The organism is Mesorhizobium sp. WSM4848 (assembly GCF_055811375.1).
Genome location: NZ_JBVVPX010000026.1, coordinates 57,672 through 105,479, shown reverse-complemented (window position 1 = coordinate 105,479; position 47,808 = coordinate 57,672). Strand labels below are relative to the sequence as shown.

Sequence of the window (47,808 nt, the reverse complement as noted above, 5' to 3'; positions counted from 1 at the left end):
CCGCCAGACCGGACTATATCGCGCTCGGCCCAGTCTATCCGACCATCCTGAAACAGATGAAATGGGCGCCGCAGGGGGTCGAACGGCTTGGCGAATGGAGGCGCCGGATCGCGCCGACACCTCTGGTCGCGATTGGCGGCCTCAACCCCGAGCGGACCGAGGGCGTCCTTGCGGCAGGCGCCGACAGCGCCGCGGTGGTGACTGACATAACGTTGAATGCCGATCCGGAGGCGCGAACACGCGAATGGATCGAAAAGACGGATCGATGGCGTTGAGCCGCGAGCCGCATGTGCTTGTCGTCGGCGGCTCGGACTCCAGCGGCGGCGTCGGCATCGCCCGCGACATTGAGACGATCTCCGCCCTCGACTTGCGCACCTGCCTTGCCGTTACTACCGTAACGGTGCAGACGCATGAAGCCGTCACGGAAATTCACAAGTTGCAACCCGGGCTGGTGGCCGATCAGATGCGTGCCGCGCTGCAAGCCAACGCGGTAGGGGCGATCAAAATCGGCATGCTAGCAACGGAGCAAATCATCGTCGCTGTCGCGGCTGTGCTGCGCCAAAACCCACAGATACCGGCAGTCATTGACCCGGTGCTGGTCTCTTCTTCGGGTTGGCCGCTTCTGGACACAGGCGCTATCGGCGTCCTGAAGCATGAACTCATCCCGCTTTGCCGTCTCGTCACACCCAACCTCATCGAACTGGCTGTCCTTGCCGGCTCAGACCTGGCCATCGACGAGGACGGCGCATTGCAACAAGGTCAGAAATTGCTCACCGCCGGATTGCAGGCCCTGCTGATCAAGGGCGGCCACGCCGCGGGGTGTCGATCGACGGACATCCTGCTGCGCGCCGATCAAGAGCCCATCCGCTTCGATGCGCCGCGTCTTGGCGGATCGATGCGCGGGACGGGTTGCGCGCTGGCCAGCGCCATCGCCGCGCACCTGGCAAACGGAAGCCTGCTTGAAGACGGCGTGCGCAAAAGCAAGCTGTTGGTTTTCGAGAAGCTTCGGAAATCGATCTCTCGGGATTGAGGCGGTTGAGCTTGGCGGGGGCTTTTCTGGGCAGCAAGCTGGCGGCCGGTTCTTCGCCTTCCTTCGGAGAGTCTTCAGACAGCACGCGAAGTAAATCGCCTTGTCGGGTCTTGTCTCAAGCGATGTCGTCGCGAATGCAGGCCTTCAAATGGCCATCGGACGTTGTTGCCCGTAATGGCGGGACGATGCCGGCGCAAGCGTCGAGGGCAACCGGGCAGCGGGTTCGGAAAACACACCCGGTCGGCGGATTTGCCGGGCTTGGAATGTCGCCCTTCAGCACCTGCCGGCCTTGCCTGGCCAGCGGGTCGAGCGACGGAATGGCCGAGAGCAGCGCGCGCGTATAGGGATGCTGCGGCCGGGCATAGAGCGCGGCAGCAGGCGCGACTTCCATGATGCGGCCGAGGTAGAGGACGATCACCGTGTCGCAGATATATTCGACGACGGTCAGGTCATGCGAAATGAACAGCATGGTCAGGCCGAGCCGCACCTGCAGGTCGCGCAAAAGATTGATGATCTGCGCCTGAATCGAGACATCGAGGGCAGAGACCGGCTCGTCGGCGACGATGAATTCGGGTTCGAGCGTAAGTGCCCGGGCGATGCCGATGCGCTGGCGCTGCCCGCCCGAAAATTCGTGGGCGTAGCGATCATAGGCATCAACTGGCAGCTCGACAGCAGCAAGCGCCTTCTCAGCCTTCGCCCGCCGCTCGCGCCTGCTGCCGATGCCCTGAATATCGAGGCCTTCGGTCAGGATCTGACCGATGGTCATGCGCGGCGACAGGCTGGCGAACGGATCCTGGAAGATATACTGCAACTTGCGGCGCTGGCGAGCCAGCGGCCCGGCGCCCAGCTTGGTGATATCGATGCCGTCAAACCTTATTTCGCCGGACGTCGGTTCGATGAGACGCAGCACCGAGCGGCCGATCGTGGTCTTGCCCGACCCGGATTCGCCGACGAGGCCGACCACCTGGCCGCGCGCAATGTCGAAGGAAATATCGTCCAGCGCCCTGACGACGGGACCGCGCGAGAACGCCGTCGGCGCAAAATGCTTGGTCAGGTTCCTGACCGAAAGGAAGGGAGCGTCCACTATCAGAGATCCTCCCAGCGCAAACAACGGCTTTGCTGGGTCGACGTCGCCGCGAACAATGGCGGTACAGCAGTGCGGCAGGCATCGACAGCCAGGGCGCAACGCGGCGCGAAGGAGCAGCCCTTGGGCAGCAAGGCCAGCGACGGAACATTGCCGGCGATGGTCGGCAGCGGCGTTCCTGCTGCCTTCAGCGTGGTGGCCTGGCCAAGCCGCGGCACCGAACGCATCAGCCCGGCGGTGTAGGGATGACGCGGACGGGTGAACACCTCGCTCACCGGACCCGATTCCACGATGCGCCCGGCATACATCACCGCGACCCGGTCGGCGATCTCGGCAACGACGCCGAGATTGTGCGTGACGAACAGAATGCCCATACCGCGTTGCGCCTGCAGCGCAGCCAGCAGGTCGAGAATCTGGGCCTGGATGGTGACGTCGAGCGCGGTGGTCGGCTCGTCGGCGATCAGCAAGGTCGGATCGCACGACAAGGCCATGGCGATGGTGGCGCGCTGGCGCATCCCTCCCGACAACTCATGCGGGTATTGCCGCGCCCGCCGATCAGGGTCGGGAATTCCGACCTGAGCCAGCAGCCGCACGGCATCAGTGGCCGCATCACGGTGCGATCTGCCGAGATGGATGCGGATCGGCTCGGCGATCTGTTCGCCGATGCTGTAGACCGGATTGAGGCTGGTCATCGGCTCCTGGAACACCATGCCGATGTCGTTGCCGCGCACCTTGCGCAGCGACTCGGGATCGAGGCCGGTCAGTTCGGTGACCGTGCCGTCCCTGCGCCGCAGCGCGATCGAGCCCTCGGCAATGCGTCCGACCTTCTTCGGCAGCAGGCCGATGATCGACAGGCTGGTGACCGACTTGCCCGATCCCGACTCGCCGACCAGCGCAACCGTCTCGCCCGAACCTATCACCAGGTCGACGTCCTGCACGGCGGCGATGTCGCGTCCGGCGATACGGAACACCGCCCGCAGACCGGAAATCGAGAGGATCGGAGCGTCCACGGTCAGCGCAGCAAGCCGACGTCGCGAAGGATGATGTCGACCTTTGCGGCTTCCTCGTCGTTCAGGCTGCGTTGCGGCCGCGCCATGGTGTTGGAGGCGATGATGCCGAGGCTCCTCATCGCGGTCTTGAAGGCACCGACCCCGGCCGAGCCGGCGCTCGTCCTGCCGAGCGAGATCCAGACGATCTCGAACAGCTTCAACAGCCGCTCCTGCTCCAGGCGGGCCTCGGCGTGCTGACCCGCCTGCATCAGGTTCCACAGCCTGACGTAGCCGTGCGGGTCGACATTGGCGAGGCCCGGCACGACCCCATGCGCGCCCATGGCAAGCACGCTGTCGACCAGGATCTCGGACCCGGTCATGCCGAAAAAATTCGGGTCGTTGGCCATGTCCTTGAGCACATAACGCAGATTGCCGTCGTCACCGCTGGAATCCTTGATGCCGGCGATAACGCCCTCGCTGGCAAGGCCGACGGTGGTCTGGCGCTCCAGCTTGACATGGACGCAGACCGGGATGTCGTAGGCGATGATCGGGATGTCGACTGCGTCCTTGATGTAGCGGAAGTGATCGCCGATCTCGGGCTGGCTGGTGCGGGCATAGAACGGCGCGGTGACCACGACTGCGTCAGCGCCGGCCGATCTGGCTGTTAGGGCGTGGTTGATGACGCGATCGGTTGTCGGGTCGATGACCCCGGCGAAGATCGGAACGCGGCCATTGTTGACCTTGACCGCGTGCTCGATGATGGCCCGGCGGCCGGCCTCGTCATGGAAGACCACCTCGCTGGTCGAGCCGAGCACGAACAGGCCGTGAACGCCGCCGTCGAGCAGGTTTTCGATGGTCCGCGTGAACGACGCAAAATCGACACTGAAATCGGCATTGAGCGGGGTGACGACAGGTGGCACGACGCCGGTAAACAGGGGCATTTTTCAAAAACCTTCAGGTCAGTTGAGATCGGAACGAGGGTCGAATGCATCACGCAGGCCATCGCCGATGAAGTTGATGGCCAGGACGGTGAGCACGAGCACGGCGCCGGGAAACATCCATTGCCAGGGATATTTCTCGAGCACGACGGTGGAGCGGGCGAGATTGAGCATGTTGCCCCAGCTGGCTTCGGGCGGTGCGATGCCGAGGCCGAGGAAGGAAAGGCCGGCTTCGAGCAGAATGGCATTGGCGATCTGCAGCGTGGCGTAGACGACAAGAATGTCGATGCAGTTCGGCAGGCCGTGACGGAACAGGAGATGCGGCAGCCCCGCCCCCATGCCACGGGCGGCGACGACGAAGTCGCGCTCGCGCAGTTCGAGCAGCCGGGCGCGCACCATGCGCGACAGCACCGGCCATGAGAGCAGCGAGATCACCAGGATGGTCGGCGCAATGCCGGTGCCGGCGATCGAAGCGAGCACGAGCAGGAAGATCACCGGCGGCAGCGTCATTGCGAGGTCGACGAAGCGCATCACCGTGGCGTCGACAAGGCGCCCGCCGAAGCTGGCGACGGCGCCGACCAGAAAGCCGATGACGATCGAGATGGCGACCGAGCAGACGGCAACCAGCAGCGAGATCCGTCCGCCTTGCAGCAGCCGGGCCATGACGTCGCGGCCGACGCCGTCGCTGCCTAGCCAATGAATGGCGGACGGCCCCTTGTTGATCGCCCTGAGATCGATGGCGTTGGGGCTGAACGGCCACCACAGGGAATAGGTCGAGACCGCCAGCAGAATAGGGACGACGATAAGCAGACCGGCGCGCGCCGCGCGATTTTCAAAGAACCGGCCGAGCGCGCGGCGAAGCGGTCCCTTGGTTTGCGGCCCGGCTGTCGGGTCGATTGTCGGATCTGGTGCGGTGATCGTCATCACGACACCTGGATGCGCGGGTCGACGACGGCATAGACGATATCGGTCAGGAGATTGACCAGAATGACGCAGATGCCGATTACCAGAGTGGCGCCCATGATCACCGGGTAGTCCCTTGTGCCGACGGCGTTGACCAGCAGCAGGCCCATGCCCGGCCAGTTGAACACGCTTTCGAGGAAGATGGCGCCGCCGATCGCTATGCCGACCGTCGACCCGATCAGGGTGATGACCGGCAAAAGCGCATTGCGGGTTGCATGCTTGATGATCACCCAGAGTTCGCGCACGCCCTTGGCACGTGCGGTCCGCACATAGTCCTGGTTGAGCACTTCCAGCAGCGACGCGCGCATGTAGCGCATGATCAGCGCGGCGTGTCCGATGGACAGCAGGCAGGCGGGCAGGACCAGGTGCGCGAGCACGTCCGCTACGGAAAAAGGCGCGCCGGCGGTCTGCATGCCGCCTGATGGCGCCCAGCGTAGCAGCACCGAGAAAAAGTACAGTCCCAGAAGTGCCGTCAGAAACGCCGGGCTGGAGATGCCGACGAAGGAAACCACCGACAGCGCGATGTCGGGCAGCGTGTTACGGCGGACGGCGCTGAAGATGCCGGCGGAAATGCCGAGCACGATGGCGATGGCCAGGCCGGTGCCCATCAACAGCGCGGTCGGGCCGATGCGCTCCATGACCAGCGGCAGCACGCCAACGCCGCTGCGCTGGATCGAATAGCCGAAGTCGCCGCCGAGCGCAGCGCGAAGCCAGGCGAGGTATTGCACGGGAAGCGGCTGGTCGAGCCCAAGCCGGTCGCGCAGGACTTCGAGGTCGGAAGCCGACATCGGGCTGGACGGATTGATGTAGGCATCGATCGGATCGCCGGGCGCCAGCCGCAGCAGGATGAAGATGAGGACGCTCAGGGCGACCAGCATCAACAGTCCTGTAGCGCTGCGGCGGGCAATGAAACTCAGCATTGGCTGTCCGTGGCGATGGTGAGCGGAGCCGGCATCGTGCCGGCCCGTATCATTGGCGGGCCGGAATGGCCCGCCAGCCGTTTTACTGGATGTCCCAGCGTTCCGGGTGAGCCGCATAAGGACCGCCGCCCGGCGCCGGCGTCCAGACAAAGTCACGCAGCTTGTTGGAGGCTACGCCATAGCGGTTGGCCACCCATAATGTCGCCCAGGGCAGATCCTTGTTCATCACCTTGCAGACTTGCTGCCAGGATTGATCGATCTTGGCCGGATCGGTCTGGGCGAGCGCAGCGTCCAACGCGGCGCTGAGATCATCGAACTCGATGCGCATGGTGTTGAAGCCTGCCGGCGGAATCTGGGACTTGTTGAGACCCGGGCTGATGCCGGCCGGATTGGGACCGTTCTGCAGGCCGGCATAGACCATCGCAAACGCGTTCCAGTCGGGCGTGCCTTCCTTGTAGACGATGCCGTTATAAGTCGGCGTATCGACGACGCGCGGCACCACATTGATCCCGACCTCGGCCAGCATCGACTGGATGGCAGCCATCACGTTGGCGGCTTGCGGCGAGCCGTAATAGGTCAGCAAGGTGATCGGCTTGTCGCCGTTGATCTTGTCCCAGCCCACCTCGGCAAGCAGAGCCTTGGCCTTGGCCGGATCATAGGCATAGGGTTCGAGACCTTCGGGAAGCAGGTGCGGCGCGACGTAGCCGCAATTGGCCGGTTTGGCCGCGCCGCCATAGAGGCTCTCGATGATGGCATTGCGATCGATCGCATACATGATCGCCTGGCGGACGCGAACATCCCTGAACAGCTCGACCTTCTGGTTGAGGCCGATGTAGTTGACCACATAAGAAGCGCCCTCGATCACCTTGAAATTGCTGTCGCTCTTGAAGGTTACCGCGTCGTCGGGCTCGACATAGGTGAACTGGATTTCGCCGGCGCGCAGCGCCGCAACGGCCGCCGCCGGGCTCTCGAAATACCGGTTGATGAGCACGTCGACCTTCGGCTTGCCGCCGCGATAGTCGTCATCCGCGGCCAGTTCGACATATTGATCGCTGACATAGCGCTTGAACTTGAAGGGGCCGGTGCCGACCGGCGTGGTGGACCACCAGGTGCTTGTGGCCAGCGTTTCCGGCGGCATCGCGGCCAGGGCATGCTCCGGCAGGATCATCACCTGCGAGAGAATGGACAGGAACGAGCCGTTGGGCTTCGACAATTTGACGACCACGGTGCGATCGTCCGGCGCGTCGACCGACGCGATATCGCCGAGACGCGCGGCAAACAAACTGCCGGACGCCTTGTTCCTGGCGAGCTCAAGCGTGAACTTGACGTCCTTGGATGTGAACGGCTTGCCGTCGTGCCAGCTCTCCTGGGCAAGGTTGAACGTGTAGGTCAGCTGGTCGTCGCTGACCTTGTAGTCCTTGGCCAAATCGCCTTCGAGCTCGGTCAGTTCGGCGTTGTAGATGACCAGCGGTTCAAAATAGGTGCTGAGCCAGGTAAAGCCGCCGGTCGCAGCCAGCGGATTGAAGTTCTTGGGAAACCCGCCGGGGCCGACGTCGAAGCCCCCGGTTATGGTCTTGGCGTCCTGTGCCTGGACGCTGGTGGCCTGGCCGCCGAGCAGCAGCCCGGCGACGGCCAGATGACGAGCTATGGTCTTGATGCGCATGGTTTTCCTCCCTTGGCATTGTCAGGTAGTCCGGCGTTGGGTCAGGCAATCCGGTTTTTGGCGATCACTTGCTGAATCCCCCTGTAGTGGTCGTCGAGGCGCTGACGCGCCCGGTCGACATCCTTGGCGGCGACCGCCTCGACGATCTCGTGATGGTCGCGCCAGGTCGCCAGCGGCGTCGGATTTTCGAGGCTGGTGAAATTCGAGGCCTTGTTGAACGCCACCCAGAAGATGTCGATCAGCGCGCTCAACATGTGATTGTTCTGGCAGCGGAACAGCAACTGGTGGAATTGCTGGTCCTCTTCGGCAAAGCTCTCCTGGCGCTCGGCGCGCCGCCGCATGCTTTCGGTCAGCTGGCGCAGCGCGGCGATGTCTTCGGCGCTGATCATCTCGACGGTTTTTGCGATCAGGCCGGTCTCAAGGACGCGGCGGATCTCGCGCAGCTCCTCGACGTCGCGCAGCGAATCCTGCAGGCCGTATGCCAGATTATCCAGCAAGGGCTTGAACGAGAATTCCTTGACGAACACGCCAATGCCGCGACGCGTCTCCAGAATGCCGATCGACTCCAGCGCCTTGATCGCTTCGCGCACCGAGTTGCGGCCGACGCCGAGCCGCTGCGCCAGGAAGGTCTCCGGAGGCAAGGGGTCGCCCGCCTTGAGCTGATTGCTCTGGATATATTTCCTCAGGCTCTCCTGCACGCTGACGTGAAGCAGCGGCGGTCGGGCCAGCGGTTCGATCGATTTTTGTTCCGGGTTCAACTTGGTTTCCGAGATCGATTTGGGTTCCGGCATTTTGCTCCCGATGCCGCGTCGCAAGCGGTCGATGCTTGTAGCATAGCGACTTGTAGGATATCCTGCAAGTAAGAGGATTACATCGCTGAATGAAGATCGTCCTGGCCGGCTCAAGCCATTGGCACGCCGAAATGCATCTCGACGCTGCACGTTTTTGCGGCGCCGAGATTGCCGGCATCTGGGATGAGGACGCGCAGCATGCCCGCGCCTTCGCGACGCGCCAGCATTTGCCGTTCATCGCCGACTTTGCGAAAATCCTCTCCAGCCCGCCGGACGCGATCCTGCTGATGGGACACCCTTCGACGGTGCCGGCGCGGGCGCGGGCCGTCATCGAAGCCGGCATACCACTGATCCTGGAAAAGCCGGCGGCCAGCAGCACCGCAGCGTTGGCCGCGCTCAGCGAGCTGGCGAGGCAGCACCAGGCCTTTGTCAGCGTTCCCCTGCCCAACCGCTTTGGGCCGGCCGCCACTGCCTTCGAACGGCTGCGCAGCCAAGGCCGCGCCGGTGCGGTTGCGCATTGCCAGTTCCGGCTCGTCAATGGGCCGCCGCAGCGTTATGCGGCCGACGGCGTCGCCTGGGTGGTGGATCCGGCGATCGGTGGCGGCGGCGCGCTGAGGAACCTCGGCATACACGGCGTCAATGCCGCGCTCGGCCTGGCAACCGGCGCGCTCAGGCTAAAAACCGTTTCGATCGAGAACCGCATTCACCGTGCCCCGGTCGAGGACCATGCGCTGCTTGTACTGGAAGACGCTGCCGGAGCGTTGTTAGTCGTCGAGGCGGGATACACTTTTGCTTCGATGCGCCCCGGCGGCGATTTCGAATGGCGTATCGTCAGTGAGAATGCGACCGTCATCGACTATGGCGAGCGCGCCTTCTGTGCGACGCTCGACGATGGCGCTATCATCGAATTGCCGATCGAATTGCCGGCGACGCGCTACCGTCTGTGCATGAGCGACACGCTCGACCGGCTGGTTCGAAAAGCGCCGCCGGCGACTTCAATCGATGACTATGTTGCGGCGATGTCGCTGATCGACGGCGCGTATGAAAAGGCAGGACGATGATTGGAATAGGCATTATCGGAGCGGGCGATTTCGGCGCCGCCCATGCAAGGGCAATCAAGCAGGTGCGGGGCCTGCATCTCGTCGCATCGTGCCGCGGGAATAACGATGCCCTGGCCGCCTTCACCAGCGAACATGGTGGTCGCGGCTACACCGACTGGCGCAAGCTGCTGGACGACAAGGATGTCGACGCTGTCCTCATCGCCAGCCCTCACCATCTCCATGCCGAAATGGCGATCGGCGCGGCAAAGGCCGGTAAGCACGTCATGCTGGAAAAGCCGATGGCTCCGACGGCGGCGGCCTGCGATGCGATCAACGCCGCCGTCGCCGCCGCAGGCGTCAAGCTGATGGTCGCCCATCTCATGCATTTCGCGCTGCCTTGCATGGCGGCCAGGCAAATGCTTGAGCAAGGAACGCTCGGCCGGCCACTGGTCGGATCAAGCTGGATCATCAAGCTGTGGATGGAGCACAATCGCCGCGACTGGCATCTGCGCAAGGCAACCGGCGGCGGCATGCTGTTGACGGCCGGCATCCATGCGCTCGACCGCCTGGTCTGGCTGATGGATGACGACGTCGTGTCGGTGAGTGCCATGCTTGGCGCCATGTCCCATGACCAGGAAGCCGACGACACCGCCCTGCTCGGACTGCGCTTCGCCGGCGGCGGGCTCGGCCAGGTGCAGAGTGTCGGCTATCGCAATGGTGCGGCCGGCTACGCCATGGACCTGGTCTGCGAGCAGGCAACGCTGCGCATCGACATTGACCGCGGTACGATGCTTGGCCGCGACACGGCCTGGACCGACCTGCCCGGCTCATTCGAGCCGAACTGGATGCATGCTGCGCTGGCGCGCGAATGGAGCGCGATGCGCGATGCCATTGCCGACGACAAGTCGGTGCCGGTCGACGGCGCCTATGGCCGCAAGATCATCGGCATCATCGAGGCCGCCTTTGCGTCGAACGAAACGCGCCGCGAGCACGAGATCGCCGGTGCGCGCTGAGCTCGACGACCACGTGAGCCACGTGCCCGCACACGCGCCGCGCGGCGTCTGGGGCGCGGTGATGCTGGCCATCGACGATCGCGGGGCCATCGACTGGGAAGCGACGGAGGAGACGATCGCGCGGCTCTGCGCATCAGGCGTCGACGGCATCTATTCCAACGGCACGGCCTGCGAATTCCACTGCCAGACCGAGCCCGAGTTCGACCGGCTTTACGCCCTGGTGGCCGCGATTGCCGGCCGCGCGCGCCTGCCCTTCCAGATCGGCATCAGCCAGTCCAATCCGCGCGTCGCACGCGAGCGGCTGATGCGGGTGTCGGCGCTTCGCCCGGCGGCGGTGCAATTCACCTTGCCCGACTGGTGGCCGCCCAGCGACGGCGAGGTCATGCGCTTCGTCGGCGGCCTATGCGAGACCGCGCCCGACATACCGCTGGTGCTCTACAATCCACCACATGCCAAGCGCCGCCTGACGCTCGAAGCCATCGCCAGGCAGCGTGCAGCGGTGCCGTCGCTGGTCGGCGCCAAGCTGCCGGGCGGCGACGCCAGTTGGTACGCCGACATGCGCCGCGAACTGCCGGGATTTTCGGTCTTCGTGCCCGGCCATACGCTGGCGACCGGATTTGCCCAGGGAGCGCATGGCAGCTATTCCAACGTTGCCTGTCTTAACCCCAAGGGCGCGGCAACGTGGTGGCAGACGATCCGCACCGACGCGGCAGCCGCTGCCGAGGTCGAGACGCGCATCCAGGCCTTTCTCGCCACCCACGTACTGCCTTTTCGCGCTCGCTATGACGTCAGCGATGCGGCGCTCGACAAAGCGATGGCGGCGGCCGGCGGCTGGGCGCCGCTTGGCCCGCGACTGCTCTGGCCTTACAGCTCGGTGCCCGACGAGGAGATCGCGACGCTGGCCGAGGCCGCACGCATGGCCTTCCCCGAATGGTGGCAGTGATCTCGGCTAATCGCATATGCCTGCCCCCTGATCCAAGGGGAACAACCATGGCCTGTTCCGGATTTGACGCCTGACGGACTCGTGGTCATGCTGGACCGATGACAAGAGGTGTACTGCTGGACCTCGCAGGCGTCATCTATGATGGCGAGACTGCCATACCAGGCGGGATCGACGCCGTCACGCGTTTGCGCCAGGCCGGCTTGGCCATACGCTTCATAAGCAATACCACGCGCTCGTCGAAACAGAGCGTCCTCGAACGTCTGCAGGCGATGGGGCTCACCGTTACCAAGGCAGATGTTTTCACCCCGGCGCACGCTGCACGCGAATGGCTGCTTCGCAATGGCCGTGCGCCATACTTGCTGATTCACCCCGGCCTTGCTCCGGACTTTTGCGAACTGCCGGATCGCGACAAGCGCGCCGTCATCGTCGGCGATGCCGGAGACGCCTTCACCTATACGGCGTTGAATGACGCGTTCCGCGAGCTGAGCGCCGGGGCCGAATTGCTGGCCCTTGCCACCAACCGGACGTTTCGGGATGCCGACGGCGAGCTCAGCCTCGATGCAGGGCCGTTCGTCGCGGCATTGGAATTTGCCTCGCTGAAACGCGCAACCGTTCTCGGCAAGCCGTCGTCGGAATTCTTTCTGTCGGCGCTGGCAAGCATGGACTGTCCGCCAGACCAGGCGATCATGGTCGGCGACGACGCCGAGGCCGACATAGCTGGCGCGCTGCGCGCCGGATTGTCGGGCGCATTGCTGGTGCGGACCGGCAAATACCGGCAGGGCGACGAGAAACGGTTTGATCCGCGCCCGACCGCAACCGTCGCCGATCTCGCGGCGGCGACCGACTGGATTCTTGCGCGCCGGGACTGAACCGGTCCGCACAGCGTGCGCTTCGCTAGGTCGTCTGGCGCTCCATTTCCACCTCGGCCCCTAGACTTTCGATGTCGCGGAAGATCGAAGCGACAGCCAGCGTGCGCCCTTCGCGCTTGAAGCGGAGCAGGCAATCCTTGGCAGTGATGTCGCCATCGATCGCGATCTCGTCCCATTGCGCGGCATGGCCGACATAGTTGATGGGAACATCGTAGTGCTGGCTCCAGAAGAACGGCACGGCGACGAATTTCTCGCGATGGCCGAGCATGTTGAGGGCTGCGGTTCGCCCCTGCCGCTCGGCAACCACCCAATGCTCGACCCGAATGTTCTCGCCACTGTGGGGATCTGGCCACCGCGCAATGTCGCCGGCCGCGAAGATGCCTTGTGCGCTCGTCTCCAAAAAGGCGTTTACCGCGACACCGCGATCAAGGGTGAGCCCCGCCGTTTCGGCAAGCCCTGTCCGCGGTCGCACGCCGATGCCGGCGACGACGAGATCCGCCGCCAAAATATCGCCACCGCTGAGTTTCATCTCGCTGGCGTCGATGCTGCTCGCGGTGTCCTCGAGATGGAACACGACACCATTCTCCTCATGGAGGACGCGGATGAAGTCGGCCATTTGCGGACCCATGATCCGTTCCATCGGCCGTTTTTCCGGCGCCACGACATGAACTTCGATCGCGCGCGAGCGCAGCGCCGCGGCAACCTCCAGGCCAATGAAACTAGCGCCAAGCACGACGGCGCGGCGCGCAGTCGTGGCTCGCTCGATGATCGCCTTGCAGTCTGCGAACGAGCGCAGCGTGTGAACATGTGGCTGGTCGGCGCCTTGTATGGTCAGGCGAACCGGTTCGGCTCCGGTCGCCAGGAGTAGTCTGTCGTAGGCAGTCCGGGCCCCGTCCGCGAGCACAACTTCGCCAGACCGTGCATCGATGCTGGCGACATCCGCATTGAGGCGCAGGTCGATATCGTTCTTCGAATAAAAGCTTTCTCGGCGCAGCGGAATCCAATCCTCCGGTGCTTTGCCGGCAAGGTAGTCCTTGGAAAGATTGGGCCGATCGACCGGCGGCGCTTCGTCGTTGCTGAACATGACAATGCTGCCTTGATAGTCTTCGCGCCGCAGTGTTTCTGCCGCCGCGAAACCGGCGGCGCCGCCACCGACAATGACGATTTTTTCGGGAGCCTGGCCGGAGCTTCCATTGCGCTGCTTGGGTGCCGTCCGTTTGCGTTTCTCCCCCACGAATATCCGACCATCGCGTTGTTCCACCGACCAGCACGCGAGTGGACTGAAAGCAGGGGCGCGCAAGGCCTCGTCTGTCCGCAAATCAAAACACGCGTGATGCCAGGGACACCGGACGGTGTCTTCCACCACAAGACCGTCGACGAGCGGCCCGCCATAATGTGTGCATGTCGCTCCGATGGCGAAGATCTCGGCGCCGCGGCGCACCAGCAGCACCGGCTCATCGCCGCAATGGCCGAGGAGCTTTGCGCCGTCGGCAAGGTCGGATGATGCGATGCCCTGGACCAGATCCGGCCCGGTTGGTTTGGCATGACCTTCAGCCATTTTCCTCTCCCTTGGCGCGATCCAGTGGCAAAATCGCCTATAACGGCCAAGAATCTCAAACGTCCGGCCGCGTCATTCGTTGCCAGCTGGGCAGCACGCGCCGTCGATTTCCTGGCGTTTGGATTTGCTGCCGAAGGAATCACGCCGTCGCGTAAACTTTTTCGCCGGACATGCGTTGTTCGTTGTCCAAGCCAAGGAGACAGCCATGCAGATGAAATCGGAAATCGCCGGCGAGGCCGCCAAGCAACGCCACATCCAGCGCGGCATCGACGCCAAGGACAAAGCGAAGGGCAACGGCAAGCAACAAGGCGCCATGCAGGCCGGAGCACGCAAATATCCCGAGCCGCCCTTTCCCAAGCAGCACCAGCCGAAGCCGGGGCATGAATGGGCGATAGAGCCGGCGCCGCTTTACGACGCGCCCTTCTACATCGGATCAAAAAAGCTGGATGGCAAAGTGGCCGTCATCACCGGCGGCGATTCCGGCATCGGCCGAGCCGTGGCCGTGCTCTATGCACGCGAAGGCGCCGATGTGGCCATCGTCTATCTGTGCGAGGATAAGGACGCTGAAAAAACGAAGCGGGCCGTCGAAGCCGAGGGCCGGCGCTGCATGCTGGTCAAGGCCGACGTCAGCGAACGCGACCACTGCCACAATGCTGTGGCTGAGGTGGTGAAGGAATTTGGCCGGATCGACGTGCTGGTCAACAACGCCGCTTTCCAGGTCCATTCCAGCGACTTCAGCGAACTGACCGAGGAGCATTTCGACACGACGCTGAAGACCAACCTCTACGGCTATTTCCACATGGCGCAGGAGGCCGTTCCGCATATGAAGCCTGGTTCGGCGATCATCAACAGCGGCTCCATAACCGGCATCGAGGGCTCGAAGCAGCTGGTCGATTATTCGATGACCAAGGGCGGCATTCATGCCTTCACGCGCGCATTGTCCGGCAACCTCATCGAAAAGGGAATTCGGGTGAACTGCGTGGCGCCGGGCCCGGTGTGGACGCCGCTCAACCCGTCGGACAAGCAAGCCGGCGACGTTTCGAAATTTGGTGCAGACACGCCGATGAAACGGCCGGCGCAACCGGAGGAGATCGCGCCCGCCTACGTGTTCCTCGCCTCGCCGCATTGTTCAAGTTACATCACCGGCGAGATATTGCCGATCATCGGCGGCTACTGAGAACTTGTCGCCCGCCCTGCCTCGATTATCGTGGACCTCTCGCCTGTGACGGTGGTAGCGGCGATCTCAGATATGAAATGGTCGACAGATGTATTTCATTGCCTTGGCGACGGACTATGACGGCACGCTGGCGCACGACGGGATCGTCGCTGAAAAGACGCTTGCAGCCATCGAACGGTTCAAGAAAACTGGCCGCAAGCTCATCCTCGTCACTGGCCGCGAACTGCCCGACCTCAAGCAGGTTTTTCCCGAGCTCGGCGTGTTCGACAAGGTCGTCGCCGAAAATGGGGCGTTGATCTACACGCCGGCCAGCGAGGAAGAGCGTGCGATCTCACCGGCACCGGCGCCGACATTTGTCGCCAGGTTGAAGAAACGCGGCGTCAAGCCGCTTTCAGTCGGACGGTCGATCGTTGCGACCTGGGAACCACACCAGGCAACAGTTCTTGAGGTCATCAGGGAACTTGGGCTGGAGCTGGAAATCATCTTCAACAAGGGCGCGGTGATGGTGCTGCCCACCGGCATCAACAAGGCAGCCGGGCTGGCAGCCGCACTTGATGACCTCAAGCTGTCGCCACACAATGTGGTGGGTATTGGCGATGCTGAAAACGATCATGCGTTCCTGCGGGCCTGCGGCTGCAGCGTCGCTGTCGAGAACGCCCTTGCGGCGGTCAAGGAGACAGCGGATCTTGTAACGCGCGGCGCGCGTGGAAAGGGCGTCGAGGAACTGATCGAAAAGCTGGTAAAGCGTGATCGGGAATTTGTCCGAAAAGCCCGTGACGGCATCCTTCTCGGTTCGGTCGGCGGCGACGAGGTCTATCTGACGCCGACCGACACGGTTCTGATCGCCGGAAGCTCCGGCATCGGCAAATCCACCTTGGCCACCGCGCTGACGGAACGCTTCGTCGAGAACGGATTTCAATTCTGCGTTTTCGATCCGGAAGGCGACTATGATGGCCTCGAAGGCGCCGTCAGGGTAGGCGATGGCTCAAGCGAACCGACAAAGGCACAAGTGCTCGACCTGATCGAAAAGCCCGACACCAATGTGGTCGTCAACGGGCTGGCGTTGCGGGTCAATGAGCGACCAGACTTCTTTGCCGAGCTGCTGCCCGGCCTTGGCAATTTCCGCTACCGTACGGCGAGGCCACATTGGCTGGTCATCGACGAGGCGCATCATCTTCTGCCCAAGAAGCGCGACGACACGCGCGCCGTCCTGTCGTTGGAATTGCCGGGCACTATCCTGATCACCGTTCATCCGGAAGCGATCTCGACCGACGCCCTGCGTCTGGTCACTGCCGTCATTGCGCTCGGTCCCAAGGCCAAGAATGTCATCAAGGCCTTTTGTCAGGAGACAGACACGAAGCCGCCAAAGGATATTCCCTCGCCAGAAGGCGAGCGCGTGCTGTTCTGGCGGCCGCAAGCCCGCAAGAAAATTGCCATGGTCCAAGCGATCGAGCCGCGCCAGTCGCTCAAGCGTCACAGCCGCAAATATGCAGAAGGTCAACTCGACGAGGCCGGCAGCTTCTATTTCAGAGGTCCCGACAACGCGATGAACCTCCGGGCCCACAACCTGATGATCTTCGCTCAGATTGCCGAGGGCATCGACGACAGAACCTGGGAGCATCACCTGCGCGCCGGCGACTATTCCGAATGGTTTCGCCGACAGATCAGGGACAAGGATCTGGCGCGCGAGACCGCCGAGGCGGAAAAGGACGAAAAGCTCTCGGCGCAGGAAAGCCGCAAGCACGTTCTGGATGCGGTGCGTCGCCGTTATACGGCTCCTGCCACCGCCCCGGAGGAATAGGGTGGAATAGGGGCTAAAAGGATCGCCCATGCACATCATTCCCGGAGACACCGGCCATGTTGGTTCTGCTGCAGCCATGTCGCTTTTACAGCAGGACGAAGCAGTGGCCGGGTTGACCGCGTTATCCACGCCGAGTTCCATCTCATCCGTGGCGTTTCCGATTGGTCAGGGTTCACTGTATCCACTGGCAAAGAGCCGCAGGTCATAGGCCTCGGGATCGCGACGAAAGATCAACGCGCCCTTCCGTTGGGAATTCTGCGGGACATAGTCGAGCGTAGCGCTGCTCTCCTCGACGACCTCATCGCCATTGCGGAGCTCACCTTTGATCTCGACAGCAGCAACTGATTTCCCCGCCCTGTTTGCAGCGGCGAACTCGACCACGTAGCTGCCCTCGGTGACCGCGACGCCAAGCGGCAGCACAACGATCCGGGCGGTCCCATCGCGCGTGCTCAAGCCATCGACGACAAGATAACCGAGCACGGCAAGCAGGACTATGGAGCTTATCCCCGCCACGACCCACTCCGTGACCGAAGTGCCGGGTTGGCGTGTCTTTGCTTTGTTGTCGGACCTCTGTTGCTTGTCGCCTTTTGCGGGGTTCCTTGTCACAGAATGAGCCTCGCAACCGCCGCTCCAAGCGCGCCAGGAAACGACAGAACCACGACTGCACTGAGTGTCTCCGAAAAGCCGGCGCCATCAGTCCTGCCGAAGGTCCACAAGATATAAAGGTTCACAACCATCACCAGGACATAGCCGACGATCGCATAGCGAAAGAAGATGCTGACGAATCCAGCGCCTGGCTCGGGACTGTGCGAGCCGCGGAATTCGAACTCGTAGACGAAGGCGTGCATGAGAGCGAGGGTGACCACCACCAGGGCGATTTCCTGCCAGGGCTGCATCTTGTAAGCGATGAGGACGACCTCTTCCGTCGGTGCGATGTTCACCGAAAGAAACAGCGCTCCGACCACCATCAGGAACAGCTCTCCGGTGTAGCCGGGCTCGGGAATGTCCTCCTCCTCCAACAAATTCGTGCCGAGCTGAGCGCGCGCCAAAGATGCTCCGAGACTGCCTGGGACAATTTGCACCGCAATTTTGCCAATCACTTCCCTTAGCGGCATTTCGACGGTCACGATGCCGAAAATGAAAAACACCGCAGCAGCCGCCACAGCGGCCACAAATATGGCCACAAAGGCATCGGCGATGCGGTCGCGCAGCGCCACCGTCTGGCGAAAGCCTCCATACTTGTGCAGCAGCACCAGCATTGGCAAAGTGACAGCGAGCAGCAGGGCGAGCCGCAGTGGGTGAAGGTGAAAGCCCAGCGCCCAAGCTTCCATGGTCATCAGCACCGGCACGGCGAAGATCAACGCTCCGGCAAAAGCACGCCCAAGGCCAATCCAGAACTCACGCGGCGTTGGCGCATGCCTGACGGTGATATCGGTTGACGCCACGTCCGCTCCCCTGGAGATAGCCTGAGGGGAACAATGCTTCCTGCGCGATCTTTGTTCCGGGCCACTGCAACTTCTCCACAGTCGAACGGCGCTATGGGAACTCGCCAGCCAGCTTTCCGTTCAAACTCTCGATCGAATGACAATTCAAAGCCGACACAGCGTCTGGAGTGAAATCATGAAATCGCAGCTCGTCGCCGAAAGCGCCGGACAAAGGACGTTCGTGGTGGTGCTTGATCCCGGCGAGGAAGCGTTCGCGGCGCTCACATCTTTCGCTGTCGATAACGAAATTGGCGGCGCCTCGCTGACCGCGCTCGGCGCCTTCGAAAAGGCGACTGTCGGCTGGTTCGACATCGAGGAAAAAACTTATCGGAAAATCCCGGTGCTGGAACAGTGCGAGGTGCTCAGCGCGATCGGCGACGTTGCGATCGGCGACGACGGCAAGCCCAGCCTTCACGTCCATGCGGTGCTCGGATTGCGCGACGGCAGCACGAAGGGCGGACATCTGCTCGATGGCATTGTTCGGCCGACACTCGAAGTCACATTGGTGGAAACGCCTGGTCATCTGCGCCGCAGAAAACGCCCGGAACTCGGCATCGCCTTGATCGATCTGGATGCCTGAACACGGATCAGGCCAGGTCCGCTGAACTGCGTCCGGTCCGATCATCGCTTTTGTTTGATTTGTTTAGCATCCGCGGGCGCCTCGGGTGCGGTCTCCCAGCCGAACACGCTGCGGCCGCCGAGCAGATGCGACTGATCGAACTCTCCGGCGACGATTTCCTTCAGGCTCGGGCCGGTGACATAGCGTTCGACCTGCCGCGACTGGTCGTCGAGCCGCTTCAAGGCGCCGATTTCTTCGTCGCGACCGAGCCTGGCCTTGTGGACGGCCGACTTCAGGACGCCGATCGTCTCGTCATAGACTTTCAGCGGCACGGGGAATGGATGCCTGTCCTTGCCGCCATGTGCCAGCGAGAAGCGCCCGGGATCGGAAAACCGGCATGGCGCGCCGTGCAGAACCTCGGCAACCAGCGCCAGCGCCCGCACCGTGCGCGCGCCGACGCCGGGGACCAGGAGAAGTTCTGAGAAATCGGCGGGGCCACGCTCGGCAGCCGCTGCCATGTTGCCATGAAGACGGCGCATGACGACATCGCTTTCGCGAACGTCGTTGTGCGCCGGCATGACCAGGTGCGGCAGCATTGGCTGGTCGGGCTCCGGTGCGGCAGCCACGTCACGTTCGAGCGCGGCGAACTCCCTCAGAATGCGATCCGGTCCGAGATCCTGCAGGAGATCCAACTGTCCCTTGCGCGAGGCGTCGGCACGGCGGTCGGTCAGGTTGACGATCTCGCCCTGGTTGGCGCCTTCGATGGCGGCATGCGGTTGGTCGACGAAACTCTTCAGGCCTTCGGACAGCCAGTGATAGCGGCGCGCCACCTTGCTGTCGCCGTTCATGCCCTGCTGCACCACGACCCAGTCGCCGTCATCGGTGACGATAAAGCCATGCAGATAAAGGTCGAAGCCGTCCTGGACGGCGGCGCTGTCAACCTTGGCGACAAGCCGGCTGGCCTTTGCCAGGTCAGTTCCGTCGAAGCCGACGCGTTCGCCGATGGCGGCAAGCTCGTGCGGGGTCTTGCGCGAATGCGCGCCGCGGCCGCCGCACACGTGAATGCCGAGCTCGCCGGAGAGCGGAGCCAAACCACGTTTGAGGGCACCGATGACGCTGGTCGTGATGCCGGAGGAATGCCAGTCCATTCCCATGACGGCGCCAAACGACTGGAACCAGAACGGATGCGCCAGCCGACGCAGCAGCTCCTCGCGACCGTAGTGGTGAATGATCGCCTCACACATGACCGCGCCAAGGCGCGTCATCCGGTCGCCCAGCCATTTCGGCACGCGTCCGCCATGAAGTGGAAGGTCTGCGCTTCCCGATCGTTGTGCCAAATCTTGCTGCCTGTTGCCGTTCTATGCCCTGCTCAACAGATAGGTACTGAAAGCAGCGTGAAGAAGCGACCATACTGTTTCAAGTTGCCGATGCCCGATCCGAATTCCATTGCCGGCCTTGGCGTTTGCAAGGTATCACAGATCGACCCATTGGTGGCGTTATGCCGGTTACCGGTCGGCCGGATTTCCGGCTGCGGGATCTCGCCGCCTTGAATATCTTCCCACACGCGGCAGATCGTCGCCAAATTCCACCCACGGCAGCTTCATGTCCCAATAGGCATGGGCCTGCGGCGCAAAGCGCTCGGGGTGGTCGAAGAAGCCGATCGTCAGATAAAGTTCCTCGGGAAGCCCCTGGTCGAGGTAGGCTATGGATGTCCCGCAATCGGCGCAGAAGGTGCGGAGCACGCCTCGGGTCCTTGAGAATTTTTTTGGCGCGCCGGTGAGCAATCTGAATTGTGTCGGTCGATAGCCGACCCAGACGGTCAGTGGGCTGCCTATCGCCTTGCGACAATCGTCATCGTGATCAGAGCAGATCCAGAACGGGTCGCCGTGCATCTCAGCACTTATCGAACCGCAAAAACAGGAGCCGGTCTCGATTCTGGTCATCGAACTATCGCTTCTGATCGAGGCGACCGTTGCGGGTTCAGGGTCCGCAGGGTGATCGAATAGCGGTGCGCGGCAACCGGCGGGATGCTGTGCTGCCATTCGATGCGCGCCGGGCCCGTCATCAGGTAAGCCGACCTTGGCTCGAGCGTGACGGTCTGGCGAGCCCATCTCGCGCCGTTCTTCCGGCGGAGCCGAAAGCCGCACGGGGCAAGAAGCGAAATGCCGGCCACGGCATCGAAATGCGGCTTGTCGCGATGCCAGCCGATACCCGCGCCGGGCCGGTACTCGTTGATCAAGACCTGCACGAAAGTATCGGCGGGCAGCCGCGCAAATGCCGCCACCTTGTCCCTGAGCGGCATCAGAAAAGCAGGGATCGCCGACGCCTCGACGACCTTGCGTTGCTCAAAATCGTAGCGCAGGCCAAAACCGACGACGCGCCGGTTTGCGAGATGGCCATGAAAGTCGAAAGGCTGGAAGGCGAGACTTTCGAGCTGCCGCACCAGTTCGGCCTCTTCCTCCGCCGTGATCAGCTCCGGCTGGTAGCGAAATCCTTCCGGCAGGTCGCCACGTGCGTGAAAGTCGGGCGCGAGAAACAGGTCGCCTTGCCCGGCGAATTGCGGCTGCCTGGTTTTGAGCGATGGCATCAGCCCTAATTGGTGAAGCCGGCCGGCGGCGGCAAGGCCTTGGAGGCGACGAGCCGGCCGGATCATCGCCCCCATCTCGGGCGAGACGGAACCTGGCTTGCCGGGGTGGGTTATTGTCCAGACGCGGCGAGTGTTGGGGCCGAGTGTTGGGAAATGCCCTCAGCTGCTATTCAACGTATGAATTACGATCTGGCGACGAGGACCCTCTCCGTATGGTTTGTCCCAAGCGGAAATCGCTACGATTACCACAACGTGCCGCCGCAGACCTACGCCGCATTCCGCAACGCCTCGTCAAAAGGCCGGTTCTTCAACGCTTTCATTCGAGACCGGTATAGCTATCATCTGGTCGAGCAGAGCCAGTCGGGGTGAGATCTTTTGCCCTTGTCGCGCGTCATGCATCCGGGAGTATCCGGTCGGCCGGCCGATCCCTCATTGCGCCGGCGGCGTTCGGGGTTGATCGCCGCCCGTGGTGGTCTTCGGCGTCGGGTCCTTGTCGATTTCGGGATTTTGGTCGACGGTGTTGGTGTTGCTCTGGGTCGGCTCCGTGCTGCTGGTGCTGCCCTGTGTCGGCTCGGCCTCGTTGCTGCAACCCGCCAGAGCCAGAGTCGCCACCAGCGCCGACAAAAACGACAGTCTCGTCAATGATAATCCCGTCATGGCCAACCGCTCCCTTGCTGCTCGACAACGACGGTTGGTGAATTTGGTTGCAGCGGAATGGCTTGTCTGCTGGCCCAGGCCCTTCTGATCATCGCCGCGCAGGCGCCAAAGGAACAAATCTCGGCGCCGCCACGTTGCATTTCCTGTGCAATGCTTGTGACAGTGAGGCTATCGTCTTGGCACCGAGAGCAAATTGGAAGGGTTTTCTGAAAATCGGAGAACTCAGCTGCCCGGTGGCGCTCTATACGGCTGCCTCAACCTCAGAGCGGATCGCCTTCCACACGGTAAACCGCGCCACCGGGCATAGGGTGCATCGCGCCTTCGTCGACAGCGAAAGCGGCAAGCCGGTCGAGAAGGACGACCAGGTCAAAGGCTTTGAGATCGGCTCGGGTGAGTACGTCGTGCTCGAACCCGATGAGGTCGCAGCCGCTGTTCCCGAGAGCGACAAGACGCTGTCGGTCTCGGCCTTCATCGGCTGTTCCGATGTCGACGATGTGTATTTCGACAAGCCGTATTACCTGGCCCCGTCGGACAAACACGCGGAGGAAGCGTTTGGGCTGATCCGCGAAGGCATGCGCAGGAAGAAGGTTGCCGCGATCGCCCAGACCGTGCTGTTCCGGCGCGTCCGGACCCTGCTCATCCGCGCCTATGACGAAGGCCTGGTCGCAACGACGCTGAATTTCGACTACGAGGTGCGCTCAGCGGAGGAGGCTTTCGACAACATCCCCGACTTGAAGATCGAGGGCGAGATGCTCGAACTGGCCGAACACATCATCAAGACCAAGAAAGGCAAATTCGATCCGACCAAATTCGACGACCGCTATGAGGCGGCGCTCGCCGAGCTTGTGAAGGCAAAGCTCGAAGGCAAGAAGATCGCCGTTCCGAAGCCGGCCAAGCGGGAGAAGGTCGTCGATCTTATGGATGCGCTGCGCCAGAGTGCCGGCGTTGGCGGCAAGCAGCCCTCGACAAGAAAGCCCGCGGCAAAGTCAAAGCCGGCGCGCCATGCCAAGGCGAAGCAGGCAGCGCCGCGTCGGAAGGCCGGCTGACCGATGGCGCTCGAGACCTACCGCAAGAAGCGCAATTTTTCCGTTACCCCGGAGCCGCAGGGCCGCGGGGCGCCGGGGACCGGCAACAGCTTCGTCATACAGAAGCACGATGCCACCCGGCTCCATTATGATTTTCGTCTCGAAATGGACGGCGTCCTGAAGAGCTGGGCCGTCACAAAAGGGCCGAGCCTGATCCCCGGCGAGAAGCGCCTTGCCGTCCATGTCGAGGACCATCCTTTGGAATATGGCGACTTCGAAGGCACAATCCCGAAGGGCGAGTATGGCGGCGGCACCGTCCTCCTTTGGGACAGAGGCACCTGGACGCCGATCGGCGACGCGCATCGCGGCTATGCGAAAGGCCATCTCGATTTCGAACTTCACGGCGAGAAGCTTGGCGGCCGCTGGCATCTTGTGCGGATGGCCGGAAAGCCGCGGGAGAAGCGCGAGAACTGGCTGCTGATCAAAGGGGACGATGACGCCGCGCGCACCGAAGGTGATCCCGACATTCTGGACGAGCGGCCGGAATCCGTCGCGACCGGCCGCAAGATCGAGGACGTCGCCGGCGAAGAGCCCGGCTGGTCGTCCAAGACAGGGCGCATTCGCAAGCGCCGCGGCCGCCGCGTGACGCCATCTCCACCGGACGAGCAGCCTGCCACCGTAACCGTTCCCGAACCGTCAAAGGTCAAGGGCGCCAAGAAGGCGGCGCTTCCCGATTTCGTCGAGCCGACGCTGGCCACCCTGGTCTCGTCAGCGCCGTCGGGCGAGCGCTGGCTGCACGAGATCAAATTCGACGGCTACCGGCTGCAGGCCAGGATCGAAGCCGGCCGCGTCAAACTGTTGACGCGAAGCGGTCTCGACTGGACGAAAAAATTCGGAAAAGCGGTCGTTTCGGCGCTGGCCGATATCCCGGTCGGGACGGCGCTGATCGACGGTGAGCTCGTGGTCGAGACGTCCGCCGGCGCATCGGATTTTTCCGCGCTGCAAGCCGATCTCAGCGAGGGCCGCAGTGATCGCTTTCGCTTCTTCGTCTTCGACCTGCTTCATCTCGACGGCTACGATCTGCGTGAGGTTGCGCTGATCAAGCGCAAGGAATTGTTGGAAAAGATCATCGGCAGTGACAGCGGCATCATCAGCTACAGCGGCCATTTTGAGGAGGATGGCGCCCTGGTGCTGCGACATGCCTGTCGGCTGAGCCTGGAAGGCCTTGTCTCCAAGCTTCGCGATGCGCCTTACCGCTCTGGCCGCAGCAAGAACTGGGTGAAGTCGAAATGCTCGGCGCGGCAGGAATTTGTCGTGGCCGGCTATGTCCCCTCGACGACCTCGCGCAAGGCGATCGGTTCGCTTGTCCTGGGTGTCTATGACCACGGCAAGCTCCATCATGTCGGGCGCGTCGGCACCGGCTACACGGCGGCGGTCGCCGAGAGCCTTTTCAAGAAGCTCGAGCGGTTACGCGTTCCGTCAAGCCCGTTCGAAAAACGGCTGAGCGCCGACGAGGCTCGGCAAGTCCGCTATGTCAGGCCGGAACTCGTCGCCGAAGTCGAGTTCCGGGCGTGGACCGCCGACGGCAATCTGCGCCACGCCTCGTTCCGCGGATTGCGCGAAGACAAGCCGGCGAAGGAGATCGTCCGCGAGACGCCGAAGACGAGCAAGGCAGCGCCCCAACCTCAGCGCCGGACCGTCAAGCTCACCCATCCCGACCGCCTTTACTGGCCGGATGAGGGCGTGACCAAGGAAGGCCTCGCCGACTATTATGCCGAGGTCTGGCACCATGCGTCGCCCTACATCGTCGGCCGGGCGCTGGCGCTGGTGCGATGCCCCAACGGGATTTCGGGCGAACAGTTCTTCCAGAAGCATGCCTGGAAGGGGCTCAACCCCAACATCGTGCTGGTCCACGATCCCAAGGATCCGCCCGACGAGCGGCTGATCAGCATCAACGATCTCGACGGGCTGATCGGTCTCGTCCAGTCGGCGGCGCTGGAGATCCACCCCTGGGGCTCGACGGTGAGCAATTGGGAGCGTCCGGACACGATCATCATGGATCTCGACCCCGGCGAAAGCGTGAGCTGGGAGGCGGTGATCGAAGCCGCCGTCGAGACCGGCGACCGGCTGAAGGATGCGGGGCTTGTCCCCTTCATCAAGACCTCCGGCGGCAAGGGTCTGCACGTCGTGGCGCCGTTGAAGCCGAAAGCCGAATGGCCTGGTGTAAAAGCCTTCACCAAGGCGATTGCCGACTCGATGGCCGCCGACAGTCCCGGCCGCTATGTCTCGACCATCACCAAATCGAAACGGCGCGGCAAAATCCTTGTCGATTATCTGCGCAACCAGCGTGGTGCGACCGCGGTCGCACCCTATTCGACAAGAGCACGACCGGGTGCGGCGGTGTCGATGCCGCTTGCCTGGGACGAGCTCGGCCCCGGCATCGGACCGGCCTATTTTACCGTCGAGAACACGCCGACCCGGCTTGCCTCGCTCGCGTCGGACCCCTGGCAGGATTTCCGCGCGGCCGCAGCGCCAATCGAAGACCGTGCAAACCGGCGCAAGAAAGCGGCTTGAGGACGGCACTGCGAGTGCATGCATCGGAATAATCAGGCGATCTGCTCGAACCTGCATTGCTCAGGTGCCTTGTCCGGCCGCCAGCGCAGGAACTTGGTGCCGTGCCGGAAACGGTCGCCGGTGACGTGATCGAAGCGTACTTCGACCACCAGTTCGGGCCGGACCGGCTCCCATTCGCTGCTGCGCTCGGTGCTCCAGCGGCTCGGTCCGCCCGGCGCCTTTCCGGTAAAGCCGGGTGGCTCGCGCATGGCTTCGAGTTTGCGGGTAAGCTCGGCCCTGTCCTCCTTGGCAATCGTCGAGGTGAAACCGACGTGATCGAGCTTGCCGGCCTCGTTGTACAGACCCAGCAACAATGAACCGACCTGCGGACTGTTGCTGAGATAGCGAAAGCCGCCGACCACGCAATCGGCCGACCGCAACCGCTTTACCTTCACCATCGCGCGCACCCCCGGTTGGTACGGACCGTCCAGCCGCTTGGCGACCACGCCGTCTGTCGCCCCATGTCCGGCATCCCCTAACCAGGAGCGGGCTTCCTTCACATCGCGCGTACAGTGCGAAAGCACGATGTTCCTGCGGTTTGCCGAAGCGACGAAAGCCTCAAGGATCGCTCGCCGTTTTTTCAGGGTCCGCGCCAACCAGACGGTTCCGTGCTCATCGCAGAGCATGTCGAACAGGACGATGCGAGCCGGGGTTTCGGCGGACAGCTTGCGGATCCTGCTCTCGGCGGGATGAAGCCGCATCTGGAGCGCGTCGAACGAAAACTTGCCGTCGACCGAGATGACGATTTCACCGTCGACGACAAAACGGCGCGACGGTAGTTCCTTCAATGTCGCGACGAGTTCGGGAAAATAGCGTCCGAGCGGCTTGCCTGACTTTGCGCGCAACTCCACCGCATCATCCTGCCGGAATGCCAGGCAGCGAAAACCATCCCATTTGCGTTCGTATTGCCATCCGTCTCCTTCGGGAATCGCATCGGCCGCCTTTGCCTCCATCGGAGGCGTATCGAGCGGCAGGAGGAAATCGCTGGATCGGCGGGTGCTGTCGAAAGCAGGATCGCGGGGTATGACCTTCATTGTGCTGCCTTTGTCCCCCAGCCCAGCCTGCTCCCAGGCGCTTATTTCCGCTTTCCGGCCTCCGAGCCGATGCTCTTGCGCAGCGCATCCATGATGTTGATCACGTTGCTGGCCGGTTGCTCGGCCTTGGCCTTCGCCTTGGCCGGACCCTTCTTGCCCTTCTTCTTCGAGGCAATGATCTCCAGCAGCCGCGCCTGGACGGGATCTCCAGTCATGGCGGGATCCCACTGCCTGGTTCGCTCATCGATAAGGGTCGAGATCATATCCATCAGTTTCGGGTCGGGTTTGACATCATCGATCTTGCCGAAATAATCCTCGGGATCGCGAACCTCGTCGCCATAGCGCAGAGTCCACAGCACGATGCCCTTGCCTCGTGGTTCAAGCATGACGGCGCGTTCGCGGCGGTACATGACCAGTCGCGATATTCCGACCGTCCCCGTCGATTGCATCGCGTCGCGAATGACCGAGAATGCCTCCTCCCCCACCGGGTCGTCAGGGGTGAGATAGTGCGGCTTGTCGTACCAGATCCAGCCGATGCTGTCGGCATCGACAAACATGTCGATGTCGATGGTACGCGTGCTCTCGAGCGCGACCGCGTCGATCTCGTCGTCCTCGAGCAGGACGTATTCGTCCTCGCCGCGCTGGTACCCCTTCACCTCGTCGTCTTCAGCAACCGGCTTGCCGCTGACGGCATCGACATATTGGCTGACAACCCGATGCCCGCTCTTGCGATTGAGCGTGTGGAACCGGACCTTCTCGCTCTCGGTGGTAGCGGGCGTCATCGCGACCGGACAGGTCACCAGCGAAAGCTTCAGATAGCCTTTCCAGAAAGGACGTGGCGCCATCGAGCACCCCCGGCAGGAGTAAAACAGTCGAACGCAGCAGGGCGATCGATTGTTCCAGCAGCGATTTTTTCGCGCGCTTGGCCCATGGCATAAGCCCTTTGCCTGAGTGGCACTTCGGGCAGCAGCAAAACCGGGGGCCAATCGCATGGTTCGGCAAATTTTTACCAAGGTGAGACGAAACAATTGCCTCCGATCGTCGTTTCGCCAGCAGGAATTTTCGTCGTGCGACCGGCCTGGGTGTTTTCGACAATCCGGGCCTGAGCAGCGCGATGCCAGGTCAAAAGGATGAAGACCATGCGCTTTGACGCCTTGAGATTCAAAGATCGAACGGATGCGGGGCGCCAGCTTGCCGCCGCTTTGACCAGGTTCGCGGCAACCGATCCACTGGTGCTGGCGCTGCCGCGCGGCGGCGTGCCGGTTGGCTTCGAGGTGGCGAAGGCACTCCGTGCCCGGCTCGACGTGCTGCTTGTGCGCAAGATCGGCGCGCCGGGCCATTCCGAATATGGCATCGGCGCTGTCGTCGACGGGGAAAATCCGCAGCTCGTCCTCAACGAGGAGGCGATGGCTTTGGTCCGGCCGTCAGACGAATACGTCGAAGCAGAGAAGCGGCGGCAACTGCTCGAAATCGAACGCCGCAGAAACCTCTATTTCGGCAGCCGGCCTGCGGCTTCGGTCCTGGGCCGGACCGTCATCGTCGTCGATGACGGCATTGCGACCGGAGGCACGGTCAGAGTGGCGCTCAAGGCGCTAAGGAAGGATCGCGCGGCGCATGTCCTGTTGGCCGTCCCGGTCGCACCCCGGGACACACTCGACCTGATCAAAGCCGATGTGGACGAAGTGGTGTGTCTCGCTACGCCCGAGCCGTTTGTTGCTGTGGGCCGGTATTATGAGGATTTCGAACAGACCACCGACGCGGAGGTGATCCGCCTGCTGCGAGAGGCAGAGCAGTTTGAGAGCAAATCGTCGATGCGATCTGCTGGCTAGCCCGTTCGCCGACAGCCGATAGGGCACGCCATGGCTGGCAAGGACCCGACGAATGCAGATCGTCGAGCGCGGCGATATATCTTTCTCTACCGGCCAGACCGCGCCCAACGGCGGGCGAGCCCTTCAGTCGCGCAAGCGATTGGCAGCGTGATCCTGACGCTGCTCAGTTGCGATCTGCTTGGAATCCAGACCGCGTTCCCTCGTATGCTCGGCCTTGTCGCGGTTGGACAGGACTTTGTTTTCCTCGAGCTTGTCCTTTGGGGTGGTGGTCATGGCGCCTGCACCGGAACCTTTTCCCCGTGCACCCGCTCCGATGTGCTTCTTGCTCCCTTGTGCCATAGGCTTGCTCCAATTCTTAGTCGTCGGGACGGTTCTTGTGATGAACGCTCTCCTGATTTTCTCCGCGAAGGATGTTGCGATCGTCAGGGTCAACGAGGTCGGAAGTCTTGGACCTGATTTCCGATCCCTTGCGCAGTGCTTCACGTTCCGCTGCTGATCGCTTCAGGTCAGCCTCTGCGTCGAAATCCTTGCCGGCGCCCTTCGTGTTCTCCCGCTTTTCAATGATGCGCAATTGCTGTTCATGGGTTCTGCGTCCAGCCATTGGTTTCCTCCAAGCTGCCTTGCGTTCGATTTTGAGGCCCAGATCGCTGGCGACAAATCGTCGACTTCCGGTGATTGCAGGTGGCCACGGTCCTTGCCGAAGCGGACCAATCGTGGGCCACCATGATCTGAGCCTTGTCCTTATGGCGATAATGGCAGGGCGGCGGGATCGTTCCGAGATAGCGGCCGAATAAACCGTCTATTCGCTCATCTGCTCCGGGCTGCTCATCCGCATCTGCCATGATCCGTCAGTCTTTCGCCTCGCGGTGTTCCGATGGAACATCAGGGCATCTCCGTCGTTCGGCGACTGATCGCCTATGTCCACGTCTGACGCCCCGCCGCAGCGAGCGCGTAAAGCTGCAAGAGGATGGACCGCACGATAAAGGACGCCACGGTCAAACGCTTCTACTACGAGAGCCACGATCAGCTCAGGTAAGACCTCGCCGACTTCGTTGCCGCCTACAACTTCGCTCGCGGGCTCAAGACCCTCAAGCACGATCCAACGGACTCGCGAGCAGGTTACGCCGCCCTGCGCCGAACTGGAACTCGGTCGGGCTTGAGCAGCTCGTATCGATCAAGGGATCAAAAACCCGCACATCTGGCGAAGTCCTAGATGATTTCGGCACATTCTTTCGAGCGTACGATGCGATGAAGGGCTGATCGGAACTTTGCTTCCGCATTCTTGGCAGCCGAGGTTGGTTGGAACATGTCGCCCCGAGTCGAACGCATTCACAGCGATGAGCGTCTCCCGGCCGAGGTCGACGTCGTCATCGTCGGCGGCGGCATCCTCGGCTCTACGGCCGCCTATTTCCTGGCGAAGCGTGGCCTCTCTGTGGCTCTGCTCGAGAAGGGCCACGTCGCCTGTGAACAATCGAGCCGAAACTGGGGTTGGTGCCGCCAGCAGAACCGCGATCGGCGCGAACTGCCGCTCTCGGTGATCTCCATGCGACTGTGGGACGAGCTGACGCGCGATATCAATCGGGACCTTGGATTTCGACGCTGCGGTCTCGTCTATGCCACTCACGACGAGGCTGTGCTCGCCGGCTGGGAAAGGTGGCGCGAGGTCGCCAGGGAGTACGAGGTCGACACCCGCATGCTGAGCCGGGCGGAGGTGGCCGAGCGCGTCCCCGAAGCGCGCGACAAATGGGTCGGCGGGACCTATTCGGACCGGGATGGTAAGGCCGAACCTGCGCTCGCCGCGCCGGCTATCGCCGATGGGGCCAGAGCTCTGGGCGCCACCATCCACCAGGAATGCGCCGCGCGGGCGCTCGACTTGGCCAATGGCAAGATTGCGGGCGTGCACACGGAGAAGGGCTACATCAGAACCAGCGCGGTGCTGTGCGCCGCTGGCGCCTGGTCCTCGCGCCTCCTTAGGCCGCTCGGGATCAGTTTCCCCCAAGCGAGCATCCGGCAGACCGCGCTGCGTTCCACCCCGACAATCAACATAGGCGAGGCGGTCTCCACACCCTACTGCACGATCACGCGCCGACTGGACGGCAGCTATACGCTTGCGATCAGCGGCAAGGCGAACCTCGAAATCACGCCCCAGGCTATCCGGTATAGCGGGGAATTCATGCCGCAATTCTTGCGTCGCCTGAAGAACGTCAGGCTCGGCATCGGCCAATCGTTCCTTTCGGGGCCGGATTCAATGCCGGCGCTGCTGACCAGCGACGATCGGATCTTCGAACAGAATCGGGTGCTGGATCCTCCACCCTTAAAATGGCTGGTAAGCCAAGTGGTGGAGAGTGTCCGGAAGACCTTCCCCCAACTCGGCGATATAGAGATCGATAGTGCCTGGGGCGGCTTCGTCGATTGCACGCCGGACGCAGTGCCTGTGGTGTCGCAGGTGGACGGGGTGAAAGGCCTCGTCCTCGCGGCGGGCTGCTCGGGCCACGGCTTCGGTTTGGGCCCGGGGCTTGGCTATCTGGCCGCAGAGCTTGTCGTAAACGACACGCCTTGCGTCGATCCTACACCGTTCCGCCTGTCGCGTCTGGTCGACGGCTCGAAGCTGGACATCGCCGCTATCTGAAGATCAGCCGGAAGTCAGGCCTGACGCGCACCAAGCGAAGTCAAAGTGTCAGCAGACGGGTGAGCGGAATCCCCACGTTCCCTCGCAGTCAAGTCTCCGGGTGCATGAGCGCAACGTGGTAGGAGTTGCACCAGAATCCGCTCGGGAGAGCGCCGCGCTCATCGCGCTCGTCTTTGGCGCAGTTGGAACCGTCGCAGGAGTTCATTCTAGCGTTTTCTGCTTCTGCCGGTAAGGCGAATTGCTCGGCCCATACGCCGCGCCAGCGGCCGGGATGTTTGCCGCAACCTACACACGTGGCAGCGCAAACTTCAACGCCGTGGCCCTGCACTACGGCATCATGCGGGGGACCGGTTTCTACGGCGCTGGGGTGTCGTCGACAACGTCTTAACCAACCTGTGGGTGCTCGCCCCCTGCGCGGGGCACGCACGGCTTTATCTCACCCAGCTCTTCCACAGGCGGAGCGGCCCCGCACCTCGTCCACGCCGGAGGCGTCAATCTCGGTGCCGCTTCTTACAAGCGCCCTCGCCCTGCTTCTCCCGGTTGTCCTGGCCTGGGGCGGTCATTGGCCCGGGACAACACACTGGAGGCAACCATGCCCAACACCGCCGAGATCCTTGTCGACACATTTCGACGGCCGTGCGTTACAGGATTCCGCTCAAGCTTCTGGTGATCAAGAACAACATGCTCAACCAGATCGCCTGGGAGCAAATGATGTTCCTTGGCAACCCGCAATTTGCCTGCGAACTCCAGCCAATCGATTTCGCCCTGGCCGCGGAGGTCATCGGGGGCATCGGCTACCAGCGTCACCCGGCCTGAGGACGTCGATGGGGTTCTTGATGCCGCGTTTGCCGCGGAAGGCCCGGTGATCATAGAGGCGGTCGTCGACGCATATGAACCTATGCTGCCGCCGCGCATGCCGAACGAATGAGAACATGCGCACGGCGCTGCGGGAAACGCCGCAAGGAGATCGAAGCAAACCTCGCTCGGGAGCCGCTGAAGACGATGATGGGCTGACGGCGCTTGCCTGTTTGGCGACCAAGCGCCGTTGACCTGCAGTGTTCCTGACCGGTCACTGCTTGGTGGCGCTGGATGTCTTTTCGCTCGCGGAATCTGGCTTGGACTGCCTGGGCGGGTCCTGCCCTTCGGACTGACGGGTTTTGTCCTCCACCTCCCTTGACCGGGTCAGGCCCATGCCGCCAGCAGGCTTCTTGTTACCGGCCGCCTCCTGGGAGAATTGATCCGACGCGTCCGCAACTTTCTTGGGAGGGTACTTGGTCGCGCCATGTTCGTAACGGGTTTCGTTTTCAGTCACGGCGTTTCTCCGATTGCCTCACTCGCTGCATGGCGATTAAACGGTCCTGTGACGTTAGGGTTCCGACTGCCGGCACTCCTGATGGGCCGCCATATGCGGCGCGGGCAGCACCCCGCGGTCCCACGGCTGCCGATGTTCGGCGACGCTTAGGCGTCCTGCGCCGGTCAGGCATCCTGCCATGGCGCGTGCAGGATGTCGGCGCCCGGCTGCTCGTCGAACAGAACCGCGCAGCCGCGCGCCCACGCCACCGGCGACAGTGCGTTGGCCACGATTTCGTCCGACGAGATGAAATCACCGGTCAGCACCCGCAACTCTTCGACGGCTTTGGCCATCGACACCAATCGCCCTGCGGCGCGGTCGGTGGTGCAGGCGTCGATGACGGAAACGAGATCGATCATTTGGAACTGGCCCATCATAGGCCTCCGCAAACAGCATCCCTTCGCGGCTATGAACGTCGTAGCGATCAACAATGTTCCCCGCCGGGTCAATCGGAAGCGAGCTTTCCGAACTTTGCCGCCAACGATTCGGCTTCAGCGCAGTGCATGCTGCTAATTTAGGCGGGGTCTATCGCGTCCTTGAGCTTGCCCAGGAATGCCACCAGGGCATCGTCCGGCCGATCGGCCTCGTCGGTCAGCATGTCGATACCCCAGCGTCCGAGAACCGCTTCCTGGACGACGCTCGGCTGCGGCATGAAGACGAACGATTTCGGACGATTCCTTTCATAACCTGACCGGCGCCAGGTTTCCCAAAGCCGGTACAGCAACAGACGGATGTTCATGTCTGACATGCTGTAGCCGATGAACAGGACGGTGCGCCCCAGTGCGTCGGCGCGAAACTTCACGTCCAATGGCGACTCGAATGACAGCCGCTCGAAATAGTCGGATTCCGCCAGCACCAGAGATGCGTCGTCGTCGAAGTCGCCGTGGTATTTGATGATCTGGGTAACGTCGCCGTTCACCTTGGCGATATCCTTGGCATTGGCGACTTTCACGAACGCGCGGTCGTGGACTTCGAACGCAACCTCAAGGTTCCGATCATAGTTGGTGGTGTAGATGATCGGGAAATCGAGCGACACGATCAGCTTGTGGATCGCCGATCCCTTGACTTTTTGCCGCGAGACGCTCCATTCGCGATCCATCCAACTGCGCAAGCGGCCGAGACTGCCATGCTTTAGCCGGTAATATTCGGCAAGAGCCTGGTAACTGGACTCAGGCCTGTCGACCAGGTCCCGCTCGAGGCCGAGTTCATCCACCATATGCTCGATGAGCTTCTCCCAGGATGGCAGGCCGACGCTCATCGACACCCCCGCCCCGACGAACAGGATCGCTCGTCGCTCTTTCACGGATTGAGCCAGTTGCTCAAGTGCAGACGGCATGGCCAACTCACCAGGCAATGATCCAACACAACTGCGAACGGCGCCCTCTGTTCCGGAGAAGCCGGATCATCGCCAAGTCAGTTCAGAAATCGGGGCTGTTCAGAAAATCAGGTCTGTTCAGAAAATCGGGGGTGTTCAGCAAATGCGGCGCAGACTGGAACCGCTGAGCCAGATCGAAGTTTGGTTGCCAGGGAGACACCATGATGGCCGTCCGACGAGATCAGACCAAAGCGAGAGGCGATATTCAGGCCGGGGCGACACAGGATAAGACCCCAGCGTTCGACCCTGCCGCGGCACCTGAAAAGACCGACGCCGAAGCGGCCGGTATGCCAAATCCTGTCGCCGAGGCTCGTCCACGGGGACAGCCTGAGTTCACGAATAAAGCAAGCTTCGGCGATGCGATGCGGCCGGCAGGAAGCGAGCCTGATCTTCAGCCTGGCAAGAACTGGCCGGTGCTGGTGATTGCCGCAGTCGTTCTCGTAGCGGCCGCGGTCTTCGTGATAGCAGCCATGCTGCGCTAGCGAGGTACGTTTCCAGAGCTTATCGGCCCCCGAACACGAAACGGGCACAGATTCCCGCGCTGCCATATCACGCCCAAAGCATAGCTCAGTTCGGTGAGCGCCGTGATGAACCTAGCCGATCTTGCCGAAGATCGAGCCGATGATGCCGCATGACGGCAGGTAGATGCCGAACAACGCCGAGCCCATCACGTCGATTGCACCCAAATAAATGGACTCATCAAATCACAAGCCACTCATGATCATTTTCCCGACTGCCAAAAGGCTCGGGTAATAGCCGCTGTACTTGGGCAGGCTACCTGGCATGTCCAGCACACGACGGTGATAGAATATATCCATCCGAACCGGCGGCAGCCGGGCCCCGGGCTCGAAATTGCTGGCCGGGATGAACATCATCTTGAACGGCCCAAAGCCGGCAACCTCCACAACCGGCTTGCCGCAAGTCCGGCAGACCCCGCGATTGAAGTTCGGCGGCGGACGGTATTTCTTGAATGAAATATTGCCGGCGTTTTTCAGCACGACACCCTTGGCGCGAACGGCGACCACATCCGCGAACGGTTTGCCGTTGAAGGCCTGGCAGATCAAACAGTGGCACCGGAACCTGGCTTTCGGCGACGTATGCACCTCGAACGAGCAAGCGCTGCATTCGCAGGAGCCGCGTAACGGCAACGATGGGTCGGTGGTCATGTGCTGATGCTCCTCGGTGTCATTGGGAATCGGAATTTCGACCACCGAAGCCTCATGTTGAGGATGGTATCGATCGGCTGGCGCTCCGTCACGCAGGAAGGCAGCACGCGACCGGCGAGGAGACTGCCTAGCCGATCTGCGTCGGCGATTTTTGCGATTGCGTTCATGGTCCACTCCGATGTAGACATGAGAAACTTACGCCCTTGATGTAGCCCCTCAAGTAGCCACTGTCAACAATGTATTCACAAGAAACTTTGAGGTACCATGCAGGACGCAACCAACCGCCCCTATCACCACGGTGATCTCCGCCGTGCGGTTATCGAGACGGCGTTGGATATGCTTCGGGAGGAGAAGGGCTGGCAGTTCACGCTGCGGGAAGTCGCCCGCCGGGCTGGCGTAAGCCACGCGGCACCCTACAAGCACTTCCCCGATAAGGCTGCGCTGCTTGCGGAGATCGCTATGATTGGGTTCGACCGGCTGCGCGAGTCCCTATCGGCAGCGAAGTCTAAAGCGCCGAAAACTCTGCGCGACGAAATTACTCCGATAGCTCGAGCCTACGTCGCGTTCGGAACCGACAACCCGGCTCTCTACCGCCTGATGTTTAGCGCGGAGGAGGGAAAAGCGGTGGGAATGCATCTCAATGAGCGGGCGCTGGCGGTATTCGATGTTCTCCTCGACATCCTCCGGCGCGGCCAGGCCGCGGGGAACATTCGCAAGCGGCCGATAGAAGGTCAGGCGGCGGCCGCTTGGGGACTCGTCCACGGCATGACTATGCTTGCCATCGATGGGCTCCTGGTGCCCGAGAAGGTGGGATCGGCGCCCTTGGATGCGGCCTTGAGCACACTGTTGGAAGGGCTGGCGAGCCCAGCAACATGACATTAACTGGCGCCATCCCGTTCATCCTATAATCCGTTCAGGGGCCTTATTCGTAGCCGAGGGCCAGGTCATTGTGCACATCTCTCGCGGCGATCGCAGCCTGGCCGAAAGCGACTGCGATCTGGTTCAGGGCCCTGACCAGGTCGCCGATGGCATACACCCCTTCGACCGAGGTCCGCTGATGCTTATCGACGACGACATAGCCCTCGTCGCAGCATTCGATGCCCATTGCCAGCGCGAGGTCGGAACGCACCCGGTATCCCATCGCCGGGTAGATGACGTCGAAATGGCGCACCTCGCCGTCCTTGAGGATCGCTTGGTAGCCGCTGTCGGTGGGAACGAACTTTTTGAACGCGTCGCAAACAGCGATGTTCTCTTCCATGGCCAGGCGCCGTGTGCTGGCGGAGAAATCTGGAAGATAGCGTGCGAGGATTGTGACGTGCTGCGTATACTGCTTGAGGAACAAGGCCTCTCGCAGCACCTGCGCCTCGTGACCGATGACCGCGACCTGACGATCCATGATTTCGTAGCCGTCACAAACCGGGCAAAGGCGTACGGTGCCTTTGGCGATGGCCTCGCGCAGACGCGGAATTGCAGGCACGACGTCGACGATCCCCGTCGCCAGGAATACCTTGCGGGCGACGATCCGCCCGCCGTTGGTCTCGGCGCCAAACCCGCCTACGGTCGGCTCAACCGATGACGCCTGATCCTGGACCAGCGTCGCTCCGAACTTGGCGGCCTGGGCACGAAGCCGCTGCAAAAGATCGGGGCCACTGATCCCTTCCGGAAATCCCGGACAGTTGCGGCTTTGCGCAATCAGCATCGCGCGCGATTCACCCTCGTCGACCACGACGACCCGATGACGGAACCTGCCGAGATAGACAGCAGCCGCCAGCCCCGCAGGTCCACCGCCAACAATGAGAACATCCGCTTCAGTCGCGGATGGGGCTGAATGTCGGCGTTTGCGCGCGGGTTGATCCATGCGCGCCGAACGCATTCATGGGAAGGATGTTCCAGAGCCGACATCGAAGCCGAGACATCGTCACGGCAAGGCGTTACCACTCGATCGCCGGCCGCGCGATCATCAGCCAGAAAATCCCGAGGACGGCAGCAAAGGCGGGAAAGCCGAAGGCGAACCACAGCCGGAAAAGCCTGAAATACCGGGCCGGCAGCGGCGCCCCCGTTTTGGCGGCTTCGGACGCCAGATTGCGCATTTCCATCTGCATCCATACCACCGGCAGCCAGAACACACCCGTGACGATGTAGAGCGCGATCGACAGCACGATCCAGCCTTCGGAGAGCGAGTAACCCGCCAGCCAGGCGAGCGCGACGCCGGTTATCGGTTGCGCCACGACGGCGGTTGCAGTGAAGAGAAAGTCGGCGACCACTACGATGCGTGCCACTGCCGCAATTGTTGCCGCGTTGCCGGTCCTGTGGGCGAGAAGCATGAAGAACGCGATGCCGGCGCCGGTGCCAAGCAGCACGCTGGCACCGATGACATGCAGGAACTTCAGCACGAAATAGAGCATCAGCGTTCCTCCAGGATCGCCAGGGCAACGAAGTGAAACACGATGATCGGCAAGACCTTCAGAAACGGCCCAAGTGGCTCGTTCCACAGGTCGGGGCGCAGGAAAGTGCCCAGTATCAGATAAAACAGCGAGAGCGCGATGCCGGCGTAGAGACCTTTTCGCGCCGTTCGCCGCCAGGCTATGAGTGCGCCGACGACGATGTCGGCAAGAGCACCGGCGATCACGGCAGGCGCCGACAACATGCCAGCCCCCGTGCTTTGCATGAGGTCGATGCCGTTGCCGTAGCCAGTGGTCAGCGACACGATCCCTGTCATGATCCAGAAGAACGGCAGCACGACGAAGGTTGCAGGCTTGATGAAGTAGAGCCCGGCAAACCATTTTTCCTGCACCGTCGCCGGGTTGAGCGCAAGGAACTGCGCTAGGCTCTGTGGCCGCATGCCGGTCAGGGAAATCCAGTCCGAGGGATCTCCGACCGCTCCCCGTGCGATCTCCCTGGCGGCATTGGTGCGCATTGGAGGCCGCCAGCCGAGCATCGCGGCAAAATCGCCGAGGCGGTAGAGAAGCCGCGCACCCCATCCCGGCAGGACAACCCTGGCAGCGGGAGCCCAGCCGAGCCAGCGGCGGAAACTACCGACGATCTCATCCATGGTCAGCTGTTCGGGACCGGCAAGCTCCAGTGCGACACGAGACGGACTGCCGGGGTTGAGAAAGAAGAGGACCGTCGAGACCACATCCTCTAGTTGCACAACCTGCAGCCGGCCGGTATCTGGCATTGACGGCAGGACAGGCAGCGAGGCCAGGCCGCGAAACAATGCACTGGCCCCAAACACAGGCTGGCCGAGCACCACGGATGGACGAAGGATTATCCAGTCGAGGTCAAGCGCCATCAGCGCCTGATCGCCGGCATATTTCGTCGCCGAGAACGACGAAGGCTGTGCCCGATCTACACCCATTGCCGAGAAGTGGATGACCCTGGAAACGCCGGCCCGCGCGCAGGCGAGAAAAAGAGCCGCCGCCGCATCGCGATGGACTTGCCCGGTCTTTTCGAGAGGGCTGTCCTGCAGAACGCCGGCACAGTTCACCACGGCATCGACGCCGGCCAGATGCGGCAGCCAATCTTCAGGGCGTAGCGCGGCGGTCATGTCCAGCACCAATGTCCGGTAATCATGGGCTGCATTTGCCCGAGGGCTACGGGCGATGCCGACCACCTCATGGCCTTCGGAGGCGAGGCGGGCGCAGATCGAAGCGCCGATCAACCCGGTGGCTCCAGCAACGAGAATTCTCATCGGACCCCGATCTCCGGCAACGGCAACCACGAGATCGTCGCCGTTCTATTCGGCGCGTATCTCTTCCATATCATCGATGTTTTTCCGGCGCTGCGAAAGCACACGTCTTTCGGCCAGCTGCTCAGGGTCGATGATGAGGCATTCAAGTCGAAGGCGGCGACGTTCGCTGCTGTTCATGGTGCGCGCTTGCAGCGTTGCTCCCAAACAATTGCCCTCCCGGCGCCGCACGACCACGAGTCTGGTGTGCAACTTGAACTAGAGTAAAGCAGGGCTTCGTCAACCGGACCGCCAACGGTCCTGCGCGGTGACAATGGCCGTTCCAGGTGGAGTGCAAGCTGTACGAAATGCACCGGAGACGAATGCCAGGCCGTGCGGAACAAACCGTCGATCGCGCGGTTCGGCATCAGGAGGCCTGTTATGGACAGAGAAGAGCGTATCAGACGGCGAGCCCATGAAATCTGGGAGCGTGAAGGCCGTCCCGAAGGGCGGCAGCGCGAGCATTGGGATCAGGCCGTTCAAGAGATCGAGGCAGAGGGCTCCGAAGCAGAACGTGGCCCGGTCGTCCCTGACCCGACCGTTGGAACCGGCTCCGAACCCGACACGGGCGGTACCCGACACGGCCAGCCGACGTCCTGACCACTGACGCCGGCCACCAGCACCGTTGATCACCTCGAAACGTCGAGGCTGCCGCTCCGGGTCAAGCGTAAGGTCAAGTCCAGACACAAGTCGATCTCGGATCCCATTACAGAACCGGCAACCTCACAGATCCAGACCACTCCTGAAAGGTGGTCCGGAAACACCGCTTACGGAACACAGCACTCCGTACATTAATCTCTGAGGCTCCGCCTGAGAAGAATGCAATCCAGCAGTTTCCCGCACACGATTGACGCGCCTAAGAGTGGATGCAAGCGAGCCATCGGCACAGTTCAGGCAATTGGTCTCATTTTCAGATAATCCGCTACAGTTGGCCATTGCATTCGTAGGTGCTCCGCCATGTAGCAGCTGACGAGCCGTTTACCTGTCGCACCGCTCGGAGTTTCTGGCAAACTTGTGCGCCCATGACCTCGCCGGCCAACTTTGTGGTAGGTTGGCCTCGAACGAATCGGCACCAAGATGACAATATACCTTGACTACAACGCCCACTCGCCAATCGACCCTCGCGTCCTTGAACAGGTCCTCAAGGCGTTCGAACTCGGCGATGCCAACCCCCACTCAAGTCATAAGCACGGAGCAGTTGCTCATAAACTGGTTGAAGAGGCACGCCTCCACCTTGCGGCTCTTCTCCGGTGTCGCGCCGGTGAAATTGTGTTCACCTCCGGTGCCACCGAGGCTAACAATTTGGCAGTTCGTGGCCTGGCAACTCATCTACAAGGGGTCAAACGAACGCACATACTCGTGGCTGACACTGAGCATCCGTCAGTTTTGGCAGCGGCCGACGTTTTGACAGCCTCCGGCTTTTCCGTGGATCGCTTAGCAGTCAACGCCGAAGGGTTGGTCGAGCCCGCCACGCTTATCGCGGCGTTACGACCTAGTACTGGACTCGTATCCATCGCATGGGCGAACCATGAGATCGGGGCGATACAGAATATCAAGGACCTGTCTCAGAGCATCAGATCCAACGGCACTTACTTTCACTCCGATTTGGCTCAGGCTCTAGGCAAAGTTCAGGTCGACAGCTCGTTGCTCGATATGGCCAGTATTTCCGCCCATAAAATGGGGGGGCCCGGTGGCATTGGAGCACTGTTCGTCACCAGAAAACTTCGACCCAAGCTTACCCCCCTGCTCGTTGGTGGTGGCCAGGAAGGCGGCCTGCGTTCAGGCACAGTGCCCACGCCGCTGTGCACGGGACTGGGAGAGGCTGCTCGATTGGCCAAGATCGAAATGGATCGGGAAAACGCCCGTCTTGCCACACTGCGCGATCGCCTCATCGTCGCACTGACCGACCTTCCGGGTAGTTGGCTGAACGGCCCTCGCCCTCCTACGCAACGATTGCCGGGAAATGTGCATGTGGGTTTCGAAGATGTCGATGGCGAAGCTTTGGCCATTCGGCTACAAGACCAATTGTCAGTCTCGACCGGATCCGCTTGCAACGCGAAGTCACTCGAGCCTTCACCTGTACTGCTATCTATTGGCTTGACCAAGCAGCGTGCGGAGATGGCGGTGCGTATTGGCTTAGGCCGGACAACGACTGACGAGGATGTGGACTTGGCCATCGCCGCCTTTCAGACGGCAGTCAGTTCATTGCGATCTACCCGGAGCCGATCTTGACCGAAGCAATGCTGACCCCTCTAGACGACGAAATTGACTTGGGTCTCAAACTGCAGCGCATTTTGGCCGACCTCAAGGACGAATATCTCCAGCCCCACAATGTCCCGTGGATCGTCGGCTTTTCAGGAGGAAAGGACAGCACATTGCTAGCGCAGTTGGTGTTCGAGATGCTGCTGGCTCTACCACCCCGACAGAGACGCCGCGCCGTTCACATAGTTGCGAATGATACGTTGGTGGAATCGCCGGTGATATCCGGCCACCTCGAGAGCGTACTCGATCGTATCTCTTTAGCCATCGATCCTCTGCGCCTGCCGGTCTTCGTCGCCAAGACGACCCCTCCGGTGGAGCAGACATTTTGGGTGAATCTGATTGGCCGTGGCTATCCGTCTCCAAGTCGGACGTTTCGCTGGTGCACCGATCGCATGAAAATTGCGCCTACGACCGACTATATCAAGTCTCAGGTCAGTGCTGCCGGACGGACGATCTTGCTACTCGGCGTACGCAGGCAAGAATCAGGTCAGCGCGCGCGCAGCGTCGCGCGATACGACAATGGAGAGCGACTGAACCCTCACAACAGTTTGCAAAACTGCTTTGTCTACAAGCCTATCGTGGAACTATCGACTGACGAAGTATGGCAAACCTTGCTTCAATCGACACCGAGTTGGGGCGGGACGCATCGCGAGCTGATCACCATGTATCGCAATGCGGGCGGCGGCGAATGCCCGCTCGTCACTGACAAGTCCGAAACCCCCTCCTGCGGAACAGCCTCTTCCCGCTTCGGATGCTGGACCTGCACTGTCGTCGACAAAGATAAAAGTGCAGAGTCTTTCATCGAGTCGGGATATGGCAACCTCGAGCCGCTGCTTGAATTCCGCGACTGGCTCAAGGCTATTCGTGAAGACGGCAATATGCGAATGGCCGCACGTCGCAACGGAAGCCATAACTTCGTGGGCGAGGGACGGCTGATACCTGGGCCTTTCACACTGGAGGCTCGACAAGAAATCCTCGACCGCTTGTTGAATGTTCAGGCCGAAGTTTTTATCACCTTGATCTCGCCAGATGAGATTGGCGCCATTAAGCGAATATGGGCAGAGGACGCGGTGACCATGCTAAAAGTTGAGCCCGCGTGACAATACGAGCACACGAAGGCCCTGTCTCGTTATGACGACCACAGTCTTGGACTTGCTCATCAGTGCCCGGAACATGATGGGCGCCGCAGGTAATCGCCGCAAGCTCTTCAACAGGTTCGATGAGATTCTCAGTTCCGCAGATCTGTCCTTGCCGAATTTCGGGACGAGGCTGTCGCCAGGGCGCGCAGGTCAGGCCTTTTCGTTTCGGAGAATTGTCCTTCGAAATTGGAAGGCATTCGATGCCGCCGATATGCAATTTCCGAATGTTGATCCGTCCAAACCGGTGGTTTTGGTCGGTGGCAAAAACGGCAACGGCAAGACCAGTATCCTTGAGGCGATCGCTACGGGCCTATACGGAGTTCGAGCCCACATCGATCGCGGTCGAGCCCCTTGGGATGCCGGCGAGCCAAGTTCGCAACCGAAGCGGTCTGACTATCGGGCTTTCATTGAGCGCGCTATGCACCGTCCTGCATTCGAAAGCGGCGAAAGGGTCATCAGCATTAAAATCGAGCTAGAGACTTCTCAAGGTCTCCTTGAAGTTGATCGCCGATGGTATATTGACGATAACGGCGTCTTCTCCGAAGAAGACGAGGAGCTCGTCCTGCGGCTCGGCGATGACCGCCATATTGTGCCGATTCCAACAGATGGCGGTGCAGAATACTACTTCTCGATGATTGAACGCCTGATCGCGCCAGTAAGCCTTTTGCCGTTTTTCCTTTTCGATGGCGAGCATGTCCGACGCCTCGCCGAGAGAGAGCTTGGGGACCAGGTGCGCTTCGGGATCGAAAGCGCCCTCGGCATTTCGGTTGTTCGCGGTCTGATCGACGACTTATCCGATTACGCAAAGGACCGTGGCCGAGATTTGCAAGCTGACAGTGTCGAAGCCAGTTTGACTCAACAAGTCGCTCTGCAGGAGCAAGAGATTGTTCTTGTCAAAAAGGAGCTGACCAAGGTCGAATCGGAATTGGTCCCGCTCCGTCAGTGCCGCGACAACATTGTGCATAGCCTGGGCTCTCTGGGAAACGGGACTTACAGCGAGCGCCACGAAGATCTTGAGGCACGACGCAAAGCCGACCTTGAGCTGCAGGCCGCCAGGCATGAGCTGTCGATTGCGAGCGGCCGTCTGCTGCCCTTTGCTCTGATTGGTCAAACCCTCCTCGATTCCACAGCAAAAGCATTAGATGCCGCGGCTTCAAGTGGTGGATTCGCCGTAGGTCAGGACACGAAAGCGCTGGAATTGCTACAGCGGGCTCTGGCGCTTACAACCCCGCAGCTTTCGGAAGAGGCGTTGCACGACCTTATTGGGCGGACCGAGCAAGCGTGGACTCTCGCCTTTGCTTCTGCACCAAAGGGTGACGTGGGAACGCCAAGCGTTCACGGCTATCTCAAAGGGCATGATTCCCGTCGCGTCTTAGAGGTGCTCAAAACCTCTAGAGCGGATGTTGCAGTTGTGATTCCGGCACTCTTGAGTCGCATCCAGACGGCTAAAAACGAGATCGAAACCATCGATACTCAGCGCGCCAGACTTCAGTCAGCGGCGAACAATCGCGTAGCCCTGGCCGATGAACTGCGGATCATCAATGCAGACATCCTCGCGAAAGAAGGGCAACGCCGAGCTCTCGACCAAAACCTGGTTCGCCTGGAAACACGAATCGAGCCTGTGCGCGCAGATCTGGAACGGCGACGTTCGCAAAGGCGCGGAGCCTCCACTGCATCAGCCGCTGTGAGCGCCGGTCAACGGCTAGTGGAGAACCTGTCAGTCCTTGTCACGCATTCAATGCCAGAGCATTTCGGCGAGCTTGCCGCTCGAGTTACCGAGATTTACCGACAGCTTGCCCATAAGGGTGCGGTACAGGCCGTCACCATAGACAGCACGGGGTCAGTCGCCCTTCTTGACCATCGGGGCCGAGATTTGCGGGCAATTGACCCTTCGGCTGGCGAAAGCCAAGTCTTCGCAATGTCACTCATCGCAGCTGTTTCAGACATGAGTGGGTCGCGATTGCCCCTCTTCATCGACACGCCACTCGCCCGTTTGGATCCAGATCACCGCGAGCGGATCTTGGATTATTTCGCTGGACGGCGCGTCCAGACCATCTTGCTCTCGCAGCCGGCCGAAGTGAATGCGCATTATTACAACCAGTTAGAACCAAAACTTGCGGCGGAATATCACATATCTTATGTCATGTCTGACAAGGGTCAGGGCTATTCGATCCTCGAGAGCGGATACTTTCCGCGGCAAGCAGCATGATGCAGCCAATACAAGAGTTACAAATCGGCGATATTATTCGCGCAGATTTCCGGACTTCTCTGTCCGGCGACCTCGCAAATTCCCGGCTACAAAAACTCTTCGGCTATCAGTTCCGCTACCAACCTGCGCGAATTGCACTGGCGCTGTCATTAAATGATCCGTCCTTGCCCAAATCGGCTGCCGACCTCAGCGGAAAACCGATCAAGGGCGACACGCTTTTCGGCCAGGACGAGGCTGACCTGACGCTATGGATCGCAATGATTACGCAGCATTCCGGACATGCCGCGATGTCCCGAAAGGAGTTCCAGGACCTGGTTGGAGCGCATTGGACACGCGGTATCGGTCTGCTTGAAAAAAGGGCTCCGAAAGAACCTCAACCCATTGAGGTGGCCCTCCTGCCTTTCACGCAAAAAATCTTTTCACTTCCGACACTTTAATAGGATACGTATGGCGCGTCATCTTGAGGGCGAGGGAAGGCATGCAGAACAAAGAACTACGCGCTAAGATCGTAGCCGATGTGTGCAAGGAAAAGGGCATCAATCCTTCTATCGTCCATGAACTTCTAGCGCTCGAATCCGAGCATCGAGACTTGTTGGCTTGGGGATCCCGACCGAACTTCCGACGCGACATCAATCAGATCGTCGAGCGCGAAATTGAAAGGCGCCGTACGGAGGCGACCGAGTGAAGTTTCTTAAAATCATTCTAGATAACGTTTTCGCGTACAATGGACCCGCTGAGTTCGATCTATCCAGCACCACCCCGGACAAGAATCTGATCCTCATCTGGGGACGAAATGGCGTCGGCAAGACAAGCTTCCTGCGCTCGGTGAAACTGCTCTTCACCGGTGCAACCACCGATGTGCGCAACAATGCAGCCTTCCCGCCGATCAAGTTAAGCCTAGCGCAATACATGAACGGCGACGGTGGGAATTGGACCGGCGCGCTCAACCGCGCCGCACGTCGCAGTGCTGAAGTGGTCAACGGACCAGTGGAGGCCAGCATCTCCGCTACCTGGCAGAGCCGGGAAAATGTCTACACGGCGGTCCGTTGGTGGTCTGTCACCGGCTCGGAGGTCACCGAAGGGGTTTATATAGACGATAAAGATGGGATCAGGCTCGCCGCTGAAGCAGCAGAGGATTTCCTGCAGCAGATACTGCCGACCGATTTCATTAACTTTTTCTTCTTCGACAGCGAGGAAATCAAGTCGATGGCAGAAAATTCGGGCAGTCAGCAGTCCCATATCGATCGGCTGCTCCAAATCACATTCGTGGATGACCTGGCAAACGAAGTCGAGGCTATTGCGAAGGATCGCCGACGGCGATCGCTAGGGTCAAGCGTTCGAGAGCGTTTGACTGCAGCGCGAAACGATCTGAACAAGGCAACAACCACTATCGAAGTCAGCAAAGAAAAAATTTCCGATATCGACGACCTTATCGTCACCGGAAACGTTGAACTGCGGAAGCTTCACCTTCGCCGTGCCAACTTGAGTTCTGGAGCATCTGAGGTTCAACGCGAGGCTCTTGAGGAGCGCCAAAAGCAACTGAATGAGCGGCTCGAAACATTGGTTGAGACCATTGTGAAGGAGCTGCCGCCCTTCGTTCCAGTCATCGCGAATCTTCGCATCGTCAAGCAGGCTGCGGACCAAGTTGAAGCCCGAATGGCTTCGGGCAAGTCAGCCGAAGCCACGTTCGTTCGTGGAGTATCTTTGCAACTCCCTCACTGGGTTGCTGAGTCCGCGCCGGAATTGTCCGAGAGCAAGGTTGGGCACATTGCGGACCATGTGCAGACGCGCCTTCATCAGGCCGTGGACGAGGTGACACCCAGCGGTTTGTTCGCGAATGCGGACCTGCTCAGGATCGCGAGACTTAATGAGATCCTTGCATTCTGGAATGTCGCGGGAGTCGAGCGCCGCGAAGCCCAAGCTCGGCTTCTGCTGGAAGCTCACGAAGTGAAATCCGACCTGGCAGATGTCGGAGAAGCGCTGCTCCACATTGAAGTTGGCGCCCAAGGCAATGTCGAGGAATTTCGCAAGGTCGTCGCGCGTATCGCCGAGCTTGAGGAAGCCCTTGCCGTACACAATCAGGAGAAGGGTAGCCTGAACAGCCGCATTGTCGAAGAACAACGTCGTCAGGTAGAGCTCAACAAGGAAATTGCCCGGCTGGAGGCGAGTGCCGATCAGGCTAGCAGCGAGAGCAAAGACTATCGCTATATCCTCGATGTCGCTCGAGCGTTGAACGAAGTCAGCGACGGGTTGAGGAAGTCCACCCGCGCCGAGCTGGAGGAACTGGTAAACGTGCGGTTCCGCAGCATCATTACACACGAGCTGATCGGCCGAATTCACCTCGACGACACTTATGTCATGAGCTTTAGAGACAAGAGCGGTAGATCAATCGGCCGCTCGAGTATCTCGAGTGGCATGAAGCAGCTGGTCGCAACAGCATTGCTATGGGCCCTCAAGGACAGCGCGGGCACTATGATTCCAGTCATCATAGACACGCCTCTCGGACGTATCGACCGACAAAACCAAGACCACCTGATCCGTCACTATTACCCGGCCCTATCCCATCAGGTAATCATCTTGCCGACAAACTCTGAGATTGATACCAGCAAGTTCACCGCTCTGGAGCCGCGAGTGGCTAAGGAATACGCGATCTTCAACGAAAGTGGGGATGCCGCCAGGATTGAGTCTGGCAAGTTCGCAGGAGTGATCTGATGGTTGCTCGCGTACAACTTAGCAGAAGCGAACGAGCTATCGTTGATAGGATAAAGCTGCAGGGTTGGCGATCCAAGCTCGACAATTGGACAATCGGCCGCGTGGCATTGGCTCGCTCTATGCAGCTGCCGGATGCCCCTTCACGCGAAACCTTTCCGGTTATGTCATCCGAGCAAGGCGGTATTGAGCTTCATTCGCAGCAGCTGACTGGTGAGGGCAAATCAAGCGGTGAAGATTTCACCGACGTGTATTGCGCCATGCTCTCGGTTTATGAGGGCGTGGATCTGTTCAAAGATGTCGATGCGTTTCACGAGGCGCTACAGCGCCATGTGCGACGTGGCTTGGCGGTGATTGACGCCGAATGGGACGCTAAGTCGGATCTGAATCGCTATATCGTCGACGAAATTTTCGGAGAGCGACCGCCCGAAAATCAAGCCATCGAAGTGGACGATGCGCTCGGTGCTAGGGTGATGCGTGTCCTCGGACAGATCGGCGTCGGGGCAACGCTGATCGACACATTCCAGGGGCCGCGCCTAACCCGCTTTACTGCAAAACTAGCTAAGTTGGATGACCTCGACAGACTAAAACGAGGCGTAGACAAAATCGGCTTCGCGCTGGGGCTGGGGGATCGCTTGGTAAACTATGCTCTTGGAACGGCCGAACAAACCGTC

General features: G+C 61.2%; 50 protein-coding genes and 1 pseudogene (1 of these 51 cut by a window edge). 25 read left to right on the top strand and 26 right to left on the bottom strand.

The annotated features are described in order from the left end of the window. Positions 1–275 (top strand): thiamine phosphate synthase (locus tag AC0L16_RS22380; RefSeq protein ID WP_473623318.1); only part of this gene is annotated, 275 nt, incomplete at its 5' end. After that, positions 266–1,030, top strand: a complete 765-nt coding sequence (locus AC0L16_RS22375) for a hydroxymethylpyrimidine/phosphomethylpyrimidine kinase (RefSeq protein ID WP_473623327.1) — start codon at positions 266–268, stop codon at positions 1,028–1,030. The genes AC0L16_RS22380 and AC0L16_RS22375, both read left to right, overlap by 10 nt. Positions 1,031–1,145: 115 nt before the next feature. Here AC0L16_RS22375 and AC0L16_RS22370 read toward each other — a convergent pair whose 3' ends face one another. The 7 genes from AC0L16_RS22370 to AC0L16_RS22340 all read right to left on the bottom strand — a co-directional run bounded on the left by AC0L16_RS22370 (position 1,146) and on the right by AC0L16_RS22340 (position 8,378). Then, positions 1,146–2,114, bottom strand: a complete 969-nt coding sequence (locus tag AC0L16_RS22370; protein ID WP_473623317.1) for an ABC transporter ATP-binding protein — start codon at positions 2,112–2,114, stop codon at positions 1,146–1,148. Positions 2,115–2,116: 2 nt separating this feature from the next. Further along, positions 2,117–3,124: an ABC transporter ATP-binding protein gene (locus AC0L16_RS22365; protein ID WP_473623316.1), complete on the bottom strand. Its 1,008-nt coding sequence runs from the start codon at positions 3,122–3,124 to the stop codon at positions 2,117–2,119. A 2-nt stretch (positions 3,125–3,126) separates the two neighbouring features. Continuing rightward, positions 3,127–4,044, bottom strand: coding sequence for a dihydrodipicolinate synthase family protein (locus tag AC0L16_RS22360; protein WP_473623315.1), 918 nt, complete (start codon positions 4,042–4,044; stop codon positions 3,127–3,129). Positions 4,045–4,062: 18 nt separating this feature from the next. After that, positions 4,063–4,965, bottom strand: a complete 903-nt coding sequence (locus AC0L16_RS22355) for an ABC transporter permease (RefSeq protein ID WP_473623313.1) — start codon at positions 4,963–4,965, stop codon at positions 4,063–4,065. Further along, on the bottom strand, positions 4,965–5,924 hold the full coding sequence (locus AC0L16_RS22350) for an ABC transporter permease (protein WP_473623312.1): 960 nt from the start codon (positions 5,922–5,924) through the stop codon (positions 4,965–4,967). Before AC0L16_RS22350 ends, AC0L16_RS22355 begins: the two co-directional genes overlap by 1 nt. An 82-nt stretch (positions 5,925–6,006) precedes the next feature. After that, the gene (locus AC0L16_RS22345) at positions 6,007–7,587 is read right to left on the bottom strand and encodes an ABC transporter substrate-binding protein (RefSeq protein WP_473623311.1); all 1,581 of its coding nucleotides are present in this window, start codon (positions 7,585–7,587) and stop codon (positions 6,007–6,009) included. A gap of 41 nt (positions 7,588–7,628) precedes the next feature. Next, positions 7,629–8,378: a FadR/GntR family transcriptional regulator gene (locus AC0L16_RS22340; protein WP_473623310.1), complete on the bottom strand. Its 750-nt coding sequence runs from the start codon at positions 8,376–8,378 to the stop codon at positions 7,629–7,631. Positions 8,379–8,467: 89 nt separating this feature from the next. Here AC0L16_RS22340 and AC0L16_RS22335 point away from each other — a divergent pair, with 89 nt between their 5' ends. The 4 genes from AC0L16_RS22335 (at position 8,468) to AC0L16_RS22320 (ending at position 12,243) form a co-directional block, all read left to right on the top strand. Beyond that, positions 8,468–9,439 (top strand): Gfo/Idh/MocA family protein, encoded by a 972-nt coding sequence (locus AC0L16_RS22335; protein WP_473623308.1) that lies wholly within the window; start codon positions 8,468–8,470, stop codon positions 9,437–9,439. After that, the gene (locus AC0L16_RS22330) at positions 9,436–10,431 is read left to right on the top strand and encodes a Gfo/Idh/MocA family protein (protein WP_473623307.1); all 996 of its coding nucleotides are present in this window, start codon (positions 9,436–9,438) and stop codon (positions 10,429–10,431) included. Before AC0L16_RS22335 ends, AC0L16_RS22330 begins: the two co-directional genes overlap by 4 nt. Beyond that, positions 10,421–11,374 (top strand): dihydrodipicolinate synthase family protein, encoded by a 954-nt coding sequence (locus tag AC0L16_RS22325; RefSeq protein WP_473623306.1) that lies wholly within the window; start codon positions 10,421–10,423, stop codon positions 11,372–11,374. Before AC0L16_RS22330 ends, AC0L16_RS22325 begins: the two co-directional genes overlap by 11 nt. A gap of 98 nt (positions 11,375–11,472) precedes the next feature. Continuing rightward, positions 11,473–12,243 carry a TIGR01458 family HAD-type hydrolase gene (locus tag AC0L16_RS22320; RefSeq protein WP_473623305.1) on the top strand — a complete coding sequence of 257 codons (771 nt, stop codon included), beginning with the start codon at positions 11,473–11,475 and terminating at the stop codon, positions 12,241–12,243. Positions 12,244–12,268: 25 nt separating this feature from the next. On the opposite strand, the gene AC0L16_RS22315 is transcribed toward AC0L16_RS22320, so the two are convergent. Beyond that, a complete protein-coding gene (locus AC0L16_RS22315; protein WP_473623304.1) occupies positions 12,269–13,801 on the bottom strand; it encodes an FAD-dependent oxidoreductase in 1,533 nt (510 codons plus the stop codon). Positions 13,802–14,006: 205 nt separating this feature from the next. Here AC0L16_RS22315 and AC0L16_RS22310 point away from each other — a divergent pair, with 205 nt between their 5' ends. Further along, on the top strand, positions 14,007–14,978 hold the full coding sequence (locus AC0L16_RS22310; RefSeq protein WP_473623302.1) for an SDR family oxidoreductase: 972 nt from the start codon (positions 14,007–14,009) through the stop codon (positions 14,976–14,978). Positions 14,979–15,066: 88 nt separating this feature from the next. Next, complete coding sequence (locus AC0L16_RS22305) at positions 15,067–16,779, top strand: HAD family hydrolase (RefSeq protein WP_473623301.1); 1,713 nt, start codon at positions 15,067–15,069, stop codon at positions 16,777–16,779. Between the two features lie 165 nt (positions 16,780–16,944). Here the strand turns inward: AC0L16_RS22305 and AC0L16_RS22300 are convergent, their stop codons facing one another. Beyond that, positions 16,945–17,385, bottom strand: coding sequence for a TIGR02588 family protein (locus AC0L16_RS22300; protein ID WP_473623300.1), 441 nt, complete (start codon positions 17,383–17,385; stop codon positions 16,945–16,947). Beyond that, entirely contained in the window at positions 17,382–18,170 is a 789-nt protein-coding gene (locus AC0L16_RS22295) for a TIGR02587 family membrane protein (RefSeq protein ID WP_473623325.1), read from the bottom strand. The genes AC0L16_RS22300 and AC0L16_RS22295 overlap by 4 nt, the downstream gene beginning before the upstream one ends. Before the next feature lie 229 nt (positions 18,171–18,399). Between AC0L16_RS22295 and AC0L16_RS22290 the strand changes: the two genes are divergently transcribed. Continuing rightward, positions 18,400–18,843 carry a PPC domain-containing DNA-binding protein gene (locus tag AC0L16_RS22290; RefSeq protein ID WP_473623298.1) on the top strand — a complete coding sequence of 148 codons (444 nt, stop codon included), beginning with the start codon at positions 18,400–18,402 and terminating at the stop codon, positions 18,841–18,843. A gap of 41 nt (positions 18,844–18,884) precedes the next feature. On the opposite strand, the gene AC0L16_RS22285 is transcribed toward AC0L16_RS22290, so the two are convergent. The 3 genes from AC0L16_RS22285 to AC0L16_RS22275 form a co-directional block, all read right to left on the bottom strand. Further along, the gene (locus AC0L16_RS22285; RefSeq protein WP_473623297.1) at positions 18,885–20,159 is read right to left on the bottom strand and encodes a DUF763 domain-containing protein; all 1,275 of its coding nucleotides are present in this window, start codon (positions 20,157–20,159) and stop codon (positions 18,885–18,887) included. A 168-nt stretch (positions 20,160–20,327) separates the two neighbouring features. Next, positions 20,328–20,765, bottom strand: a complete 438-nt coding sequence (locus AC0L16_RS22280) for a GFA family protein (RefSeq protein WP_473623296.1) — start codon at positions 20,763–20,765, stop codon at positions 20,328–20,330. Continuing rightward, a complete protein-coding gene (locus AC0L16_RS22275; RefSeq protein ID WP_473623294.1) occupies positions 20,762–21,409 on the bottom strand; it encodes an alpha-ketoglutarate-dependent dioxygenase AlkB in 648 nt (215 codons plus the stop codon). The genes AC0L16_RS22280 and AC0L16_RS22275 overlap by 4 nt, the downstream gene beginning before the upstream one ends. A gap of 153 nt (positions 21,410–21,562) precedes the next feature. Between AC0L16_RS22275 and AC0L16_RS22270 the strand changes: the two genes are divergently transcribed. Beyond that, positions 21,563–21,778, top strand: a complete 216-nt coding sequence (locus AC0L16_RS22270; protein WP_473623323.1) for a KTSC domain-containing protein — start codon at positions 21,563–21,565, stop codon at positions 21,776–21,778. 60 nt (positions 21,779–21,838) lie between these two features. Here AC0L16_RS22270 and AC0L16_RS22265 read toward each other — a convergent pair whose 3' ends face one another. Then, positions 21,839–22,066 carry a hypothetical protein gene (locus tag AC0L16_RS22265; protein WP_473623293.1) on the bottom strand — a complete coding sequence of 76 codons (228 nt, stop codon included), beginning with the start codon at positions 22,064–22,066 and terminating at the stop codon, positions 21,839–21,841. Positions 22,067–22,242: 176 nt separating this feature from the next. On the opposite strand from AC0L16_RS22265, the gene ku (AC0L16_RS22260) reads away from it, so the two are divergent. Then, complete coding sequence (gene ku, locus AC0L16_RS22260) at positions 22,243–23,112, top strand: non-homologous end joining protein Ku (RefSeq protein WP_473623292.1); 870 nt, start codon at positions 22,243–22,245, stop codon at positions 23,110–23,112. 3 nt (positions 23,113–23,115) lie between these two features. Further along, positions 23,116–25,665 (top strand): DNA ligase D, encoded by a 2,550-nt coding sequence (gene ligD, locus AC0L16_RS22255; protein ID WP_473623290.1) that lies wholly within the window; start codon positions 23,116–23,118, stop codon positions 25,663–25,665. 32 nt (positions 25,666–25,697) lie between these two features. Here ligD and AC0L16_RS22250 read toward each other — a convergent pair whose 3' ends face one another. Beyond that, a complete protein-coding gene (locus AC0L16_RS22250) occupies positions 25,698–26,738 on the bottom strand; it encodes an ATP-dependent DNA ligase (protein WP_473623289.1) in 1,041 nt (346 codons plus the stop codon). Positions 26,739–26,779: 41 nt separating this feature from the next. Then, on the bottom strand, positions 26,780–27,583 hold the full coding sequence (ku, locus tag AC0L16_RS22245) for a non-homologous end joining protein Ku (RefSeq protein ID WP_473623288.1): 804 nt from the start codon (positions 27,581–27,583) through the stop codon (positions 26,780–26,782). Positions 27,584–27,877: 294 nt separating this feature from the next. On the opposite strand from ku (AC0L16_RS22245), the gene AC0L16_RS22240 reads away from it, so the two are divergent. Further along, a complete protein-coding gene (locus AC0L16_RS22240) occupies positions 27,878–28,567 on the top strand; it encodes a phosphoribosyltransferase (protein WP_473623287.1) in 690 nt (229 codons plus the stop codon). Between the two features lie 123 nt (positions 28,568–28,690). Here AC0L16_RS22240 and AC0L16_RS22235 read toward each other — a convergent pair whose 3' ends face one another. Together AC0L16_RS22235 and AC0L16_RS22230 are read right to left on the bottom strand one after the other, a co-directional pair. Continuing rightward, positions 28,691–28,906 (bottom strand): hypothetical protein, encoded by a 216-nt coding sequence (locus tag AC0L16_RS22235; RefSeq protein WP_473623286.1) that lies wholly within the window; start codon positions 28,904–28,906, stop codon positions 28,691–28,693. Positions 28,907–28,922: 16 nt separating this feature from the next. Continuing rightward, complete coding sequence (locus AC0L16_RS22230) at positions 28,923–29,168, bottom strand: hypothetical protein (RefSeq protein WP_473623285.1); 246 nt, start codon at positions 29,166–29,168, stop codon at positions 28,923–28,925. Positions 29,169–29,873: 705 nt separating this feature from the next. Between AC0L16_RS22230 and AC0L16_RS22225 the strand changes: the two genes are divergently transcribed. Together AC0L16_RS22225 and AC0L16_RS22220 are read left to right on the top strand one after the other, a co-directional pair. Then, on the top strand, positions 29,874–31,196 hold the full coding sequence (locus AC0L16_RS22225; RefSeq protein WP_473623283.1) for an NAD(P)/FAD-dependent oxidoreductase: 1,323 nt from the start codon (positions 29,874–29,876) through the stop codon (positions 31,194–31,196). A 627-nt stretch (positions 31,197–31,823) separates the two neighbouring features. Further along, positions 31,824–32,210 (top strand): annotated as a pseudogene (locus AC0L16_RS22220) (thiamine pyrophosphate-dependent enzyme); the annotation flags it as partial. 55 nt (positions 32,211–32,265) lie between these two features. Here the strand turns inward: AC0L16_RS22220 and AC0L16_RS22215 are convergent. From AC0L16_RS22215 to AC0L16_RS22205, 3 genes are all read right to left on the bottom strand, one after another. Beyond that, entirely contained in the window at positions 32,266–32,508 is a 243-nt protein-coding gene (locus AC0L16_RS22215; protein WP_473623282.1) for a hypothetical protein, read from the bottom strand. A gap of 164 nt (positions 32,509–32,672) precedes the next feature. Beyond that, entirely contained in the window at positions 32,673–32,921 is a 249-nt protein-coding gene (locus tag AC0L16_RS22210) for a hypothetical protein (RefSeq protein ID WP_473623281.1), read from the bottom strand. 140 nt (positions 32,922–33,061) lie between these two features. After that, the gene (locus AC0L16_RS22205) at positions 33,062–33,883 is read right to left on the bottom strand and encodes an SIR2 family NAD-dependent protein deacylase (protein WP_473623279.1); all 822 of its coding nucleotides are present in this window, start codon (positions 33,881–33,883) and stop codon (positions 33,062–33,064) included. A 200-nt stretch (positions 33,884–34,083) separates the two neighbouring features. Here AC0L16_RS22205 and AC0L16_RS22200 point away from each other — a divergent pair, with 200 nt between their 5' ends. Further along, positions 34,084–34,404 (top strand): hypothetical protein, encoded by a 321-nt coding sequence (locus AC0L16_RS22200; RefSeq protein ID WP_473623278.1) that lies wholly within the window; start codon positions 34,084–34,086, stop codon positions 34,402–34,404. Between the two features lie 222 nt (positions 34,405–34,626). On the opposite strand, the gene AC0L16_RS22195 is transcribed toward AC0L16_RS22200, so the two are convergent. After that, a complete protein-coding gene (locus tag AC0L16_RS22195) occupies positions 34,627–35,088 on the bottom strand; it encodes a GFA family protein (RefSeq protein ID WP_473623277.1) in 462 nt (153 codons plus the stop codon). A gap of 264 nt (positions 35,089–35,352) precedes the next feature. Here AC0L16_RS22195 and AC0L16_RS22190 point away from each other — a divergent pair, with 264 nt between their 5' ends. Further along, positions 35,353–35,964, top strand: coding sequence for a TetR/AcrR family transcriptional regulator (locus AC0L16_RS22190; protein WP_473623275.1), 612 nt, complete (start codon positions 35,353–35,355; stop codon positions 35,962–35,964). A 46-nt stretch (positions 35,965–36,010) separates the two neighbouring features. Here AC0L16_RS22190 and AC0L16_RS22185 read toward each other — a convergent pair whose 3' ends face one another. Genes AC0L16_RS22185 through AC0L16_RS22170 form a run of 4 tightly spaced genes read right to left on the bottom strand, consistent with a single transcriptional unit; the run spans position 36,011 to position 38,983 of the window. Then, positions 36,011–36,961 carry an NAD(P)/FAD-dependent oxidoreductase gene (locus tag AC0L16_RS22185; protein WP_473623274.1) on the bottom strand — a complete coding sequence of 317 codons (951 nt, stop codon included), beginning with the start codon at positions 36,959–36,961 and terminating at the stop codon, positions 36,011–36,013. A gap of 58 nt (positions 36,962–37,019) precedes the next feature. Next, complete coding sequence (locus tag AC0L16_RS22180; protein ID WP_473623273.1) at positions 37,020–37,493, bottom strand: DUF2269 family protein; 474 nt, start codon at positions 37,491–37,493, stop codon at positions 37,020–37,022. Continuing rightward, on the bottom strand, positions 37,493–38,779 hold the full coding sequence (locus AC0L16_RS22175) for an SDR family oxidoreductase (protein WP_473623271.1): 1,287 nt from the start codon (positions 38,777–38,779) through the stop codon (positions 37,493–37,495). The genes AC0L16_RS22180 and AC0L16_RS22175 overlap by 1 nt, the downstream gene beginning before the upstream one ends. 45 nt (positions 38,780–38,824) lie before the next feature. Next, positions 38,825–38,983, bottom strand: a complete 159-nt coding sequence (locus AC0L16_RS22170) for a hypothetical protein (RefSeq protein ID WP_473623270.1) — start codon at positions 38,981–38,983, stop codon at positions 38,825–38,827. 213 nt (positions 38,984–39,196) lie between these two features. Here AC0L16_RS22170 and AC0L16_RS22165 point away from each other — a divergent pair, with 213 nt between their 5' ends. The 8 genes from AC0L16_RS22165 to AC0L16_RS22130 form a co-directional block, all read left to right on the top strand. Continuing rightward, positions 39,197–39,415, top strand: coding sequence for a DUF2934 domain-containing protein (locus AC0L16_RS22165; RefSeq protein ID WP_473623269.1), 219 nt, complete (start codon positions 39,197–39,199; stop codon positions 39,413–39,415). A 477-nt stretch (positions 39,416–39,892) separates the two neighbouring features. Continuing rightward, positions 39,893–41,047, top strand: a complete 1,155-nt coding sequence (locus AC0L16_RS22160) for a cysteine desulfurase family protein (protein ID WP_473623268.1) — start codon at positions 39,893–39,895, stop codon at positions 41,045–41,047. Then, positions 41,044–42,177, top strand: coding sequence for a DNA phosphorothioation system sulfurtransferase DndC (gene dndC, locus AC0L16_RS22155; protein ID WP_473623267.1), 1,134 nt, complete (start codon positions 41,044–41,046; stop codon positions 42,175–42,177). The genes AC0L16_RS22160 and dndC overlap by 4 nt, the downstream gene beginning before the upstream one ends. A gap of 46 nt (positions 42,178–42,223) precedes the next feature. Next, a complete protein-coding gene (locus tag AC0L16_RS22150; RefSeq protein ID WP_473623265.1) occupies positions 42,224–44,425 on the top strand; it encodes an AAA family ATPase in 2,202 nt (733 codons plus the stop codon). Beyond that, positions 44,422–44,862 (top strand): DndE family protein, encoded by a 441-nt coding sequence (locus AC0L16_RS22145; RefSeq protein WP_473623264.1) that lies wholly within the window; start codon positions 44,422–44,424, stop codon positions 44,860–44,862. The genes AC0L16_RS22150 and AC0L16_RS22145 overlap by 4 nt, the downstream gene beginning before the upstream one ends. A 41-nt stretch (positions 44,863–44,903) precedes the next feature. Further along, positions 44,904–45,110 (top strand): DNA modification system-associated small protein, encoded by a 207-nt coding sequence (locus tag AC0L16_RS22140; protein ID WP_473623263.1) that lies wholly within the window; start codon positions 44,904–44,906, stop codon positions 45,108–45,110. Further along, positions 45,107–47,137 carry a DNA sulfur modification protein DndD gene (gene dndD, locus AC0L16_RS22135; RefSeq protein ID WP_473623262.1) on the top strand — a complete coding sequence of 677 codons (2,031 nt, stop codon included), beginning with the start codon at positions 45,107–45,109 and terminating at the stop codon, positions 47,135–47,137. Before AC0L16_RS22140 ends, dndD begins: the two co-directional genes overlap by 4 nt. Further along, positions 47,137–47,808, top strand: the start of a protein-coding gene (locus AC0L16_RS22130; protein WP_473623260.1) for an FtsK/SpoIIIE domain-containing protein. 816 nt of this gene lie beyond the right edge of the window; the window shows 672 of its 1,488 coding nt (coding positions 1–672); the start codon lies at positions 47,137–47,139; the stop codon falls past the right edge of the window. Before dndD ends, AC0L16_RS22130 begins: the two co-directional genes overlap by 1 nt.

What these genes read in the sequence shown, in the direction of transcription:
- AC0L16_RS22360 (WP_473623315.1), bottom strand. Translation starts at nt 4,044, where the DNA reads ATGCCCCTGTTTACCGGCGTCGTGCCACCTGTCGTCACCCCGCTCAAT.
- AC0L16_RS22195 (WP_473623277.1), bottom strand. Translation starts at nt 35,088, where the DNA reads ATGACCACCGACCCATCGTTGCCGTTACGCGGCTCCTGCGAATGCAGC.
- AC0L16_RS22210 (WP_473623281.1), bottom strand. Translation starts at nt 32,921, where the DNA reads ATGGGCCAGTTCCAAATGATCGATCTCGTTTCCGTCATCGACGCCTGC.
- AC0L16_RS22250 (WP_473623289.1), bottom strand. Translation starts at nt 26,738, where the DNA reads ATGAAGGTCATACCCCGCGATCCTGCTTTCGACAGCACCCGCCGATCC.
- AC0L16_RS22290 (WP_473623298.1), top strand. Translation starts at nt 18,400, where the DNA reads ATGAAATCGCAGCTCGTCGCCGAAAGCGCCGGACAAAGGACGTTCGTG.
- AC0L16_RS22265 (WP_473623293.1), bottom strand. Translation starts at nt 22,066, where the DNA reads ATGACGGGATTATCATTGACGAGACTGTCGTTTTTGTCGGCGCTGGTG.
- AC0L16_RS22185 (WP_473623274.1), bottom strand. Translation starts at nt 36,961, where the DNA reads ATGCGTTCGGCGCGCATGGATCAACCCGCGCGCAAACGCCGACATTCA.
- ligD (WP_473623290.1), top strand. Translation starts at nt 23,116, where the DNA reads ATGGCGCTCGAGACCTACCGCAAGAAGCGCAATTTTTCCGTTACCCCG.
- AC0L16_RS22165 (WP_473623269.1), top strand. Translation starts at nt 39,197, where the DNA reads ATGGACAGAGAAGAGCGTATCAGACGGCGAGCCCATGAAATCTGGGAG.
- AC0L16_RS22315 (WP_473623304.1), bottom strand. Translation starts at nt 13,801, where the DNA reads ATGGCTGAAGGTCATGCCAAACCAACCGGGCCGGATCTGGTCCAGGGC.
- AC0L16_RS22190 (WP_473623275.1), top strand. Translation starts at nt 35,353, where the DNA reads ATGCAGGACGCAACCAACCGCCCCTATCACCACGGTGATCTCCGCCGT.
- AC0L16_RS22280 (WP_473623296.1), bottom strand. Translation starts at nt 20,765, where the DNA reads ATGACCAGAATCGAGACCGGCTCCTGTTTTTGCGGTTCGATAAGTGCT.
- AC0L16_RS22310 (WP_473623302.1), top strand. Translation starts at nt 14,007, where the DNA reads ATGCAGATGAAATCGGAAATCGCCGGCGAGGCCGCCAAGCAACGCCAC.
- AC0L16_RS22230 (WP_473623285.1), bottom strand. Translation starts at nt 29,168, where the DNA reads ATGGCTGGACGCAGAACCCATGAACAGCAATTGCGCATCATTGAAAAG.
- AC0L16_RS22175 (WP_473623271.1), bottom strand. Translation starts at nt 38,779, where the DNA reads ATGAGAATTCTCGTTGCTGGAGCCACCGGGTTGATCGGCGCTTCGATC.
- AC0L16_RS22205 (WP_473623279.1), bottom strand. Translation starts at nt 33,883, where the DNA reads ATGCCGTCTGCACTTGAGCAACTGGCTCAATCCGTGAAAGAGCGACGA.
- AC0L16_RS22140 (WP_473623263.1), top strand. Translation starts at nt 44,904, where the DNA reads ATGCAGAACAAAGAACTACGCGCTAAGATCGTAGCCGATGTGTGCAAG.
- AC0L16_RS22160 (WP_473623268.1), top strand. Translation starts at nt 39,893, where the DNA reads ATGACAATATACCTTGACTACAACGCCCACTCGCCAATCGACCCTCGC.
- AC0L16_RS22145 (WP_473623264.1), top strand. Translation starts at nt 44,422, where the DNA reads ATGATGCAGCCAATACAAGAGTTACAAATCGGCGATATTATTCGCGCA.
- AC0L16_RS22225 (WP_473623283.1), top strand. Translation starts at nt 29,874, where the DNA reads ATGTCGCCCCGAGTCGAACGCATTCACAGCGATGAGCGTCTCCCGGCC.
- AC0L16_RS22355 (WP_473623313.1), bottom strand. Translation starts at nt 4,965, where the DNA reads ATGACGATCACCGCACCAGATCCGACAATCGACCCGACAGCCGGGCCG.
- AC0L16_RS22340 (WP_473623310.1), bottom strand. Translation starts at nt 8,378, where the DNA reads ATGCCGGAACCCAAATCGATCTCGGAAACCAAGTTGAACCCGGAACAA.
- AC0L16_RS22345 (WP_473623311.1), bottom strand. Translation starts at nt 7,587, where the DNA reads ATGCGCATCAAGACCATAGCTCGTCATCTGGCCGTCGCCGGGCTGCTG.
- AC0L16_RS22180 (WP_473623273.1), bottom strand. Translation starts at nt 37,493, where the DNA reads ATGCTCTATTTCGTGCTGAAGTTCCTGCATGTCATCGGTGCCAGCGTG.
- AC0L16_RS22320 (WP_473623305.1), top strand. Translation starts at nt 11,473, where the DNA reads ATGACAAGAGGTGTACTGCTGGACCTCGCAGGCGTCATCTATGATGGC.
- AC0L16_RS22350 (WP_473623312.1), bottom strand. Translation starts at nt 5,924, where the DNA reads ATGCTGAGTTTCATTGCCCGCCGCAGCGCTACAGGACTGTTGATGCTG.
- AC0L16_RS22200 (WP_473623278.1), top strand. Translation starts at nt 34,084, where the DNA reads ATGATGGCCGTCCGACGAGATCAGACCAAAGCGAGAGGCGATATTCAG.
- ku (WP_473623288.1), bottom strand. Translation starts at nt 27,583, where the DNA reads ATGGCGCCACGTCCTTTCTGGAAAGGCTATCTGAAGCTTTCGCTGGTG.
- AC0L16_RS22305 (WP_473623301.1), top strand. Translation starts at nt 15,067, where the DNA reads ATGTATTTCATTGCCTTGGCGACGGACTATGACGGCACGCTGGCGCAC.
- AC0L16_RS22240 (WP_473623287.1), top strand. Translation starts at nt 27,878, where the DNA reads ATGCGCTTTGACGCCTTGAGATTCAAAGATCGAACGGATGCGGGGCGC.
- AC0L16_RS22270 (WP_473623323.1), top strand. Translation starts at nt 21,563, where the DNA reads ATGCCCTCAGCTGCTATTCAACGTATGAATTACGATCTGGCGACGAGG.
- AC0L16_RS22330 (WP_473623307.1), top strand. Translation starts at nt 9,436, where the DNA reads ATGATTGGAATAGGCATTATCGGAGCGGGCGATTTCGGCGCCGCCCAT.
- AC0L16_RS22235 (WP_473623286.1), bottom strand. Translation starts at nt 28,906, where the DNA reads ATGGCACAAGGGAGCAAGAAGCACATCGGAGCGGGTGCACGGGGAAAA.
- AC0L16_RS22335 (WP_473623308.1), top strand. Translation starts at nt 8,468, where the DNA reads ATGAAGATCGTCCTGGCCGGCTCAAGCCATTGGCACGCCGAAATGCAT.
- AC0L16_RS22375 (WP_473623327.1), top strand. Translation starts at nt 266, where the DNA reads ATGGCGTTGAGCCGCGAGCCGCATGTGCTTGTCGTCGGCGGCTCGGAC.
- AC0L16_RS22275 (WP_473623294.1), bottom strand. Translation starts at nt 21,409, where the DNA reads ATGCCATCGCTCAAAACCAGGCAGCCGCAATTCGCCGGGCAAGGCGAC.